The organism is Shewanella sp. ECSMB14102, assembly GCF_000813075.1.
Lineage (GTDB): Bacteria > Pseudomonadota > Gammaproteobacteria > Enterobacterales > Shewanellaceae > Shewanella > Shewanella indica.
Window position 1 is genome coordinate 1 of the sequence record NZ_JWGX01000039.1, and the last position, 57671, is coordinate 57671.

At 51.4% G+C, this 57671-nt stretch carries 44 protein-coding genes (1 of these 44 running past the window's edge); 17 read left to right on the forward strand and 27 right to left on the reverse strand.

Annotated features, from left to right (window positions below):
• Positions 1-142: 142 nt before the first annotated feature.
• The 4 genes from RC73_RS13105 to guaB all read right to left on the reverse strand — a co-directional run bounded on the left by RC73_RS13105 (position 143) and on the right by guaB (position 7666).
• Positions 143-3796, reverse strand: a complete 3654-nt coding sequence (locus RC73_RS13105; protein ID WP_082014323.1) for a restriction endonuclease — start codon at positions 3794-3796, stop codon at positions 143-145.
• A 351-nt stretch (positions 3797-4147) separates the two neighbouring features.
• Entirely contained in the window at positions 4148-4276 is a 129-nt protein-coding gene (locus RC73_RS21390; RefSeq protein WP_443018439.1) for a hypothetical protein, read from the reverse strand.
• A 242-nt stretch (positions 4277-4518) separates the two neighbouring features.
• Entirely contained in the window at positions 4519-6096 is a 1578-nt protein-coding gene (guaA, locus tag RC73_RS13115) for a glutamine-hydrolyzing GMP synthase (RefSeq protein WP_039035067.1), read from the reverse strand.
• 103 nt (positions 6097-6199) lie between these two features.
• On the reverse strand, positions 6200-7666 hold the full coding sequence (guaB, locus tag RC73_RS13120; protein WP_028779199.1) for an IMP dehydrogenase: 1467 nt from the start codon (positions 7664-7666) through the stop codon (positions 6200-6202).
• Between the two features lie 117 nt (positions 7667-7783).
• On the opposite strand from guaB, the gene xseA reads away from it, so the two are divergent.
• Positions 7784-9127, forward strand: coding sequence for an exodeoxyribonuclease VII large subunit (gene xseA / locus RC73_RS13125; RefSeq protein ID WP_039035068.1), 1344 nt, complete (start codon positions 7784-7786; stop codon positions 9125-9127).
• Between the two features lie 186 nt (positions 9128-9313).
• Here the strand turns inward: xseA and der are convergent, their stop codons facing one another.
• The 8 genes from der to RC73_RS13165 all read right to left on the reverse strand — a co-directional run bounded on the left by der (position 9314) and on the right by RC73_RS13165 (position 18124).
• Positions 9314-10780 (reverse strand): ribosome biogenesis GTPase Der, encoded by a 1467-nt coding sequence (gene der / locus RC73_RS13130; RefSeq protein ID WP_039035069.1) that lies wholly within the window; start codon positions 10778-10780, stop codon positions 9314-9316.
• 79 nt (positions 10781-10859) lie between these two features.
• Positions 10860-12047: an outer membrane protein assembly factor BamB gene (gene bamB, locus RC73_RS13135; protein WP_039035070.1), complete on the reverse strand. Its 1188-nt coding sequence runs from the start codon at positions 12045-12047 to the stop codon at positions 10860-10862.
• 9 nt (positions 12048-12056) lie between these two features.
• Positions 12057-12677 carry a YfgM family protein gene (locus tag RC73_RS13140; protein WP_039035071.1) on the reverse strand — a complete coding sequence of 207 codons (621 nt, stop codon included), beginning with the start codon at positions 12675-12677 and terminating at the stop codon, positions 12057-12059.
• 18 nt (positions 12678-12695) lie between these two features.
• Positions 12696-13973 (reverse strand): histidine--tRNA ligase, encoded by a 1278-nt coding sequence (hisS, locus tag RC73_RS13145; protein ID WP_039035072.1) that lies wholly within the window; start codon positions 13971-13973, stop codon positions 12696-12698.
• A 118-nt stretch (positions 13974-14091) separates the two neighbouring features.
• Positions 14092-15204, reverse strand: a complete 1113-nt coding sequence (gene ispG, locus RC73_RS13150; RefSeq protein ID WP_039035073.1) for a flavodoxin-dependent (E)-4-hydroxy-3-methylbut-2-enyl-diphosphate synthase — start codon at positions 15202-15204, stop codon at positions 14092-14094.
• Between the two features lie 63 nt (positions 15205-15267).
• Positions 15268-16185, reverse strand: coding sequence for a RodZ domain-containing protein (locus RC73_RS13155; RefSeq protein ID WP_039035074.1), 918 nt, complete (start codon positions 16183-16185; stop codon positions 15268-15270).
• Positions 16185-16970, reverse strand: coding sequence for a type IV pilus biogenesis/stability protein PilW (gene pilW, locus RC73_RS13160; RefSeq protein ID WP_039035075.1), 786 nt, complete (start codon positions 16968-16970; stop codon positions 16185-16187). Before pilW ends, RC73_RS13155 begins: the two co-directional genes overlap by 1 nt.
• Positions 16971-17002: 32 nt before the next feature.
• Complete coding sequence (locus tag RC73_RS13165; protein ID WP_039035076.1) at positions 17003-18124, reverse strand: bifunctional tRNA (adenosine(37)-C2)-methyltransferase TrmG/ribosomal RNA large subunit methyltransferase RlmN; 1122 nt, start codon at positions 18122-18124, stop codon at positions 17003-17005.
• Positions 18125-18326: 202 nt separating this feature from the next.
• Here RC73_RS13165 and RC73_RS13170 point away from each other — a divergent pair, with 202 nt between their 5' ends.
• Together RC73_RS13170 and RC73_RS13175 are read left to right on the forward strand one after the other, a co-directional pair.
• A complete protein-coding gene (locus RC73_RS13170) occupies positions 18327-19403 on the forward strand; it encodes a CNNM domain-containing protein (RefSeq protein WP_039035077.1) in 1077 nt (358 codons plus the stop codon).
• A gap of 170 nt (positions 19404-19573) precedes the next feature.
• Positions 19574-21319, forward strand: coding sequence for a bifunctional metallophosphatase/5'-nucleotidase (locus RC73_RS13175; protein WP_039035117.1), 1746 nt, complete (start codon positions 19574-19576; stop codon positions 21317-21319).
• Between the two features lie 191 nt (positions 21320-21510).
• On the opposite strand, the gene RC73_RS13180 is transcribed toward RC73_RS13175, so the two are convergent.
• Positions 21511-22404 (reverse strand): LysR family transcriptional regulator, encoded by an 894-nt coding sequence (locus RC73_RS13180; protein WP_039035078.1) that lies wholly within the window; start codon positions 22402-22404, stop codon positions 21511-21513.
• A 138-nt stretch (positions 22405-22542) separates the two neighbouring features.
• Here RC73_RS13180 and RC73_RS13185 point away from each other — a divergent pair, with 138 nt between their 5' ends.
• Positions 22543-22986, forward strand: a complete 444-nt coding sequence (locus tag RC73_RS13185) for a DoxX family protein (protein ID WP_039035079.1) — start codon at positions 22543-22545, stop codon at positions 22984-22986.
• Between the two features lie 124 nt (positions 22987-23110).
• On the forward strand, positions 23111-23803 hold the full coding sequence (locus RC73_RS13190) for a pirin family protein (RefSeq protein WP_039035080.1): 693 nt from the start codon (positions 23111-23113) through the stop codon (positions 23801-23803).
• A 74-nt stretch (positions 23804-23877) separates the two neighbouring features.
• Here RC73_RS13190 and RC73_RS13195 read toward each other — a convergent pair whose 3' ends face one another.
• The 6 genes from RC73_RS13195 to RC73_RS20535 all read right to left on the reverse strand — a co-directional run bounded on the left by RC73_RS13195 (position 23878) and on the right by RC73_RS20535 (position 26860).
• Positions 23878-24387 carry a GNAT family N-acetyltransferase gene (locus RC73_RS13195; protein ID WP_052248190.1) on the reverse strand — a complete coding sequence of 170 codons (510 nt, stop codon included), beginning with the start codon at positions 24385-24387 and terminating at the stop codon, positions 23878-23880.
• The gene (locus tag RC73_RS13200) at positions 24384-24935 is read right to left on the reverse strand and encodes a GNAT family N-acetyltransferase (protein WP_233962487.1); all 552 of its coding nucleotides are present in this window, start codon (positions 24933-24935) and stop codon (positions 24384-24386) included. The genes RC73_RS13195 and RC73_RS13200 overlap by 4 nt, the downstream gene beginning before the upstream one ends.
• Before the next feature lie 108 nt (positions 24936-25043).
• Complete coding sequence (locus RC73_RS13205; protein ID WP_039035081.1) at positions 25044-25343, reverse strand: hypothetical protein; 300 nt, start codon at positions 25341-25343, stop codon at positions 25044-25046.
• 93 nt (positions 25344-25436) lie between these two features.
• Entirely contained in the window at positions 25437-25652 is a 216-nt protein-coding gene (locus RC73_RS13210) for a DUF3820 family protein (RefSeq protein ID WP_028779188.1), read from the reverse strand.
• Positions 25653-25878: 226 nt separating this feature from the next.
• A complete protein-coding gene (locus tag RC73_RS13215) occupies positions 25879-26343 on the reverse strand; it encodes a GNAT family N-acetyltransferase (RefSeq protein ID WP_039035082.1) in 465 nt (154 codons plus the stop codon).
• A 172-nt stretch (positions 26344-26515) separates the two neighbouring features.
• Positions 26516-26860, reverse strand: a complete 345-nt coding sequence (locus RC73_RS20535) for a hypothetical protein (RefSeq protein ID WP_152608444.1) — start codon at positions 26858-26860, stop codon at positions 26516-26518.
• A gap of 150 nt (positions 26861-27010) precedes the next feature.
• Between RC73_RS20535 and RC73_RS13220 the strand changes: the two genes are divergently transcribed.
• The 4 genes from RC73_RS13220 (at position 27011) to RC73_RS13235 (ending at position 29774) form a co-directional block, all read left to right on the forward strand.
• On the forward strand, positions 27011-27754 hold the full coding sequence (locus RC73_RS13220; RefSeq protein ID WP_039035083.1) for an AAA family ATPase: 744 nt from the start codon (positions 27011-27013) through the stop codon (positions 27752-27754).
• The gene (locus tag RC73_RS13225) at positions 27714-28118 is read left to right on the forward strand and encodes a hypothetical protein (RefSeq protein ID WP_039035084.1); all 405 of its coding nucleotides are present in this window, start codon (positions 27714-27716) and stop codon (positions 28116-28118) included. The genes RC73_RS13220 and RC73_RS13225 overlap by 41 nt, the downstream gene beginning before the upstream one ends.
• A 178-nt stretch (positions 28119-28296) precedes the next feature.
• Positions 28297-29121 carry a zinc-dependent peptidase gene (locus tag RC73_RS13230; protein WP_039035085.1) on the forward strand — a complete coding sequence of 275 codons (825 nt, stop codon included), beginning with the start codon at positions 28297-28299 and terminating at the stop codon, positions 29119-29121.
• A gap of 110 nt (positions 29122-29231) precedes the next feature.
• Positions 29232-29774 (forward strand): nuclear transport factor 2 family protein, encoded by a 543-nt coding sequence (locus tag RC73_RS13235; RefSeq protein ID WP_052248192.1) that lies wholly within the window; start codon positions 29232-29234, stop codon positions 29772-29774.
• On the opposite strand, the gene RC73_RS13240 is transcribed toward RC73_RS13235, so the two are convergent.
• From RC73_RS13240 to aceB, 3 genes are all read right to left on the reverse strand, one after another.
• Positions 29754-31142 carry an HDOD domain-containing protein gene (locus RC73_RS13240; protein WP_152608446.1) on the reverse strand — a complete coding sequence of 463 codons (1389 nt, stop codon included), beginning with the start codon at positions 31140-31142 and terminating at the stop codon, positions 29754-29756. The two genes, RC73_RS13235 and RC73_RS13240, sit on opposite strands and share 21 nt — an antisense overlap.
• A 293-nt stretch (positions 31143-31435) precedes the next feature.
• Entirely contained in the window at positions 31436-32758 is a 1323-nt protein-coding gene (aceA, locus tag RC73_RS13245; protein ID WP_039035087.1) for an isocitrate lyase, read from the reverse strand.
• A 72-nt stretch (positions 32759-32830) separates the two neighbouring features.
• Positions 32831-34441 (reverse strand): malate synthase A, encoded by a 1611-nt coding sequence (gene aceB, locus RC73_RS13250; RefSeq protein ID WP_039035088.1) that lies wholly within the window; start codon positions 34439-34441, stop codon positions 32831-32833.
• A gap of 733 nt (positions 34442-35174) precedes the next feature.
• Between aceB and RC73_RS13255 the strand changes: the two genes are divergently transcribed.
• The 8 genes from RC73_RS13255 to RC73_RS13290 all read left to right on the forward strand — a co-directional run bounded on the left by RC73_RS13255 (position 35175) and on the right by RC73_RS13290 (position 51389).
• The gene (locus tag RC73_RS13255; RefSeq protein WP_039035089.1) at positions 35175-37601 is read left to right on the forward strand and encodes a TonB-dependent receptor; all 2427 of its coding nucleotides are present in this window, start codon (positions 35175-35177) and stop codon (positions 37599-37601) included.
• A 466-nt stretch (positions 37602-38067) separates the two neighbouring features.
• Positions 38068-39123, forward strand: a complete 1056-nt coding sequence (locus RC73_RS13260) for an efflux RND transporter periplasmic adaptor subunit (protein ID WP_039035121.1) — start codon at positions 38068-38070, stop codon at positions 39121-39123.
• A gap of 21 nt (positions 39124-39144) precedes the next feature.
• On the forward strand, positions 39145-42393 hold the full coding sequence (locus RC73_RS13265) for an efflux RND transporter permease subunit (protein ID WP_039035090.1): 3249 nt from the start codon (positions 39145-39147) through the stop codon (positions 42391-42393).
• Complete coding sequence (locus RC73_RS13270; RefSeq protein ID WP_039035091.1) at positions 42390-45461, forward strand: efflux RND transporter permease subunit; 3072 nt, start codon at positions 42390-42392, stop codon at positions 45459-45461. Before RC73_RS13265 ends, RC73_RS13270 begins: the two co-directional genes overlap by 4 nt.
• Positions 45462-45573: 112 nt before the next feature.
• The gene (locus RC73_RS13275; protein ID WP_039035092.1) at positions 45574-46473 is read left to right on the forward strand and encodes an MBL fold metallo-hydrolase; all 900 of its coding nucleotides are present in this window, start codon (positions 45574-45576) and stop codon (positions 46471-46473) included.
• A gap of 120 nt (positions 46474-46593) precedes the next feature.
• Positions 46594-47904 (forward strand): sigma-54-dependent transcriptional regulator, encoded by a 1311-nt coding sequence (locus RC73_RS13280; protein WP_235370009.1) that lies wholly within the window; start codon positions 46594-46596, stop codon positions 47902-47904.
• Positions 47905-47945: 41 nt separating this feature from the next.
• The gene (locus tag RC73_RS13285; RefSeq protein ID WP_039035094.1) at positions 47946-48710 is read left to right on the forward strand and encodes a DsbA family protein; all 765 of its coding nucleotides are present in this window, start codon (positions 47946-47948) and stop codon (positions 48708-48710) included.
• 384 nt (positions 48711-49094) lie between these two features.
• The gene (locus RC73_RS13290; protein WP_039035095.1) at positions 49095-51389 is read left to right on the forward strand and encodes a hypothetical protein; all 2295 of its coding nucleotides are present in this window, start codon (positions 49095-49097) and stop codon (positions 51387-51389) included.
• Between the two features lie 102 nt (positions 51390-51491).
• Here the strand turns inward: RC73_RS13290 and RC73_RS13295 are convergent, their stop codons facing one another.
• From RC73_RS13295 to msbA, 5 genes are all read right to left on the reverse strand, one after another.
• Positions 51492-54437 (reverse strand): NEW3 domain-containing protein, encoded by a 2946-nt coding sequence (locus RC73_RS13295; protein WP_052248193.1) that lies wholly within the window; start codon positions 54435-54437, stop codon positions 51492-51494.
• 465 nt (positions 54438-54902) lie between these two features.
• Positions 54903-55628: a phosphotransferase gene (locus RC73_RS13300; RefSeq protein WP_039035096.1), complete on the reverse strand. Its 726-nt coding sequence runs from the start codon at positions 55626-55628 to the stop codon at positions 54903-54905.
• Positions 55629-55904: 276 nt separating this feature from the next.
• The gene (locus RC73_RS13305) at positions 55905-56084 is read right to left on the reverse strand and encodes a Trm112 family protein (protein WP_039035097.1); all 180 of its coding nucleotides are present in this window, start codon (positions 56082-56084) and stop codon (positions 55905-55907) included.
• Positions 56085-56088: 4 nt separating this feature from the next.
• Positions 56089-57102 carry a tetraacyldisaccharide 4'-kinase gene (lpxK, locus tag RC73_RS13310; RefSeq protein WP_039035098.1) on the reverse strand — a complete coding sequence of 338 codons (1014 nt, stop codon included), beginning with the start codon at positions 57100-57102 and terminating at the stop codon, positions 56089-56091.
• Positions 57103-57671, reverse strand: the 3' end of a protein-coding gene (gene msbA / locus RC73_RS13315) for a lipid A export permease/ATP-binding protein MsbA (RefSeq protein WP_039035099.1). The gene runs 1231 nt beyond the window's last position; 569 of the gene's 1800 nt are visible here — the last part of the coding sequence; the start codon falls outside the window, past its right edge — the gene reads right to left on this strand; its stop codon occupies positions 57103-57105. It lies immediately after the preceding gene.

Here is a 57671-nt window from a genome sequence, read left to right on the forward strand (position 1 = left end):
TTTAGCATCAGTGTGAAACATCAAAAAGATATGGCTGTCCTGTATTTTTCGTCAGCACTAATCGCTCCCCAAACTTGCACATGAGGCTTTTGCAATATTTTGAGTAATGCCATGCAAAAAGCAAGGACTGAATCCAAGGTCTCTACAGTTTTTGGTAGTGTACCTTGTATGAGCCAAGCCAAATTCTGTAGATCCTTTCGATATAAACGTTCACATCCGTAGTGCGTTGACTTTCAAACTCCTCTAACTGCTCCTTAGTAAATAAGGTCAAAAAGAAGTTGATGTATTTATCAAACATTTGAGCAGAGACATCACTCCAGTTATGTGTGATAAAGCACGTTAGAAAGGAACGGGCTAAATTATCATTCCAATATTTATTATATAAAGCCTCTAATGTCGGATAGTACATATGGTGGGAAAGAAAGTATGGTAGATACTTTTCCAGTTGTATTAAAGGCATGCTTGATAAATTATTTTTAAGCAAGTAACTTACTTCAGAAACTCTAACAGAATCATCTTTTATTTGTTCTGCATAATTGTCTAGTGTGGCTCTATCTATTTTATCTAATATGCTATATTTTGACAAGGCTATATCAGCCATGTGTTCACTGCATACTAACAGGAACTTTAGTGACATCTCTATGGAGAAATCAATTTCACTCACGTATTTAGATAGTATGTTAAAGATTGAGGCGTTAGGGAAATCAAATGAAATATATTGTTCTCTAGTTATCGTTTGGGGATCAAGATTACCAAATGTGCTATTAAATTCGTCAATAAGCAAGCTCTTTGCTAAATCTTTTGAACCATGTTTAAAATAGAAGTGGATGTAGTTGTGATAAATGCCTTTTAGTTCACTATCTAGTGATTTAAAATAATCATCTATCTTTTTTTTTAACTTTTGACTTATATCAAGAGAATCAAGCTTTGCTAGATAAGCGATAGCATTATTTATCTCCGAAGGATTATTTCGCAAATAAGCGGACTCTACCAAGGGCATAAATTTATCAGATTTAGTGGAATTAGCGATATACCAAAATAGATTGCAATAATAAAAATCACTTGAAAAAGTTAGTTTTCTATACGCACTAATGAGCTTTTCAATATGTTCATCAGTTATTTTATTCTTGCAGATGAACTCAACGAAGCTATGCATTCCATACATATAGCTCTGGTCACTTAGTTCTTCTTGAGACTTTAGCCCTTGCTCAATAAAAAAAGTGATCTCATCATCAATATTGCAATTAAAATTAAGTGCTGTGAGGTTTTTCTTTGCCCAATATGACTTGTCATTTGAAGGTTCTGCCAATAGTTCTAGCGACTCTATCAGACACTCATTATCTATACTGTAAAGAGTTGCGGCAGCATCATTAAACTCTTGCTCCTTTGATGTTTCCTGCAATATAAGTTTGATGTTAGAAATATCAGAATTATCACCAAAAATTCTCAAGGTTCTTAGGCTCATACAAACAGGAGTGGTTTGATCATTTTTCCAAGTATTCAGACGCTCTCTAGCGATCTCAGTAATAAGAGTTGGAGGACACTGAAACCAAATCTCATATTCACCTCCTGATATCTTCATAGGCATCTGTGCCTTGATCTCGTTATCTGCGAGAATGCTAATCAGTGTGTCACGGTCGCCATTGATAGCTAGCGCTCTTCGTCGCTGATATTGGTGATGAGGATCAAGTAAACCTTCACTAGATTTGAGCCGCTCAATACACTTCTGAGTACCCAAAATACCAAGAGAATATATAGCATTACTTCTAGTTATTACTTCAAAGTTCTGTTCTATTTCGAGTATTCTTTCTTCAACAAACTCTATAAAATCCCCGCCATATTGTTTAGCGACCTTGGTCGCTAGTGAAAGATCGCATTCGAACATAAATTCAATAAATTCTTGTTTTTCTTCATTGTTAATGAATGTGCTGCAATATAACCAAATATCATATTCAGAGTGTAGGTAGCTATTTTTATGGCTTCTCCAGTTTTTGCTTAACTCAATCGAAGCTAAGTATTCTGAGATTATCTTATGAGGCGTGGAGTAAACACCATCATTGTCCTTGACATATATTTCATGCTGTTCAAGCAACTCCAAGAATGACTCAAAGCTCAACATCTTCGCTACAGATAAACCTTGAGTAGTCAGCTCATTATATGTTTCTCCCAAAAGCTCCCAATAATCAGCTTCTGACAGAGAGGTTAAGCCCTTTTGAAAAATGGCTTTATATGTAACAAGTGAAAAAGCTTCTTTCACTTTAAAATAGGGTAGTTTATTTACAATGAGAGATGTATTCTTGATCCTACACTTATCAAGTTTAACTTTAGAAGAAATCCAGTTTTCAATAATTTCGTTTAAACTTTCAGGCAATTTCCCACAGTCTTGATAGTATTTAATTGAGAGTGATAGAGCAAAAGGAGAGAATAAAAAGTTAAATCCAACACTTCCTATTTTGTTTCTGTATAGATTACAAAATTTATTTTGCTCACTTTCTAGCATTGATTTTGAAGAAATATTTACAACATCCCGATAGGATAGAGGCTTGATCTCAAGACAGTAATCAACCTTTTCAGCAAGAGTTTCTACGGAAACACCTGTGTTTCTTGATGATAGAATAAAAGAATTATTACCAATTATTGCTGATAATTCGTCAAAAAAAGCCTGTGTATCGCTTTGAATCATTTCGTCTAATCCATCAAGAAGTAATATACATTTGTAGGGTAAACTCCTCCATGAACCATAAGAAATATCAAGTGATTGATTGATGGCTTTTTCTAAGTTACCTCTAGAGTAACTTCTTAATTTTATAAGTACAGGCAAAAATTCTATATCGAATGCATCTTTAACTAGCGTACTAGCTAAGTTAATTAAAGTACTAGACTTACCGCTGCCACCCAATGATGAGAGAACGACGTTGTTTCCACTTCTCAATAGATTAGCAATGTCTTCGGTTGACAGGAAACCGTTTCCTATTGTCTCTACACGTGTGTTGCTAACCAGATTATTCGGTAGGTTAGTATGGCTATACCAAAGCCCGACAAATCGAGTTCCTTTATTAGCTACTTTTTCACAATACTCTACTGTATTAAAGTTAGGCGTAGGTGAATCTTTTAATACTCTTTCAACAGAATAGTGTTTTTCAATGATATTAGTTAGCTTATCCCATACGATTAAGAGGTTATTTGTAAAATCGGTACCAGACCAAACTATCAGTTTTTTAATGTTGTCCAAGTAGTCGGAAACTAAGGTATAACTTGATAACCCTAGCTCTTTTACTTTGTTGAGCAAACTAGGCTGAAAATCACCTTTGGAAATGATTTCTTTACACTTAGATTTAATATCTGTGTAGTTGTCCTGCCTAAGAGCTATTCTTAAATTACCAGCTACTGTTCCTGAAGTGATAATGTAGTGTTGCTCAACTGTTGAACCGTTGATTGCCGCATCTAATGCAGCTTTAATGATCTCTTTAGCCGTAAGATCCACACTCAAGCTAGTGCTTGAGTATCGTTTGCACTGTATGCAAACGATACTGTTGGTATCCAGCGTTTTTGCAACGCAATCAAAACCTTGATCAGCAGCAGGCTGACGGCCACTTTGCATTTCGAGGCCGATACGCTCGCTCAAGATGGTTAAGCATTGATAAGTAAAGTCTTCAAAGTCCTCAGGCGTAAGTTGATTTAATGAAAGAGCGTGGCCTTGATATAGTGGTGGCTTAGTTACTGACTTTTTCTGCATAGGAACCAACTTGAACTTTATAGATTGACTAGTTTGACCTCTTAATAAAGGCTCTTTCATATTACCAGAAGGACAGCAAATTTCACTCAAGTAGTAGAAGTAAATCAGATGGTTACTCCATCAAAATTTACTTGTTATTGTGTACTTTTTCCAATAAACGTAACGAAGTCGCTATTGCTGGGAAGGTTGCATTCTGATGCTTGGCTAGTAGTAGATGAGTGAATTTGGCCAATAGGTAGAGGTTTGCAGTACCCCATATAATCCGTCAAATACTAAATTAGCAAATACACTAACAAACTTCTGTCCAGAAACGAGCTACAGCTTTACCATATATTGTGTGATCACCATATCGGTCAGATGTATATGGAAATGCGGACCGGTGCACCATCACAGGCAACATGTACCTTCTAACTACTTGTAGCTGCCAAACTGCCAGCGTCTCATTTTGTCGATTTGATCGACCGATCTCGTCATGTCCTTGTAGGCACGCCCGGCCAACCTGTTTTGGAACACCTCCATTTTGTCGGCAATGGCTTTCATCTTCGGGCCGTGTCCGGTGTTGTGCAGCCACGGCCCCAAAAATGGAAGGCCAGAATCAGAATGAACATCACTGCGAAGAAACCAAATACCTCCGCAAGATTTTGGGATAGAAATGTAGTGCCCCTGACCTTTCCCCAAAAAAACCTACAAAAGTATTCACAAATCCCACGATTTAAGGCTGATAGAGTACTGATAGAAAAAAAGGCGCCGAAGCGCCTTTTTAAATCACTATCCCGGAGGGCTTATTCCCACTCAATCGTTGCCGGTGGCTTGCCTGAGATGTCGTACACCACGCGGGAGATGCCGTCGATTTCATTGATGATGCGGTTGGACACCCGGCCGAGGAAGTCGTACGGCAGGTGAGCCCAATGGGCTGTCATAAAGTCGATGGTTTCCACGGCGCGCAGAGACACAACCCAGTCGTACTTGCGGCCATCGCCCATTACACCTACGCTGCGAACCGGCAGGAACACAGTGAAGGCCTGGCTGACACGGTCGTACAGTTCGGCTTTGCGCAGCTCTTCGATGAAGATGGCATCGGCGCGGCGCAGCAGATCGCAGTACTCTTTCTTGACTTCGCCGAGTACCCGTACGCCCAGGCCTGGGCCAGGGAATGGGTGGCGATAGAGCATGTCGTAAGGCAGACCCAGCTCCAGGCCAATCTTGCGTACTTCGTCTTTGAACAGTTCACGCAGCGGTTCAACCAGACCCAGCTCCATATCTTCCGGCAGGCCGCCGACGTTATGATGTGACTTGATCACATGGGCCTTGCCTGTGGCGCTGCCGGCAGACTCGATGACATCAGGGTAGATGGTGCCCTGGGCCAGCCACTTGGCGTTAACGCACTTACCGGCTTCTTCGTCGAAGATTTCCACAAACACCCGGCCGATGATCTTGCGCTTGGCTTCTGGGTCGTTTTCGCCTTTGAGGGCATTGAGGAATCTGTCTTCGGCTTCAACCTTGATGATGTTAAGACCGAAGTGGTCGCCGAACATCTCCATCACTTGCTCGCCTTCGTTCAGACGCAGCAGGCCGTTGTCGACAAACACACAGGTGAGTCTGTCGCCGATGGCGCGGTGCAGCAGCATGGCGGTAACAGAGGAGTCAACCCCACCGGAAAGCGCCAGGATCACTTCATCGCCACCTATCTGCTTTTTAAGGCGCTCAACGGCGTCTTCGATGATGGAAGCGGGTTTCCACTTGGCTTCACAGCCACAGATTTCCAGCGCGAAATGCTCCAGCATACGCTTACCCTGACGGGTATGGGTCACTTCAGGGTGGAACTGCACGCCGTAGAAACCTTTGGCTTCATTGGCCATGGCGGCGAATGGACAGGTTTCGGTCTTGGCAACTGCGACAAAGCCTTCAGGGATGGCCGAGACTTTGTCACCGTGGCTCATCCATACATCCAGCAATGGACGACCGGCTTCGTTAACGGCATCTTCGATGTTTTTGAACAGTGCAGATTCGGCCAGCAGTTCGATTTGCGCGTAACCGAACTCGCCCTCGCCTATGCCTTGGATAACCTTGCCACCCAGCTGTTCGCTCATGGTCTGCATACCGTAACAGATACCCAGTACAGGCACGCCTGCATTGAACACATACTCTGGGGCTCGGGGAGAATTGTCGGCGGTGACACTCTCGGGACCACCGGCCAGAATAATGCCCTGAGGGGCAAACTCGCGGATCTGCTCTTCACTGACATCCCAGGCCCAGAGTTCACAGTAGACGCCAATTTCGCGGATACGACGGGCAATCAGCTGGGTATACTGGGATCCGAAATCAAGGATCAGTATCTTGTGCTCATGAATATTGCTCATTGATAACCTTTATCTCTTTAGTTTGATTGCAGTGCCTGCCGTAACAGGCACAGTTTTTATCTGCTTATAAACCAAGGGCGACACTCATGCCGCCCCGAATTTGTTAAACGCCTGAACGGTAGTTCGGCGCTTCTTTGGAGATAGTCACATCGTGAACGTGGGATTCGCCCATACCGGCAGAAGTCACCTTGACGAACTGGGCCTTATCGCCCAATTCCTGAATGGTGGCGCAGCCTGTCAGCCCCATACAGGAACGCAAACCGCCCATGTACTGATGGATAATCTCTTTGATTTTGCCTTTATAGGGAACACGGCCTTCAATACCTTCAGGTACCAGTTTGTCGGCGGCGTTGTCGCTCTGGAAGTAGCGATCGGAAGAGCCCTGAGACATGGCGCCCAGTGAGCCCATACCTCGGTAAGATTTATAAGCGCGGCCCTTGTAGAGTTCAGTTTCACCTGGAGATTCATCGGTACCGGCAAACATGGAACCTGCCATGATGCAAGATGCACCGGCGGCCAGCGCCTTGGCCAGATCGCCTGAAAAACGGATACCGCCATCGGCAATCACTGGGATACCCAGATGCTTAACGGCAGCAGCGGCATCGGAAACTGCAGTGATTTGCGGTACCCCCACGCCGGTAACGATACGGGTAGTACAGATAGAGCCAGGGCCAATACCGACTTTAACCGCATTCACACCGGCTTCTACCAGCGCCAGGGCGCCTTCGGCGGTCGCCACGTTGCCGCCAACGATTTGCAGATCCGGATACTTGGCACGGGTATCGCGAATACGCTGCAGTACCCCTTCAGAATGGCCGTGGGATGAATCAATCAAGAGTACATCGACACCGGCTTTGACCAGCGCATCAACACGCTCTTCGTTACCTGGACCAGCACCAACAGCGGCGCCAACACGCAGACGGCCCAGCTCATCTTTACAGGCATTGGGCTTACGCTCGGCTTTCTCGAAGTCTTTAACAGTGATCAGGCCCTTAAGCTGGAATTCATCATTCACAACCAGCACTTTTTCAATGCGGTTAGAGTGCATCAGCTTTTGTACTTCATCCAGCTTGGTGCCTTCAGGTACAGTCACCAGACGCTCTTTCGGGGTCATGATTTCAGAAACCAGGCGGTTGGTATCGGTCACGAAGCGCACGTCACGGCCAGTGATGATACCCACCAGTTCGTTGGCGTCATTGATTACCGGATAGCCGGCAAATCCGTTCTTTTCGGTTAATACCTTAAGCTCGGCCAGTGTCGTGGAAGGTGTTACTGTTACAGGCTGTTGAACCACACCTGCTTCATAGATCTTCACTTTACGAACTTCTTCGGCCTGCTGTTCAATACTCATATTCTTATGAATAAAGCCCAAGCCACCTTCTTGCGCCATGGCGATTGCCAAACGGGCTTCGGTCACTGTGTCCATTGCAGCGGACACCAGGGGGATATTCAGTTCGATTTTGTCGGTCAGACGGGTCTTGAGATTGGCGGTATTAGGGAGAACGGTCGAGTGGGCCGGAACCAGCAGCACATCGTCAAAGGTAAGCGCTTCTTTAATTAATCGTAGCATTGCAACATCTCCCCGGGGGTTAGATTGAAGGTGAAATATTGCGGCGGCATTATACCTTGCAACCCCGGGGTGGTAAATGGGAAAATAGAGAAAAATTCCAATTTGAACGCAAATTCCATGCCAGAGCTCAAAAAACAGGTATATACCGTCTCCCGCCTCAATGCCGAAGTTCGTGCCTTGTTGGAGGGAAACCTCGGCAGGATTTGGCTCAATGGCGAAATTTCCAACTTTGCCAGCCCAAGCTCGGGCCATTGGTATCTGACACTCAAGGACAACCACTCACAAATTCGCTGCGCCATGTTCCGTGGCCGCAATCAGAATGTGACCTTCCGCCCGGTCAACGGCCAGCAAGTGCTGGTGCGGGCAGCCCTGAGTGTCTATGAGCCTAGGGGCGATTATCAACTGCTTATCGAAACCATGCTGCCTGCCGGTGATGGCTTGCTGGCGCAGCAGTATGAAGCGCTGAAGCAGAAGCTCGCGGCCGAAGGCCTGTTTGCCGCCGAGACCAAACGACCACTACCGGCCAACATCCAGCGCATCGGGGTGATCACCTCCCCCACTGGCGCCGCCATACGCGACGTACTGCATGTACTGAAACGCCGCGATCCTTCCATCGAAGTGGTGATCTACCCCTCACAGGTTCAGGGCGACACTGCCGCCAACCAGCTTATTGAGGCACTCACCTTGGCCAACCAGAGGCTGGAGGTGGATCTGTTACTGCTGACCCGCGGCGGCGGCAGCCTGGAAGATATGTGGTGTTTCAACGATGAAAATCTGGCCCACGCCATCTACAACAGCGCCCTGCCGGTAATTTCAGCAGTGGGCCATGAAGTGGATACCTGTATCAGTGACTATGTCGCCGATCTGCGTGCCCCTACCCCATCGGCCGCCGCCGAGCTGGTATCCCAGGATGTCGACAACAAGCGGCAAAAGCTGACCACTGCCATGGCCAGGCTGCGCCAGGGCTGGCAACACTGGCACTTAGCCAAACGCCAACAGCTGTCACTGCTGGATCACAAATTGCAACGCCAGGATCCCAAGCGGCGGCTGGAACAGCTGGTACAGCAGTTTGATGAGCAGCAACTGAGAATGACGGCCGCCATCAACAATCGCCTGCACCGGCTGGAACACAGACAGCTACAGCTCAAGAGCCGCCTCGAAGCCCAGAGTCCGGCCCACAAGCTGAGCCTGGAAGGCAACAGATTGAATTATCTCGGTCAACAGTTGCAGGATGCCATCGCCGATAAACTGAAAGAGGCCAAGGCACGCCTGGGGGCCGGCGCCCATTCGCTGGAAAGTGTCAGCCCACTATCGACTCTGTCCAGAGGTTACAGCATCAGCAAGAACGAAGCCGGGAAAGTCCTCGAAAACAGCGAGGACGCCGTGGTCGGCGAGCAGATGCGTACCCAGTTGAAACAGGGCGCGCTGCTCTCAAGAATTGAAGCCATCATAGAGGAATAGCATCAATCAGATACATGCTCCTCGCCGGAGAAGGGAACCGAATGGAAAATACCTGTGAATCGTTCGCAGATGTTATTCCAGTTCACAGGCCCTTCATTAAACACAGCTCACTGAATTAATGTGTAATATTGGTCATCAAAAACAACAAAGCCGGGACTAACCCGGCTTTGTTTTGCGAAAACCCTATCAGGATTTCTTGTTTTTAATGTGCGCCATCATCCGCTTGCGACGTCTTTCCTGGCTCAGGGTCAGTTTCTCCCCCTTGCCTTCAAAGGGGTTGGCCCCCTCCTGGAAGCGCAGCTGGATGGGCGTACCCACAACTTTCAGCGAGCGGCGGTAGTAGTTCATCATATAACGCTTATAGGAGTCCGGCAGCTTGGATACCTGGTTGCCGTGTACCACCACGATAGGCGGGTTGTAACCACCGGCGTGGGCATACTTGAGCTTGACCCGGCGACCATTGACCAGAGGCGGCTGATGGTCGTCCTGCGCCATCTGCATTATCTTGGTCAGCAGCGAAGTGGACACCCGTCTGGTAGCACTGTCGTAAGCTTCTTCGATAGATTCATACAGATGACCCACACCTGTGCCATGCAGCGCCGAGATAAAGTGAATGCGGGCAAAGTCGATAAAACCCAGGCGACGGTCCAGCTCACTCTTGACCCTTTCCTTGACGTCATTGTCTATGCCGTCCCACTTGTTGACCGCAATCACCAGCGCCCGGCCGGCGTTGAGGGCAAAGCCCAGCAAACCAAGATCCTGCTCGGCGATACCTTCACGGGCATCGATAACCAAGAGCACCACGTTGGCGTCTTCAACCGCTTTCAGGGTTTTAATCACCGAGAACTTTTCAACGACTTCATGCACCTTGGCGCGGCGACGCACCCCGGCTGTGTCTATAATGACGTACTCACGGCCTTCACGCTGCATTGGAATATAAATGGAGTCACGGGTGGTGCCCGGCTCATCATAAACCACTACCCGCTCTTCACCGAGGATGCGGTTGGTCAGGGTCGACTTGCCCACGTTTGGCTTGCCGATAATCGCCAGCTTGATAGGCAAGTCCTGCAATCTGGCCTGCTCGGCTTCGGCTTCCTCTTCTGTGTATTGACGCTCGTCGACCTTCTCTTCCTCGGGCGCATCCGGGTTAATCCCCATCGCCTCGGCAAAAGGAGCCAGCGCATACTCAATCATATTGGTAACACCACGGCCATGAGCCGCCGCCATCTGATACACCTCACCCAGGCCCAGGGCCCAGAATTCGGCGCAGGCGGAATCGGCATCGATACCGTCAATCTTGTTGGCCACCACAAAGGTGGTCTTTTGCCGACTGCGAAGATGTTGGGCTATGGCCTGATCGGCCGCGGTCAAACCGGCGCGGGCATCCGTCAGAAACAGCACTACATCCGCTTCTTCGATAGCCGCCAGCGATTGCTCGGCCATCTTGGTTTCTATGCCTTCTTCGGTGCCGTCAATACCGCCGGTATCCACCAGGATGAATTCGTAACCTGACAGATAGGCACGACCGTATTTACGATCCCGCGTCAAGCCTGGGTAATCCGCCACCAGTGCATCACGGGTGCGGGTCAGACGATTGAACAGGGTCGACTTACCGACATTGGGTCGCCCTACCAGGGCCACTACAGGAATCATCTTTTTGCCTCTTTAAAACTTCTCAATAAAAAGCCCCCGGAACGCACTCCCAGGGGCTTGGCAGTATCAAAGCCTGGGATCAGGGCAGAGTTACTGTGGCAATTTTGCCATCCCGGGTCTGCAGATAAATTTTGTCGTCAACCACCAGAGGTTGACTGAACAGACCCGAGCTATCGACCTGCACCCGACCGACAATTTGGCCGTTGCTGCGATCGATAAAGTGCAGATAACCTTCAAAGTCACCTACCACTACATAGTCCTGGAACACGGCCGGAGCAGTCAGATCCCTATTTGTCAGATCCGAGTTACTCCAAAGCTCCAGACCGTTACGTCTGTCCACTGAGTATACACGGCTGTGATCGTCCACCAAATACAGACTCAAGCCCGCACTGTCCAGCTCGTGGAAACTGGAGTACTTGCGCGACCAGACAATACGGCCACTGCGCATTTCCATGCTCACCAGGTTACCGTTGTAGCTCACGGCGTACAGGTTGTCACCCAACAACAGCGGCGTCATATCGACATCGGCCATACGGCTGAACTCGTTGCCGCCTTTAGGGGTGTAAATCGGTTGCTCCCAAGCTGGCTGGCCATTGTTTTTGATAATAACTGCGACCTTGCCATCGGCCGTACCAACAAAGAAACCACCCTGAGCATACGCAGGAGAACTGCTACCGCGCAGAGTCAAGTTTGGCAAGGAAGCTTCATAGCTCCAAAGCTTTTCACCTGTGTCGACATTAAAGGCATCCAGCGAGCCTGAGCTGCTGTTAACCACCACCATGTCTTCGGCAACTGCGGGCAAGGACAATAGCTCGCCTTCTGCTACGGCGTGCCAAAGCACTTCACCGGTTTCAGCGTCAAGCGCCGCCAAAAGGCCACTCTCTCCACCGACAAACACCTTGTTACGGGCCGCGGTCACGCCGGATGCCAGACGAGCGCCCTTGTTCTTTTTCAGGGCACCATCACGGAATGCTTCGCTGAAGTCGGTGCTCCAGACCTTCTCGCCGCTGCTCTCGTCAAAGGCGATTACTTCACCATAGCGGTCGGCAACAAAAATTTTGCCGTAGCGCACTGCCGGACGCAGGCGGGAGTAATAATCGCCAACACCACTGCCGACCGAAGCACTCCAACTGACCTCTGGGAATACGCTGGCGTTGAGCTCCAGCAGCGGGCTTACAGGTTCTTCTTCCACATCGCTGGAAGCACAACCCGTCAGTGCGCCTATGGCCATGCCACAGGCCAAAAGAGTTTTACACCACGACTTCATTGGCCTTCCTTATGCCTGATTCAGGTTATCGAGTTTCATCTGCAGCGCCGGACTGGTTGTCACGCCGCCATTTTTAACGGCTTCCTGGTAAGCGAGTCTCGCCTTGTCGGTTTCCCCTTGACGCAACAGCAGATCGCCTTTGAATTCATCTCTTTGGGTAGCAAAGGCACTATCTTTAACCTGCTCAAGCGTGGTCAAAGCGGTAGCAACCTGGCCCTGTTCAGCTTGAATTCGTGCCAGACGCAGTGTGGCAACCGCTGTAAGGGCATCACCCGGCTTGGCGGCAATCACGGTTTTGAGGGCAGCTTCAGCTTTTGCCAGGTCACCGGCCTCTACCGCGCTCTTGGCAACAATCAGTTGCATCAGCGCCGAGTAACCGGCCTGGGCGTGTTGCTTGTCAAATTCGGCAGCGGCAGCCATCACTGTGGCTTCATCACCGCCTTGCATCAAGGCCTGGTTAAAAGCCTGAGAGGCAGCTTCGGCACGTTCGACTTTGACATCGGAATAATAGTTCCAGCCATAAAGGCCACCCAGACCTATTACGGCACCAGCGACTATCGAAACACCATAGTCTCTCCAGAACTGCTTGATCGCCTCAACTTGTTGTTCTTCTGTGCTGTAGATTTCCACCCGCACTTCCCCTCTAAATTATTTAATCAGTTCTGCCAAATAGTCGGCCAGGGCCTGGCGTTCAACATCCTGCTGAGCGCCATCACCCCGCAGCGGTTTCACCGCCACCTTGTTATTGGCCAGTTCGGTCTCACCGATAATCAGCGCAAAACCCGCGCCGCTCTTATCGGCTCTTTTCATCTGTTTCTTGAAGTTGCCACCCCCGCAGTGACTCATCACCTTAAGCTTGGGCAGCTTCTCACGCAGTTCCTGGGCAATTTTCATCGCCTCAATTACGCAGTCATCGCCCATGGCGGTCACGTAGACATCCACTTCGGCAGCAACATCGGCGTTCAGCTCCAGGGTTTCCAGCAGCAGAACAATCCGTTCCAGCCCCATGGCAAAGCCCACTGCCGGCGTTTCTTTACCGCCAAGCTGGCTCACCAGACCGTCGTAACGACCACCGGCCAGCACAGTGCCCTGAGCGCCTAAACTATCGGTGACCCACTCAAATACGGTGCGGTTGTAGTAATCCAATCCGCGTACCAAGCGTGGGTTAACCCTGTATTGGATACCAACGGCCTCCAGGAGTTCACACAAGCGGGCAAAATGTGCCTTGGAGTCTTCACCCAGGTAATCCATCAGCGCCGGGGCATCGGCCAGCAAGGCCTGAACCTGCTGATCTTTTGAGTCCAGTACCCGCAGTGGGTTGCTGTACATGCGCCGCTGACTGTCTTCGTCCAGCTTGTCTTTATGTTGCTCGAGGAAGGCCACCAGCGCTTCACGATAGGCGGCGCGCTCGTCGCTGTCACCCAAAGTGTTCAGCTCGAGCGAAACATGGTCGGTCAATCCAAGCTTCTGCCACAAAGAGGCAGACAACATCAGCACTTCGGCGTCAATATCGGCGCTCTTGATGCCATAAACTTCAACCCCGAACTGATGGAACTGACGATAGCGCCCTTTCTGTGGCCGCTCGTGGCGGAACATGGGGCCCATATACCACAGACGCTGTTCCTGGTTGTACAAGAGGCCATGTTCGTTACCGGCACGAACTGTCGAGGCGGTGCCTTCCGGACGCAGGGTGAGACTGTCACCGTTGCGATCGGCGAAGGTGTACATCTCCTTCTCGACAATATCTGTCACCTCCCCTATCGAACGCTTGAACAGGTCTGTGTTCTCAACGATAGGTGTGCGGATTTCACTGTAACCGAAAGAGGCAACCGAGGCGCGCAGTACCGCCTCAACTTTTTGCCATACGGGGCTTTGGGTTGGCAGAATGTCATTCATTCCGCGAATCGCTTGGATCTGTTTTGCCACTATCTCGACTCGTTTTGCTCTGGGGCTAAAAATTCAAAAATGCCAGCCATTATAGGCGCTTCACCGGCAAACGTAAAACTGGCCAGCGCTGGCCAGTTCACATTCACGTCATCAGGGATTATTCGGCTTCTTTGACTGAAATACGGTTTTCCATCATTTGCGCCTTAGCGCGAATTTTGGCTTCAAGGGCATCGACCAGATTGTCGTTGTCGAAGCGCTCTTTCTGACGCTCGCCTTCGTCATAATAACCGCTCTTGCGGTTACCGCCGGTAAGGCCAATATGAGACACCAGGGCTTCCCCCGGGCCATTGACCACACAACCTATGATGGAGACATCCATGGCTGTGGTCACATCTTCCAGGCGTTGCTCCAGGGCATTGACCGTGCCTATCACGTCAAACTCTTGTCTTGAACAGGATGGACAGGCGATAAAGTTAATTCCGCGGGAGCGAATGCGCAGCGACTTGAGGATATCGAAACCAACTTTGATCTCCTCTACTGGATCGGCTGCCAAAGACACTCTCAAAGTGTCGCCTATGCCTTCTGCAAGCAGCATACCCAGGCCCACAGCCGATTTTACGGCGCCGGCACGGGCACCACCGGCTTCGGTGATCCCAAGGTGCAATGGCTGTTTAATCTGTTTCGCCAGTAAACGGTAGGACTCCACGGCCAGGAACACGTCCGATGCCTTCACCGAGACCTTGAACTGGTCGAAGTTGAGCCTGTCGAGAATATCCACATGGCGCATTGCCGATTCCAGCAAGGCTTCCGGGGTGGGCTCTTTGTATTTGTCCATCAAGTCTTTTTCAAGACTGCCGCCGTTTACCCCGATGCGGATGGGGATATTTTTGTCACGGGCAGACTCAACCACGGCACGGATACGTTCTTCATTGCCTATGTTGCCTGGGTTAATACGCAGACAGTCGGCACCGTATTCCGCCACTTTAAGCGCTATGCGGTAGTCGAAATGGATATCGGCCACCAGCGGCACCTTGACCTGCTGCTTGATAAGCTTGAACGCCTCGGCGGCATCCATGGTAGGCACAGACACCCGTACGATATCAGCGCCCACAGTTTCCAGCGCCCGGATTTGCGCTACTGTGGCTTCTATATCTGTGGTGCGGGTATTGGTCATGGATTGCACGGCAATCGGAGCGCCATCACCTATGGGAACATTGCCGATATAGATGCGGGTGGAAGGACGGCGTTTTATGGGATTTTCACTGTACATCGTATTCTGCTCTGTTGACTCGGCGCCATGAGTGCGCCACTTCAATTATCCTGCTTGGTGCTATTATGCCTGTGGCAGGGTCAGTCTGGCTACCCGGCCGCTGGGGAAATCGGCAAGGCTCACAGCCTGGCCGTTAAACGTCAGACTCACTGTCTGCGGTGCGCCCAAGACCAGTTTAAAAGGCGCCTTGCCTTGTACCCTGATGGTTTGTCCTGGCGATCTCAAGCCATCTATCAAAGTTTTGCCGTTGGCATCTGTAAGTTTAATCCAGCAGTCGCCATCAAGCTCGATACCGACAGAAGCCTGCGTTGCCTCTGTTGCCAACGGTTGCTCGGTCATATCGACATCTGAGTTAACAACACCAGAGTTGGCTTCATCAGTATTGTTATCCTCAACAAGACTCTTCTCTACTTCAGCGGTAGGTGTTTCGGTTGAAGTTTCAGGCGGAAGTTCGGTTTCTGCTATTTGTGCCTGACGCGATTCAAACTCTCTGGCCTGCTGCACCTCTTCTGCCGTAGGTTGGGAGAAATCGACATCGGAAACCACAGAAGGTTTTTGCAGCCACCACACCACCAGCAGGGCCAGCAGCAGAAAACCGATAAGGTAAGTCACCAGCATCAAACGGCTGTCGGTAGCCTGACGGCTGGTCTTGCGCGAAAAGCTCTGCATCGCCGGCTCAGTCACCTTGGGGACCTGCCGTGCCAGGCAATTGTTGATAGCTTCTTTATCCACGCCCAATATGCGGGCGTAATTCTTCACGTAGCCACGAACATAGGTGGAGGAATCGATATTGCTGAAACAGTCTGCTTCAATATCGGTCACTATGCAGGGGCGCAAGTGCAGCCTGGTAGCCGCATCTTCTACAGTGATACCTTTTTGTTCGCGTGCGCTTTTCAGTAATGACCCGAGCGTATCCTCTTGCCCGGGAACCTTTGGGTTCTCGTCTTCATCCTTGTTGACTTGGTTATTCAACTCTGTCATCAGTGCATACTTGCCCGGTATTGTTTAGCCTGGGGAGACGCCGGAAATTTGGCCTGCAGCAATATTCCATATCGCTTGGCGGCCGCGTCATCATTTAACCCTTGCTCAATGCGAATGCCCAACGCCAAGCTTTCCGCGGTTTCAGGAACTACTCGGTGGAGGCGTTCCAATTGCATTCTGGCCGCGGCGTAGTTATGGGCGTCAAGCTCCAATTCTGTCAGTTCCAGTAATGAGACCTGTCTTCTGGGCTCATACTTTAGCGCCATCTCAAAATAGTGTCGCGCTTTTTCTCTTTCCCCGGCATCCCGACTGCAAATACCCAGGTTTTCATAGCTGGAGGCGGTGCGGGTATATCTGGGGTTGTCGATTGCCATCAGGAACATCTTCTCTGCCTTGGCATATTTCTGCTGCTGGCAGAGAAATACCCCAAAGTTGTTCATCGAGTCGCCGCTGGCATTGCGGGTATCTATGGCGGCTTCATAAGCTTGCTCAGCCTTCACCACTTCACCCACGGTTTGATAATAATAAGCCATGGCAATATGCACATCCTCAAGGTGAGGGGCGTATTCCATGGCTCTGTCTAGATTATATTTGGCTTGTTGGGAGTTACCTTTTTGCAGATAGGTCAGGCCTAGCTGCGTCCGTTCCTTGGCGGCGGCAATTTTATCAAACTGGCGTTGCGAGACCGGAATGTCCGTGCCGGCATAAGTTCGCTCGGTTACACATCCGGGCAACATGGCCCCTAGCAGTAACGCGAGCGTTAAACCTGGCAATCCGTGCTTCATTGGCAAACCTATAAATCTGGACAAACAAAGAGTTAATCCATTGTGACCGAAATTTGATTGGCTTGCATGCGTTTTTTCGCCAGACGCTTGGTTCTATCACGTATATCACCGGCCAACTGGCCACAGGCGGCATCGATATCATCGCCGCGGGTCTTACGCACTATTACAGTCAGACCGTATTCCATCAGCACTTTGGCAAACCTGTCGATACGGGAGTTGGAAGAACGCCCGTAAGGAGATCCCGGATAAGGATTAAACGGAATAAGGTTGACCTTGCAAGGAGTATCCTTCATCAGTTTGGCCAACTCATGGGCTTGCTCTGTGCTGTCGTTGATATGATCCAGCATCACATATTCCAGTGTGACCCGGCCACGGTTAGCGTTGGACTTGGCGATATAACGACGAATAGCAGCCAAAAATTCGTTAAGCGGATACTTCTTGTTGATAGGCACCAACTCGTTACGCAGCTCGTCATTGGGGGCATGGATACTGACCGCCAGCGCCACATCGAGGGCATCGCCCAACTTATCCAGCGCAGGTACTACGCCTGATGTCGAAACCGTTACCCGCCGTTTGGACAGGGCAAAACCAAAGTCATCCAGCATGATATCCATCGCCGGGATCACATTGGCCAGGTTCAGCAAGGGCTCACCCATGCCCATCATCACCACATTGGTGACCGGGCGCTCACCGGTTTCCTTCTGAAAACCGAGGAAGTGGGATACCCGCCAGATCTGGCCGACAATTTCAGACACTGTCAGGTTACGGTTAAAGCCCTGCTGAGCCGTGGAGCAGAAAGTACATTCCAGCGCACATCCCACCTGAGATGAGATACACAGAGTCGCCCTATCATCTTCCGGAATATAGACAGTTTCCACTTCCTGACCTTCGCCGACATTAATGGCAAACTTGATGGTGCCATCGGCCGACTTCTGATAGCTGGAGATCTCCGGCGCTACCACTTCACAGCGCTCTTTCAACTTGGCCCGCAGGTGTTTGTTGATATTGGTCATCTGGTCAAAGTCACTGATCCCGAAGTGATACAACCACTTCATCAGCTGTTCGGCACGAAACGGCTTATCGCCCAACTCGACGAAAAGCTCACGCATTGCCTTACGATCAAGATCCAAAAGATTGATCTTTTTTTCACTCATTTGACTTTCCTCAACACCAAAACCTGCAGCAGGGCGGCGAATTATACAGATAGGCCGCAACTATAGCCAGTAATTCAGCGGTTCCCCTTATACCCTACTTTCTCTCTACCGAGCATAAAATTAAGCTTCAGCTCACAAGCTCTATGATAGAATAGCGCTGGGCTAATGTTGGCCTTTGCATCGGAGTGATAATTCCCCCCTTATGCTAACGCTTATCGTTATTGTATTGGTCGCCATCGGCGTCTCTTTTCTCTGTAGTGTGTTTGAAGCCGTGCTGCTTTCGGTGACGCCCAGCTATATCGCGTCGCAGCGCCAGTCCAACCCGGACGCTGCCGAACGTCTTCAAAAACAGAAAGACAATGTCGAATCTCCTCTGGTCGCCATTTTGACACTCAACACCATAGCCCATACCGTAGGTGCGGCCGTGGCCGGTGCCCAGGCCGCCAAAGTGTTTGGCGATGAGATGTTGGGGGTATTCTCCGGGGTACTGACCTTCCTCATTCTATTCTTTTCCGAAATCATCCCCAAAACCATAGGTGCCAACTACTGGCGAGCCATGGCCCCCAGTGTGTCTGTTGCCCTGGTGTGGATGGAACGCATCACTCTGCCGCTTATCTGGATGTCCAATAAGGTTACCCGTTTGCTCGGCAAAGGTGACTCTGGCCAGTATATCCGTCAGGAAATGAGCGCCATGGCCAAGATAGGCCATGAATCCGGTGAGCTGGATGAGCAGGAAAGCAAAATTCTGACTCAGATGCTGAGCGTCAAGGAGATGCCGGTTACTGCCATCATGACTCCAAGAACCGTGATGTTCACTCTGCCGGCCGCCCTGACTCAACATGAATTTGTCAGCCAGCATATCAACAAGCCTTTCACCCGGGTGCCTATTTTCGACAAGGATCACGACGACATTATAGGCTATGTCAATCGTACCGATGTGCTGCTGAGTGAACGGGATAACCCAGATGCGCCCCTAGGGAACCTCAAGCGCAATTTGGTGATAGTGCCGGAAACCGCCCGCATCCTGCCGCTGTTTGAACTGATGATCAAACGCAACGCTCAGATAGCCATGGTGGTTGACGAGTACGGCAGCGGTCAGGGGCTGGTGACACTGGAAGACATAATCGAATCCTTGCTGGGGCTGGAGATTGTCGATATCAATGACCCGGCCACCGACATGCAGCAACTGGCAAGGCGACTTTGGAAACGTCGCATGAAAGATAAAGGGATCCGCCTCTCGGATGACAGAGAGCCGGTCACTGACTCCCAAGGGCTCTGATTGCAGAATATTAATTCAGTGCTTTAATACAGGTGTCATCCAAGTGGGAGATAGTTTGACAGGCTAACGACCCACCCATCAATACAGTCATCATTTTGGGGGAGCTTGAGCTCCCCCTTTTTCATCTGCCTCTGGAGGTGTACAATCCCCGCTCGCAGAATGAGGATGATATGCACACAGATTATGTTTTAAGACTTGCCCATCTCAACGATACCCACTCACACTTGGATCCCAGCCGGGTTCAGTTCAAGATTGACTCTCAGGGACGCGAGTTTGATCTTCACAGCCACAGTGGTGGCTACGCTCGGATCTCGGCTCAGGTCAAGGCCGCAAGAGACGCTGCCCAAGCACAAAACCAGCCTTTTATCCTGCTCCACGGCGGCGATTGTTTCCAGGGCACCTTGTATTACAGCCAGTTCAAAGGCCGGGCCAACGCCAAACTGCTAAAGATGTTGGCACCCGATGCCATGGTCATAGGCAACCATGATATTGACGATGGCAACGCTCTGCTGGCCGGTTTTATCAAGGAGGTCGGCTTCCCTGTGCTGGCGGCCAATATGGATCTCAGCGGCGAAGCTGAAGATAAGCCCGGGCGTCTTCGAGGGCTGGACAACCTCTATGATCTGGATACTACCTCAGGCATCGGCCGCTGCCTGATAAAACCTTTCCACGACAAGCAGCTGGCGATAGTTGGTATTACTCTGGATCAAATGAAAGCCATCGCCAGGCCGGATCCCGATACCGAATTTACCGATGCCTTTGCCACTACCAGGAAGACTGTTGAAGCCCTCAGAGCCAAAGGCATAGTGCATATCATAGTGCTCAGTCACTTAGGGTTGGATCAAGACAGATTACTGGCCGAAACTATCCCTGGGATCAGCCTGATCGTCGGCGGCCACACCCATACCCTGATGGGTGATTTCCGCGGTTTTGGCCTGCCATGCCTGCCCTATGGTGAAAGCGTCAACGGCGTGCCTATCCTCCATGCCGGTAAACATGCCGAAACCCTGGGGCTCGCCGACATTCAGTTCGATGACGCGGGCCGGGTGACCCGACTCGAAGGCAGTAACATCTTTATGCTGGACCGTCAGTTTCTGCTGAGCGGCCCCCAGGCGGCCACCGAAGCCGACTATCAAGCCGCCAAGGCGATCTTGGAGCAACACCCAGGTATTCACTGGGATGATAACGATGAAGCCATGGAGCAAGTGATAGCCAACGAGTTCCGCCCGGCGATAAGCTGCATGGAAAATCAGGTGCTTGCCCTGGTATCCAAACCTCTGGTGCATACCCGTCTGCCAAGCCGCAGCCTGCCCCACGGCAGTGAAATAGCCCCCTGGGTCAGCCGCAGTATGTTTCTGGAGTCCAAAGCCAAAGACCAAAGAGTGGACTTTGCGCTGCATAACGCCGGCGGCGTGCGTCAATCTGTGCCCCAAGGACAACTGACCAAAGCCGATGTGCTCGGGCGCCTGTTGCCGTTTGAATTGCCGCTGGTTAAATATGAAATCGCCGGGGAACACCTCTACCAGGCACTGGAGTCGGCCATCAACGCCGCCACCAACAACGGTGTGCGTGGTACCGGCGCCGGCAGTTTTCCCTATACCTATGGGCTGAGATATTTCTATGATGGCCGCAGACAGCAGGGAGAAAGACTATTCCGGCTGGAGCTGTTGCGGGCAAATGGCCTGTGGCAAGCGCTGGCACCAGAGCAGCATTATGTCGGGGTGTCCACCTGCTACACCACGGCCGGGAAAGAAGGCTATGAGCCTCTGCTGCAAGCCCGCTGGCAGGAGTCCATGCCATCACTAACATTGCCGGGCGCCTTCATCAACTTCCTGAAAAAGGCTCCCAAACTGGATGAGTTGCTATTGCCCCATGTGCACTATACCAGCCACAGAGCCGAAGCAGCCGGCGAATAAGCCTGCCACATTGAGCGCGGTTATCCCTCGCCCCTGTGCGGGCAAAGCAACCATTCAAGGCCATAAGCTCTGCTCCTAAACCCTGGTTGTAAGCCATTTTATAAACTGCTTTATAAACCTACCGCCTTCATAAACCTATGGTTCCATAAACCTACAGCTTCATAAACCAACCGCTTCATAAACCAACCGCTTCATAAACCAAAGTCACTGCCTTGCAGGCGCTCGGCAAACCAGCCAAGCGCCTTTCCCATCTCCCCTTTTCGCCAGGCCATATAGATGGGCAGCGAAGGCCTGGGCAAGGCCACTTCACGCTGCACCAACTCACCTTTGGCCAACGCATCCCGGATCAAATGCACAGGCAGAAAACCCACCCCTATTCCCATCTTCTGTGCGGTGATCTTGGCTTCCATCGACGACACCCGGATAAGCTGACGACTGTCAAACACCCCACTGGAGCGCTGACTCAAGGAGCGCGAGGTATCTGCCACTATGATAGATGGAAATTGCAACAAGGCTTCAGAGGCTATCTCAGTGTCAAATTGCGCCAAGGGATGCTCAGGCGCCACAACAAACACAAACTCCAGCTCACCAAGCTTTTGCAACTCATACTGACCTCTTGGCAATTCGCCCGTGACGCCTATGGCGATATCGGCGCGGTTGGAATAAAGCGCATCCCAGCCGCCGCCAAGGGCCTCATGGGTCACGCTGACGGTGAGCTGTTTACCCAGCTCAGTGAATTCTTTAATTAGTGAAAGCAGCGGCGCCTGCGGCAAAACCGTATCCAGCGCCAGGGTCAGTTGCGCCTCCCAACCGGTTTCCAATTGCCTCACGGCATCCTCAAGCCGGGCGGTGGCCGCCAGGATCTCCCGCCCCTGGGTCAACACCAAACGTCCCACTTCGGTAAGTTGAGCCCGAGTGCCCTTACGTTCAAATAATCTGCTTCCCAGCTCACTCTCCAGCTTTTGAACCTGATAGGTCAAGGCAGATGGCACCTTGAAAAGCGCCTCGGCCGCTGCCGAGAAACTGCCTTTTCTATCTATAGCATCCAATACTTTAAGCGCATCCAGGCTAATGACAGAGTGCATGACAAAACCTATGTTCAATTTTTTTGAAGTTCAATGTCAAAATGTTCCGATTTTCAGCCGCAAAGGTCAAGAATAAACTGCACAGTAACTGGACAGGAAAGCCTATCCACCCTATTCAAATTCATTGAGGACACCATTATGAAACACCTGATGATAAAACTGCTCCGCACCGATGCCGGTTTCGCGCCTCTGGCGCTGCGCCTGCCTATAGGTATCACTTTTATGGCTCACGGCGCCCAGAAGCTCATTGGCTGGTTCGGCGGTTACGGCCTGGAAGGCACAGGACAATGGATGACCTCTATCGGCCTGACTCCCGGATATTTGATGGCGCTGATGGCCGGTTCCAGTGAGTTTTTCGGTGGCCTGCTGCTTATCATAGGCCTGCTGGTTCGCCCCACTTCCGCGGTGTTGGCCTTCACCATGCTGATGGCGATAGTCACAGTGCACCTGGACAACGGTTTGTTTATGTCCAACAACGGTTACGAGTTTGGTCTGGCATTGTTGGCCGCCACTGTATCCCTGGCGATTTCCGGCGCCGGTAAACTGTCCGTCGACAACATGATTGCCAGCAAGACACATTAATTCTCGCAAAGCACACATCTTGCTTTAAGCCATTCACTGCTTACAGGCCTTGCATCCTGGCCTGTAAGTCTGTGAAGAGCACATAAAAGACTTGTCTGCACCTTCCCAGCAGGAGAACTGAATTATGATTTATGTACGTCATGCCGATGAGCGCGGCCGGGCCGACTTCGGCTGGCTCAAGAGCCAACACAGTTTTTCATTCGGCAACTATTACGATCCAAGGTTGATGGGGGTCTCGGCCCTAAGGGTCATCAATGATGACAGAGTCGCGCCAAGCGCCGGTTTTGATACCCACGGCCACAAGGATATGGAGATCATCAGCTATGTGATTTCCGGCACCATAGCCCATAAAGACAGCTTTGGTCATGTGAAAACCCTGCCGGCCGGTGAGTTCCAACTTATGTCTGCCGGCACGGGGATCTATCACAGTGAATACAATGCCTCGGCAACTGAACCTCTGCATTTCCTGCAGATCTGGATCCAACCGAGTAGCCAGGGAGGCACCCCGGGTTATCAGCAAAAAGCCTTTGTCCAGAGTTCGGCCCTGACCCCGGTCGTCACTCCCGATGGCCGCGATGGCACCCTGTCCATCAAACAGGACGCCAGCGTCTACCGCCTGGAGCTGACCGCTGCCGAGCAGACGAGCTTCAAGCTGGCAAAGGGGCGCAACTTCTATGCTCAAGTGGTGGAAGGAGAGCTGCAATTGGCAGGTGAACCCCTGCAAAGTGGTGATGGCATTCACATCAACGAACTTGAGGAGTTTGTCATCAAGGCCGGCAACAAGCGTACTGTCGCCCTGGTGTTTGATTTGCCGTAACCAGCAGCGTTTTTGGCGTTTGCCCAAGGCCGCCCCTGGAACTTCATTTGGGTGATTTTCCAGGGCAGCTTAGGTTATAACTGCAACTGCATACTGAAATTGGTCAACACTTCCCCGTGACGTTGATGCTGATTGCGCTTCAAGGTTGTAAAGCCCTGCTTGCCGAAAAACGCTTTGGCATAGAAAGAAGCTTCAACCCTCAAACACTGCACCCCGGAATCGACGGCGTATCTCAACAGCTGCCGGTAAAGCTTGGCGGCAATCCCCCGGCGCTGGGCATTGGGGTGAGAAAAGAGGCAGTCTATCTCGGCCTCACCCGGCGCATTCAAAGGCTTTAAGTTAATAAATCCAAGCAAATTGCGACCATCTTCGGCAACCCAGAGCGCCGTCCCCTGCAAACGATTTCGCCACTCATCTTCGCTGCGCTTTGCCGGCGACCAGGCCTGGCATTGCGCCTGACTGTAATGCTCTGTGCTGGCGTTTACCACCAGATGAAACAGCTCGGCGATGGCCGCGCAGTCCTCAGGGCGACCTTGGCGAACAATAAAGCCATGCTCGATTTGAGTGGCAGTTGGTGAGTTCATGAAGACTTAACTCTTTCGTGCACCAAAGGCGCCAGTATCAGCTTCATAAAATAGCTGCCGAACATTTGGCCGGATTTTTCCTGGTAGCTTTTGTGACGCAAACGAAACCCTGCACGCTCAAACACAGGTTTGGACAGCGCCGAAGCATCTGTTGTCAGGTGATGATAGCCTTGGGTAAGTGCCCACTTCTTGGTGGCTTCAAGCAAGGATGAGGCAACACCCTGGCGCTGGCTATCGGGCGCCACATAAAGGCAAGCGATGTAACCTCGCTCACGGAAGGTGGTCTCCAGCAACACAAAGCCCACACATAGAGGACTTTGCTCACTGCCCTTGAGCATCACCCAGGCCTGAGCCCGTTTGAGCCTTAGCTGCCAGTATCGCCCCGAGCGCGGCGCCGCCGACCAAGCCAGACGCTGAGCCGCATTATAGCGGGCATCATCTATGGCAGTAACGGCACTGTGGTACAGATTGGCTATCTGCTCCCCCAAGTGCCTGTGACGAGAATGAGAGTAAACCTCTACCCGCAACATGAGAATTGGTACCAACACAGTTGAATTGCAGGCATTTTGCCCGACATTTGTGCTCAGGCAAAGCCCTTAAGCACAAATAAAAAAAGCCGCGAACAGAGTCGCGACTTTAACAGAGAGTGGATGAAATCACTTCTTATCGATTTCACCAACAAACATCAGCTTGTCAAAAGTACGGTTGAGGGTCTTGCTGGTGAAGTTGTTCATCCACATCTGCTCGGTCACCTGCACCTTATCACCCTTGGCCACAGCTACCTGAGGACCAGCCGCCCAAAAGGTTTTATCGGCTTCTTTAATCTGCACATAGGTATAACCGCCACTATTCATGGTGTCGACCACTGTGCCTTCATGTACCGCACCTTGTGCCCAGGCTGAAGATATACCCAGAGCCAAAGCCGCGGTCGCCAAGATCTTTGCCAATTTTGCCATTGTCTGTTGCTTCCTGTTGTCGTTGGAAATACTGCGCCATTAAAACATGTGTTATTTCATAAATCGCTAATAGGGTTCACACTTTTGACAGCTTCACGGACGTAGCAAGGGCCGCAGCATAGACTCAAGACCATTGAGCTTCACCTCATAGATAAGCGCCAATTGCTGCCCAAGCTTGCCCTCGGGGAACCCCTTGGAGTGAAACCACACCAGATAAGGCTCAGGAAGCTCCAATAACTTGCGTCCGGCGTACTTGCCAAAGGGCATGGTCTGATTGATCGCTTCCAACAACTGCTGTTCCGGCTGCATCTTCTCTCCGTTTCAGGCTAAAGTTGCCAGTATACTCCGGAAAAGTAAACTTGAGTGGAAAGCCTGCCAAGCCGCGCGGCTCAGCGCCAACTTTTGTCTGAGGTCAATTCAGCGACGTATAAGTGACCCACGACATGAATAACTGTCGAATTGATAACTCAACTAGCCTACCTGGGTAAACCGCAGCGTTAGCCTGGCCTTCAACAAAGAAAGGCAAGCTTTCGATTCAACCTACGCTTTTCAGCCAAAGATTTCCCGGCACACTATGGCCGCCAGGCTTGAACCCCAGGCGCTGCGCCAAGACTTCATCTCCCGGAAGCACCTCCAGCATCAGTTGCCATTTAGGCGAGCCCAGAAGCGATAATCGCTCAATGACAGTCTCCAACAAAAAGCTGCCGAGTCCAAGATGGCGAAATTCGGGCAACACCAGAAAATCCTGTAGCAGATAGTGTCCCGGCTCCCGACAAGATCCAGCTGCAGAGCCGCTTCGCACCAAAGCCAGCGCCACCAGTTGCCCACCTTGCTGATTTTCCCTGATACATAAGGACAACAATGGTTTGGCAGGCAAATAACTGTCATCCAGTCCATGCACAGGCAGTCCAGCCCTATCTCTAAGCAACAAGAGTTCATGGATTGCCAGACAACACTCCTCAACTTCAAAGCGACTGGTCTGGTTAAGTACGTGGCCCATAAATGCCTCCTTGCATAAATGCAGATGGTCGGAACGTCCAGAGAAAAGTCTGGCTAGCATCCCAACATGGCAGAGTTCTGTGGCAAGGAAATGACAGTTGCTACGCTCACCAAGCGGCATAGAGTAATAAAAGACCACTCCCTTCTCGGCCCATAGACACCCAAGCGTTTGATTAACAGCCCAATCGACAAAGATCACATTTATTTATATTTTTTAAATCTAAAAAAATACTTTTAATTCCTATATACAGTATTGGCGGTGTCATAAAAGAGACTCTGGCGGTTCGGATCCGGGCACAGTTCAGTTTTAACAAATAAATGACGCGGCAACATTTTTTTAACGACATAATTTTATTGATAATTTCTCCGGCCACCTTACTCATGGATAACACCGCCATTATTACGACAACCCAAGAGGGTAACGCCAAAAACATGACGCCAAAAAAACAGTAAAAACCAATAAAAATCATCAAGTTGACCAAAAACAATTTAACTTTTACATTTGTTTTACCGTTCACTGTCCATCTCCGTCAGCGAAAGCCTTTGGGAGCGCAAACAAGCAACGACACGGTAAACATTAAGTAGGGAACATTTCCGAACCAAGGAAAGTTGTAAGCCATCAGGGAAAGAACAAATAACTTAAGAACAAACTTTCAGAGGGCAAGACAATGATCATACTCGTTGGCGGTGAAAAGGGGGGCAGCGGCAAAAGCTGCCTGGCACAAAACATTGCCGTTTTTCTCACGGTAGAGTGTGGCGCATCGGTGATCATGGTGGATTGCGACCCTCAGCGAACCACCTCTGATTGGATCCAGGCCCGCAACAACGACAGCAAACTCGCCGGGATTAACTGTGTGCAACTCTATGGCAAAATCCGCAACGATCTACTGAGCCTGGAGCAACACTACGACTACGTGATAGTCGATTGCGGCGGCCAGGACAACTTGGCGCTACGTGCCACCATGTCAGTAGCCTCCCATGTACTTATGCCCCTTAGACCCAAGCGCCGCGATCTTAAAACCGTCAGCCATATGGATGATATAGTCGCCACCTGCATGATGATAAACCCCAAGATGCGCGCCTCTTTTGTTATCACCCAGTGCCCTAACCTGCCCAACCAGGCCAGCCGTATTCTCGAGGCCAAGGAAGTCTGTAAAACCTACGATATCAATGTGCTGGACGCCATTACCTACAGCCGCAACATCTATGATGACAGCGAAGAGTCCGGCCGCTCGGTAATTGAATTCGAGCCCAAGGGCAAGGCCGCCACCGAGATCCGTGCCATCGCCTGCGAAATGCTGCAGGCACAGAATGCCACTGAGATCCGCAGCCGCCTGATGACCAACCAACTCAACAGCATGAGGACTCAGTATGGGACTGGCCGATCTGAAGAAAAACGTTACGCCATCTGAGGTTGATGCCCGCAGACATATGATGGCCATGCAATCCCTGGATGAGTTTATCGACGGCGCCATCTATTACGCCATGGGACAAACACAACAAGCGGCGGTAACTATGCCGGTTGAGCAACTGTGTTCCAATACAGCTTCCACCAATCAGGAAGCCACCCAGCAAAAGCTGATACCCAAACGTCGCCACGAACCTTTTCGCAAGGCGACTTTTACCCTGAGTGAAGCGGCCATCAGCCACCTGGCCGAAATGGCCAGCGACTGTGATATTGCCAAGTCACGCCTGATACGTTTGCTTATCAAGCATCATCACAGCCTGGCGCCACAAGAGCGCCGCGAGCTGGAACAGAAGTTTATGCCGGACTAACTCTTTCCCTTGAACTGCGTGGACTGTTTGACACTCCCACCCTTTGCTGACAGCCGATAACAGGTTTCAACCTCTTTGCTGTCAGCTTTTTTTTGCTTATTTTTCATGCGCCGAGCTTGAGTTATTCCCACTGAGCCCCCACAGATCTGATTAGACGCTTTAGCCATGGAGCCGGATCATGCTGGCCATTCTGATAACCCTCGCCGCCGGCGCCAGCGCCATAGGTTGGATCCTCAGCCAATCCTGGCGGGATCGCAGACGCAGAGACAAGATACGCGCCAAGCCTTTCCCCAAGGAATGGCGCACTATCCTGAAAAAACGTATGCCCTATTTCCGTTCCCTGCCCAGTGACTTGCAACTGCAGCTCAAGAAACACATTCAGGTATTTCTGGCGGAAAAGCAGTTTGTCGGTTGCGACGGGTTGGAGATAGATGATGAAATCCGCGTAACCATAGCCGCGCAGGCCTGTCTCTTGTTGCTCAATCGTCAAACCGACTATTACCCTAACCTGAGACAAATTCTGGTGTACCCATCGGCCTTTATTGTTCGCCAGCAGCAGCGGGATGCCAATGGCTTGGAATGGCACAGTCAAAGGTTATTGGCGGGAGAATCCTGGGGTCAGGGGAAAGTCGTCCTTTCCTGGCAAAATACCCTGGATGACGCTGCCGATCCGGCAGACGGCAGGAATGTCGTGATCCATGAGTTTGCCCATCAACTGGATCAGGAAGCAGGCGATGCCAATGGCGCTCCCAGACTCGGTGAGTTCAACGCCTACCCTGTGTGGTCGCAGGTTTTGGGGCAGGAGTTTGCCAAACTGCAGGCTCAGGCCGCCCGTGGTGAGCCCAGCCTATTCAGTTACTACGGCGCCACCAATCCGGCCGAGTTCTTTGCTGTCATAAGCGAGGTATTCTTCGAGCAACCGCAGCAGATGAAAGCCGATTATCCGCAACTCTACCAGGAACTGAGCCGCTTCTATCGTCTCGATCCCTTGAATTGGCACTAGGTCATCCTTGCAACAGTACAATTGCACACTTCCCCCCTCCTTTGGCTCACATCTTGTGCCCAATTGGGTTAAGCTGGGTTCGATAATAAAAAATTATAATAGGGAACATTATGTTGCACCTTAAACCTTTGTTGCTGACCACAGCGCTGCTAGCGATTTACGGCCATTCAGCCTTGGCAAATAACCCACAAGCCGGCAATCAAACCGGCCAAGAGCAAAGCGGCCAGCTCGATGACAGCCAAACTCAGGCCGCTTTGGTATTGGATAAACTGCACCAAAGTGCTGCCAATGCTGACTGGGACAGTTACTTTAGCCTTTTCAGCCCGGACGCGGGATTTATCGGCACAGATGCCAGTGAATACTGGAATATGGTTGAATTTGAGCAGTATGCCCGTGCCACCCAGGGCTGGACTTACCAAAGCTCCTCACGCCGCCTGGTGCAGCACGGCGAGGTGATAGTGTTCGATGAACTGCTGGACAGCCAGTCCTATGGACTTGGACGGGGCACAGGCACGCTTGTTAAAACCGAACAAGGCTGGCAAATACTGCAGTACAGCCTGAGTTTTCCCATTCCCAACGCCCTGGCGCCCAGAATTACCGATCAGATAAAGCTGTATCGAAAAAAGCAGAAATCAGTGCCTGAAGGCAACTGAAAAACAGATATTGGCCAGCTGCACGAAGTGACTAAAGCTGTCAAAATCTTCAGGATGAATATCCCGGCCTGAACTGGCTCTGTCAGCGTAATAGACGCCTATCACCTTATTATCCACCTGTAATGGTGCCAGCAAAAAACCACTGGCGGGGACTTTTCTCGCCAGCTGTTCACCCAGTACAGCTTTACCGGCTCCCTCGCCCTGCCAGATCAGACGCTGATTTTCGATGCAATCCTTCAGCAAGGTACCGCGACCTTCCAGCTCGAGAATAAAGTCGTTTTTCATCTCCTCGGCGCCGTCCCCAAGCGCGATTCTCGGTTGCAACATGCGCCTGCTCGGTGACAGCAAGAGCACGGCGCAGCGGTCAAGACCAATACCCTCGAGTATTCCCTCCAATGCCGTGGTCACTACCTTATTGAAATCAGTCTTCTCAACAGCAAAGCCGGTCAGCTCTCTAAGTTTTTTCAGCTGAAACGCAAGATTTTCCTCGCGCACCACAACCTCAGCCAACCTCTCCGGAGGCAGCAGCAGATCTGTGTCCGGCAGATACTCGATAAGTACTTTGGCACCATAGGCTTCGGCTAACTTGGCGGTAGCGTTGGAACAGCGAAGGACCCGACCCCGAAACTCATCTGTATCCAGCTTGAGCATATCGGCGGCTTGTTTAAGGCGCCGCTCCAGCTCCTCGGGTTTGAGTGCGGCGCCGGCCAGCGCTTCGCTGAGTTTATTGGCCAGAAAAATACTGCGAATTTCCGGCGTGCGTTCATCGGGATTACTGAGCGACTTGCACAAGAGTTCACCCAGGCCCCAACTGCGGGCCAACCCCTGGCTGAGCTGATTGAATGAAGTCCCGAGCGCTTCGCGCACCAGATTGAGCCTACTTACGGCATCACTTTCGGCGCTGAGGGCTGAATCCAGTTCCTCGGCCAGTTCGGCTCCCGTGCTCCAAAAGGCACTCTCACCCAGGTGATAGAGCAGCGCGGCGATAAACACCTCTTCCTGCAACTCCTCATCGTAGCCGTCAAGCATCATCTTGGCCAACATGGCGGCCTGAAACGCCTGAGCCATCAGCTTAAGCAACCTTTGGTAAACCGAGGGTGTCAGATTTTTGCTTTCCAGCAAACTGGAGAGGAGTTTGGCGGTAATGCAGATATTGCGGATGGTGTCGAACCCCAGCACCACAGCAGCGCGGCTGACCGTAGTAACAGGGCTTATCCCCTTGTTATAGATGGCGCTGTTGGCCACCCGCAAAATACGGGAAGTGAGCGCATTGTCGTGCATTATGCTGCGCCCCAGAATCGCCATGGAGGACACATCGTCCTTGGCGAGTTTTTCCAATGTCCTTATTGTTGAGCAAAGTGCGGGCATTTCCTGATCACTGATCCTGCGGGTCCAGTAATCCACCCCCTTGTTGGCTGATTTCAAATACGACTCAACTCTTTCAGGTATTGGCCCAGTGGTGGGCTTGAGAATGGAACTCTTGTTATGAATAAAGCACAAACTTCAAAGAAATAACACAATTACAACAAAAAAAGGCGACTCAATGAGTCGCCAAAACACAAGCAACAAGGCTCAAATGACTGGGAAGTCACAAATTACCCCCGAAAATGGCGTAGGTTCATTTCCGGGGAAGTGGCGCCCGAGGACGCCAACACAGGGGATTAAAACTGCTCTTCTTCGGTCGAACCGCTCAGAGCCGTGACAGAGGACTGGCCGCCCTGGATAACATTGGTCACCTGATCAAAGTAACCTGTACCCACTTCCTGCTGGTGCGCCACAAAGGTGTATCCCTTCTGCGCGGCAGCGAATTCGGCTTCCTGAACCTTCTCAACATAGTGCTTCATGCCTTCGCCACGGGCATAGTCGTAGGCGAGATCGAACATGTTGTACCACATGTTGTGAATACCGGCCAAAGTGATGAACTGGTACTTGTAGCCCATGTTGGCAAGCTCCTGCTGGAACTTGGCAATGGTGGCGTCATCCAGGTTCTTCTTCCAGTTGAACGAAGGTGAACAGTTATAGGCCAACAGTTGATCCGGATACTGGGCATGAATGGCTTCGGCAAAGCGGCGCGCCTCTTCCAGATCCGGCTTAGCGGTTTCACACCAGATAAGGTCGGCATAAGGTGCATAGGCAAGCCCACGGGAAATGGCCTGATCCAAACCTGCCTTCACCCGGTAGAAACCTTCCTGGGTACGCTCTCCGGTGATGAAGTCGCGATCATAGGGGTCGCAATCTGAGGTCAGCAAATCAGCAGCGTTGGCATCGGTACGGGCAATCACCAGAGTATCCACTCCGGATACATCGGCTGCCAGACGGGCCGCCACCAGCTTCTGTACCGCTTCCTGAGTCGGCACCAAAACCTTGCCGCCCATGTGACCACATTTTTTCACTGAGGCCAGCTGATCTTCGAAGTGCACCCCGGCAGCGCCGGCGTCTATCATGGACTTCATCAACTCATAGGCGTTCAGCACGCCACCGAATCCGGCTTCCGCATCGGCCACAATCGGCAGGAAGTAATCGACATAACCCTCATCTTCCGGGTTTTTGCCTTGGCTCCACTGAATCTGATCGGCGCGGCGGAAGGAGTTATTTATTCGCCCCACTACGGCAGGCACGGAGTTGGCCGGATAGAGTGACTGATCCGGATACATGGTGCCCGCCAGGTTGGCATCGGCCGCCACCTGCCAGCCTGAAAGGTAGATGGCCTCGATACCGGCCTTGGCCTGCTGCACCGCCTGACCGCCGGTCAAAGCGCCGAGAGAGTTGACATAGCCCTTCTTGGCGCCACCGTTAACCAGCTCCCACAACTTGGCTGCGCCGCGCTTGGCGATGGTGTTTTCAGGAACCACTGAACCGCGCAATGCCACAACCTCTTCGGCGGTAAATGGACGGCGAACGCCCTGCCAACGTGGATTTTCAGCCCAATCCTTTTTCAAAGCTTCTATCTGCGCCTGACGTGAATTCTGTGTTGCCTTGGTCATTTTAACTCTCCTTCGTAGGGTAATTTGGCAGCCCCCAGCCCCCGCGGGCAACTGCCGTAAATGGTTATTGGGTTACTGGGTAAGCAGCTCGTAGCCCGGCAAGGTCAGGAAGGTCACCAGCTCATCGGCGGTGGTGATCTCTTCCAATAAACTTGCCGCCCGCTTGAATTGACCGTTATCAAAACGCTCGCTGCCGAGCTCTTCACGCACATTGGCCAACTCTTCTTTCAACATGGCGCTGAACAGTGCCTTGGTCACCGGCTTGCCGTTGGAAAGCTTTTGTCCGTGCTGGATCCATTGCCAGATAGAGGCGCGGCTGATTTCTGCTGTGGCTGCATCTTCCATCAAGCCATAGATGGGCACACAACCATTACCGCCAATCCAGGCTTCTATGTACTGCAATGCAATACGGATATTGAGTCGCATCCCCTCTTCGGTGCGCTCACCATCACAGGGTTTGAGCAGCTCGGCCGCCAGGATGGGTGCATCCACGTCGCGGGTGATATGCAGCTGGTTGGCGTGCTCTTCACCTATATATTCGTTGAAAATTCCCATGGCCGTATCAGCCAGGCCAGGGTGCGCCACCCAGGTGCCGTCATGGCCGTTTCGGGCCTCAAGCTCTTTGTCCTTGCGAACCCGCTCCAGTACCTGGGCATTGGTTTGCGGATCCTTGGCGGGAATAAAGGCCGCCATGCCGCCCATCGCCAGCGCGCCACGCTTGTGACAGGTCTTGATCAGCAGACGTGAATAAGCGCTGAGGAACGGTTTATCCATGGTCACTTGCTGGCGGTCCGGCAAAATACGATCCGGATGCTTCTTCAAGGTTTTGATATAGCTGAAAATGTAATCCCACCGGCCACAGTTGAGCGCCACTATGTTGGAGCGCAGTTCATAGAGGATCTCCTCCATCTCGAACACGGCCGGCAGGGTTTCAATCAGGCAGGTGCACTTGATGGTGCCACTCTGCAGGCAGAAACGCTCTTCGGCGAAGGCAAACACCTTGGCCCACCAGCGTGCCTCAAGATGGCTTTCCAGCTTGGGAATATAGAAGTAAGGTCCACTGCCCTTGGCTAGCAGTTGGCGATAGTTATGGTAGAAGTACAAAGCAAAATCGAATAAGCAGCCGGGAATGGACTTACCGTTGAATTCGACATGCGCTTCCGGCAGGTGCAGCCCCCGCACCCGGGCAATCAATACCGCAGGGTTGGCCTGCAATTGATAATGTTTGCCGGTTTCCGGCGCGGTAAAATCAATTTCACCGCGGACGGCGTCACGCAGGTTGATTTGGCCCTCGACCACTTTCTGCCAGCTGGGTGCCAGCGAATCTTCGAAGTCGGCCATAAAGACTTTTACATTGGCGTTGAGCGCATTGATGATCATCTTGCGATCCACAGGCCCGGTGATCTCGACCCGTCTATCTTTAAGATCCGCCGGTATACCGCGAATTTGCCAATCACCATCTCGAATGGCTCGGGTTTGCGGTAAAAAGTCCGGCAACTCGCCGCCGTCTATCCGCTGCTGACGTTGCTCACGCTTTTCCAGCAAGCTGGCCACTTCCGGAGCAAACTCCCGACACAGAGCCTCGAGGAAGTTGAGCGCACCTTCAGTAAAAAGGCTCTGCTGCTGCGGTATTTCGGCCCCCTTAATACTGAGCCCTTGCTGTGCGACTGTCTCTGCTATCATCTTGCTGTCTCCCTGGGAGGCAGAATAAAGCCTGCCAAACCCTGCAAATGTTCGTTTCGTACTAAAACCTATCGATAAACATTTGTATTTGCAACAGTCAAAATGTCGAAAAAACCGTCAGAAACTAAGCTTTAACTTGACTCAAAATTGGTATGACCAAGCAAAAAACTTAACACCAAGATACTGTTTTACAAGAAAAAATTAAAACAACAAAAAGACTTAACCTGCAGATTACAGAAAAATGTCAGACAACTTTACCACATTGGCAACAAAGTAATTTGTTACGTAATTAAATAACCAAATGAAATTTATAGTTTCCACAAAATTTCATTAAAACTTAGGTCTAATCCGTTAATATCCGTTTCGAACTCTCGTCAGGGTCAACTTTAAATAACCAACAAAAACAAATAGCTAACAAAAACGCAACCACAACCAAAATCAAACGATCGTTTTAATCTTACCTTTACGTAAAGGTTAAAATTAAATGTGATCAAGATCCTTTTTTCACGACTTGCGTATAGTGATCAACACAGGCAGGTACTTTGGTCAGTCTCAATAAAAAAACGATTTTTTTTAAATTTTTTTCAAAAACTTGCCTCTTTAGGCTCTCGAAAGCGGATCCATGTGGCCTAGTCAAAAAACACCCAGTCAACCGATACAGTTTGAAACTTTTGTTGCAACACAAATAAAAACCATTATCATTCGCACCCTACTTTCGAGGGGATGATCTCAAATGCAGCAATCCGCAATATCTCTGGCGGTGACGGCTTGTCTGTCACTGACCATGGCACAGGCCACACAGGCAAACGAAACAACTCAACCACCACAGGTTTCACAGGATGTAGAACGTATTACCGTTTATGGTAAACAGAACAAAGTGGTAATGAATTCAGGACTGGCGACCAAATCAGACATGTCGCTGATGGAAACCCCGGCTGCCTTGGTGGTGATAGATAAAGAGCTGTTTGCCGCCCAGGGAGCCGACTCGCTGCAGGATCTGGTGCGTAACATCAGTGGTGTTACCCAAGCCGGCAACAACTACGGCATAGGTGATAACCTGGTGATCCGTGGCCTGGACGCCAACTACACTTATGACGGTATGTACGGCGGCGCGGGACTCGGCAACAGTTTTAATCCCACCCGCTCCATGACCAATGTGGAAGCGGTTGAGGTGCTCAAAGGCCCGGCGACCGGGCTTTATGGTATGGGCAGCGCCGGCGGGATCATCAACCTTATTGAAAAGAAACCTCAATTTCAGGACAGCACAGAAGTCAGCGCCGAACTGGGCTCCTGGAACAGTTACAGCCTGGGGCTCGACTCTACCGGAGGCTTGAGCGACACCCTGGCCTATCGTCTGGTGGCCAAACATGCCCGTAGCGATGGCTATCGTGATATCGGCAGCGACAGAGATGAAGTCTATGCCTCGTTGAAAATTCTGCCTTCAAACGCTCAAGATCTGGTGCTGTCGGCCGCCTGGATTAAAGACTCTGTGCAGGTAGACTCTGTAGGCCACCCGATACGTATCTACAACGCCGCCTCTACCGGTGGCCTGAGCGGCGCACAAGTCAGCTGGCAAGATTTGATTAACGACCCTAATGGTGCCGGCATTCAACTGACCCAGGCGCAGCGGCAACAACTGGCTGATTCCCTGGTGGCGAGCGACGGTCTCGAACCCTTCGATATAGGCGATACCAGCCTGGCCTCTCCCATCAGCAGGCCCAATGAAGGCGAAGAGTGGCGCTTCAAGTTAAACCACAACATCACCCTCAGTGACAATCTGCAACTTAATCAGCAGTTACAGTATCGAGACTATCAGTCCGGGTTCATTCGCCAGACTGGCGCCTATAACTATGTGTACTGGAAACGTAAGGTCAAATCCGTGGACGTGATCAACGCCGATCCCCGTGCTCCATTGGTTATTGATGATGTCTTATACCCTTATGCCGCCAGAAGACAGGAATACCGCAAGGTAGATGCCCACGAGAAATCCTGGCAATACTTTGCCGATATGCGCTACAACTTCAGCCTGGCAGGCATAGACAGTGAGCTGTTGCTGAATGCCAACCTGGAAGACAGAGATATCGCTTATAAGAGCTGGGCACTGTACGACAAAGATGGCGGCGGTGAACTGCCTTATATTCTGGATATCCGTAATCCCAACTGGAGCGACAAGGCCTTTGAGGACTACAACCCTGATCTCAAGGACAACTACAACAAACAAGTCCGCGCCTGGGGCCTGGGCATGCAGTATGTGGGTTACCTGAGTGAAACCTTTACTGCCAGGGTGGGTGTGGCGTTCAATGAGATTGAACAGAAGTACAGTCATCTGGGCACGCCAAAGAAAGACCCGACTCCGGAGCAGGACAGCAAAGATCACGGCATGACCTACAACCTGGGTCTGACCTATATGCCGACCGATAACCTGTCATTTTTCATCAACCATGCCAAGGGACGCACGGCTTACAGCGTGCTGGGTGCCGTAACGGGCGCACAGAGTGGCCGCGCAGCAGATAGAAAGGATTCAGAGTCCCTGAGCTATGATCTCGGTATGCGCTTCAAGGGCTTTGATGATCAGCTGCTCGGCTCCTTGGTTCTATTCCAGAGTGAACGTACCAATTTGCGTTACAGCAACCCGGAATACAATGACAAACAAGGCGCGCCTGACTACAACATCTCAGTACCCGAGTTCTTCTACGACGGCATGGATAAGACCACAGGTGCCGAGCTGGATCTCAACGCCCACCTCAACGAAGAATGGCTGATAAACCTCAACGGTCTGTACCAGGATGCACGCAACAAAAATGACCCTAACTCCAGCAGTTACAACAGTCGCCAGAAAGGGGTTCCCCAGGTCAGTGCCAGTGCCTGGGTTACATACAGTCATCAGTGGCAGGCGCTGCCAAATCCCTTGTCTGTCAGCTTTGGGGTTCGTTATGTCGACGAGCGCAGCACCAACTCGGCTTCCTTCGGGATCCCGGATGGCAAAGTGCCCGCCTATACAGTTTGGGACTCTGCCATTGCCTACAAGGCTGATGACTGGAGTGTGCAGCTGAACCTCAATAACCTGTTCAACACCCGCTACTATGACAAGGCGATGTTCCTTGGCGGTATGCCGGGGGCCGAACGCAACGCCAAGTTGAGCGTCAGCTACCGCTTCTAAACTGCATTGGGCCAACCCAATGGTCAATGCCATACGATCAATGTCATATAGTTTTTTGGCAAAATCGTTCGACGCCTGCAGAAAAAACCCCAATCCGATGGCCTTTGAGTCATCGGATTTTCTCATGCTTCCAGCAATTCCCTATCCAGCTGTGCCTTGCATCTGAGTGACGGCCTTTTACCGGCTTGAATCTTAATCCATCGCCTTTCTTAACTTGTCCAAGCCACATAATGAGCCTGTATGAAGGCTTCAGTCTGACCCATCTTCACTCCTTGGCCATAAAGCCAAACGCTATAATGAACACCACTGGCAAAAAACATCACAAAATAAACTTTTTCGCTACATTGGCATCAAACACCTCAATGCAGCAGACACTGAAACATCATTAACCCTTGTTTTAAAAGGAAATTAAAAATTGGCACCGGTTTTGCTTTATCGCAACAAAGATCAAGATAAGGACTTTCACATGAAGCGTAACCTCACCTACACCCTGAGCACCGTTTTGCTGCTTGGGTCTCTGGCCAGCGGCTGCAGCGAACAGCAGCAGGAAGAACAACAACAAGCCTTTGCCATTCCGGTCGAGACCAGCATAGTCACTCAAGGCCAGGTTTCCTCCTTCTACGCCACCACAGCCACACTGGAAGCGCCACAAGAAGCCCATGTGGTCAGCCGTATTGCCGGGCTGATAGAAACTCTGCAAGTCGAGGAAGGTGACAGAGTCAACAAGGGGCAGTTGCTGGCGGTGATAGACTCCCGTCGCCAACGCTATGAGCTGGATAAGGCCGAAGCCGAGGTGCAAATCATCGAGCAGGAGCTCAACCGGCTGAAGAAAATGAATAACCGAGAGTTTGTCAGTGCCGATGCCATGGCCAAACTGGAATTCAACCTGCAAGCGGCCAAGGCGCGTCGGGACTTGGCCAAACTGCAGGTGGAAGAAAGCCAAATCCGCTCTCCCATAGATGGCGTGGTCGCCAAACGTTTTGTCAAACAGGGCAATATGGCCAAGGAGTTTGAAGAGCTGTTCTATCTGGTCAATCAGGATGAGCTCTACGGCATAGTCAATCTGCCGGAGCAGCAACTGAGCAGTTTGCGCATAGGTCAGGAAGCCGAAGTCATCAGTTCCCGCCAGCAGCAAGTGGCGGCCAAGGTACTCAGAATAAGCCCTGTGGTGGAAGCCACCAGCGGCACTTTCAAGGTAACCCTTTCGATCCCCAATCAGGATGCCAGTCTCAAGGCCGGGATGTTTACCCGGGTCGAACTCAGATACGACACCCACGATAATGTGATAGTGGTGCCCTATAACGCCGTCATCAATCAGGATGATCGCAAGGCGCTCTATGTTATCGAAGAGGGCAAGGCGCAGCGCCGCGAGGTCAAACTGGGTTACCGCCAGGACGATAAAGTGGAAATCACCGAGGGCATAAGTCCGGGTGAACAGGTGGTGGTTCGCGGTCAACACAATCTCAAGGATCAATCATTGGTGGAAGTGATAGCTCCGCTGGATCTGGCCAAGGCCAACTAACTGTCACAAGGACCACCTCTTATGTCTATTATTACCACTTCGGTCAAGCGTCCGGTGACCGTCTGGATGTTTATGCTGGCCGTTATCCTGTTCGGCATGGTGGGTTTCTCCCGTCTGGCGGTAAAGCTGTTGCCTGACTTGAGCTACCCCACACTCACCATACGTACCCTCTACGAGGGCGCGGCACCCGTGGAGGTGGAGCAGCTTATCTCCAAACCTATCGAGGAAGCGGTCGGTATTGTTAAAGGGCTGAGACAGATAAGTTCGATTTCCCGTTCCGGTATGTCCGATGTGGTGCTCGAATTTGAATGGGGCACAGAGATGGATATGGCCAGTCTCGATGTGCGGGAAAAACTCGATACCATAGAATTGCCGCTGGATGTGAAAAAGCCTTTGTTGCTGCGCTTTAATCCCAATCTCGATCCCATCATGCGCCTGGCACTGCCGGCCCCCAAGGCCACAGAAGCCGAGCTCAAGCGCCTGCGGACTTATGCCGAAGAGGAGCTTAAGCGGGATCTCGAGTCACTTTCCGGAGTCGCTGCCGTGCGCCTTTCCGGCGGGCTGGAGCAGGAAGTGCATATTCTGCTCAATCAACAGAAACTGGCGCAGCTGGATCTCAGCAGTGAAGCCATTCGCAACCGTATCAGCGAAGAAAACGTCAACCTTTCTGCCGGTAAGGTGATCCAGGGCGACCGCGAATACCTGGTGCGCACCGTTAACCAGTTCCACTCCCTCGATGAGCTGGCCAATGTGATTGTCTACCAAAAGGGCAATACCCTGGTACGTCTTGGCGAAATAGCAGAGGTGAAGGATGCCTTTAAAGAGCGCAGCGATATTACCCGCATCGGCGGCAAGGAGTCCATTGAGCTCGCCATCTATAAGGAGGGCGATGCCAATACGGTAGCCGTAGCCAATAAGCTTAAGGGCCAGTTGCAACAGATGCGCTCTGAGGCCAAAGACAGCGCCACGCCAGTGCCCGAGATAATTTACGATCAGTCGGAGTTTATCGAAAGCGCCGTCAGCGAAGTGACCTCATCAGCCCTTATCGGCAGTTTGCTCGCGATGCTGGTGATCTACCTGTTCCTTCGAGACATCATCCCTACCCTGATCATCTCCATCTCTATCCCCTTCTCTGTGATAGCCACCTTTAACATGATGTATTTTGCCGATATCAGTCTTAACATCATGTCGCTCGGCGGTATCGCGCTGGCGGTGGGGCTGTTGGTGGATAACGCCATCGTGGTGCTGGAAAACATCGACAGGTGCAAGGCTCAGGGGATGGATCGCCGTCAGGCCGCCATCACAGGAACCAAAGAGGTGGCCGGAGCGATTTTTGCCTCCACCCTAACCACGCTGGCGGTATTTGTGCCCTTGGTATTTGTCGACGGCATTGCCGGGGCCCTGTTTGCCGATCAGGCCCTGACCGTTACTTTCGCCCTGCTGGCCTCTTTGCTGGTTGCCCTCACCTCGATTCCTATGCTGGCTTCCCGCGAAGGCTTCACTATGTTGCCGGAACTGGTCAAGCGTGACAAACCGCAGCCTCCGGCGGGTAAGCTTGGCAAACTCAAGCATTACAGCGCCACTGTGTTTACCTTCCCTTTCCTGTTGCTGCTCAGCTATCTGCCAAGATTGCTGCTGACGCTGGTGTTAATCGTCACCCGGCTGCTGGTGTGGCTGGTATCCCTGGTGATGAAGCCGCTGTCCAGACTGTTTAACCTTTGCTACGGCTGGCTGGCCGATGGCTATCGGCCGCTGCTGAACCTGGCACTCAAGTTCCGTGGCATCACTCTGGCGCTGGCCATTGCGGTTACCGCCATCTCTGGCGTCTTGATGAGCCGCCTGGGAATGGAGCTGATCCCACCGATGAATCAAGGCGAATTCTATGTGGAAATCCTGCTGCCTCCCGGCAGTGAGGTGAGCCAAACCGATGCCGTATTGCAGCGTCTGGCACTGGCTATCAAGGACAGAGAGGACGTGAAACACGCCTACAGCCAGGCCGGCAGCGGTGGTCTCATGACTTCGGATACCCGGCGTGGCGGCGAAAACTGGGGGCGGCTGCAGGTGGTGCTGGCCGATCACCGCGCGTTTGACCAAGTTGCCGCCAAGCTGCGCAGCACGTTGCGCACTATTCCCGAGCTGGAAGCGCAGATCCAATATCCCGAGCTGTTCAGCTTCAAGACTCCGCTGGAGATAGAGTTGTCCGGCTATGAATTGGAACAGTTGAAAACCTCGGCCGCTTCACTGGTTAAGGCGCTGGAGGGCGATCCCCGCTTTGTCGATGTCAGCAGCAGCCTGCGTGACGGTCAGCCGGAGCTGAGTATCCGTTTTGATCACGCCAGAATGGCCGCCCTTGGCTTGGATGCGCCAACCGTGGCCACCAGCATAGCCCAGCGGGTTGGCGGTACCGTAGCCAGCAAATACACTCTGAGGGAGCGCAAGATAGATATTCTGGTGCGCAGCGAGTTGGATGAACGCAATCAGATAAGCGATATCGATGCCATGCTGATCAACCCATCCAGCCCGCAGCCCATCCCCTTGAGCGCCGTGGCCGATGTCTCGCTGACTCTGGGACCTTCGGCAATCAATCGCATCAGCCAGCAGCGGGTAGCCATAGTGTCGGCCAATCTGGCCTATGGCGATCTCAATCAGGCTGTGGCCAGTGCCAAGCACATTCTCAGCCAACTGACACTACCCGCCTCGGTGCAGAGCCGATTCGGCGGTCAGAATGAAGAGATGGAGCATTCTTTCCAATCGCTGAAGATAGCGCTGATCTTGGCGGTATTCCTGGTTTATCTGGTGATGGCCAGTCAGTTTGAGTCATTGCTGCACCCCTTGCTTATCCTGATGGCTGTACCTATGGCACTGAGCGGCAGTATCTACGGCCTGGCGATAACCGGCACCCAGCTGTCTGTCATCGTCTTTATCGGCCTTATCATGCTGGCCGGGATAGTGGTCAATAACGCCATAGTACTGGTAGACAGGATCAATCAGCTCAGGCAAAGCGGCAAACAACGTCTCGACGCCATCAAGCAAGCGGCAGCATCGCGTTTAAGACCCATACTGATGACCACACTGACCACCAATCTGGGGCTGCTGCCCATGGCAATAGGCTTAGGAGACGGCAGCGAAGTGCGCGCGCCGATGGCGATCACTGTCATTTTCGGCCTCAGCCTGTCGACTCTGCTGACTCTGGTAGTTATTCCTGTGCTCTATGCCCTGTTCGACCGCAAACAGTACGCCGAGCCGGCCACCATGGGAGAAGGCGCATGAACCTGACCAAACTGGCGCTCAAGCGCCCGGTGACCACCAGCATGTTCTTTGTGGCCATTCTGCTCTTTGGTCTGGCCGCCAGCCGCTTGCTGCCGCTGGAGATGTTCCCCGGGATAGAGATCCCGCGGATCTTTATCCAGGTGCCTTACAAAGGCTCCTCTCCTGCGGAAGTGGAACGCGACATCACCAATGTACTGGAAGAGTCACTCGCCACCATGGGTGGACTCGATGAGCTACGCTCACGTTCCAGCCAGGATGGCAGCGAGATAGAAGTGAGAATGAAGTGGGGTGAAAACGTCGCCGCCCGCAGCTTGGAGGCGCGGGAAAAGGTGGATGCGGTGCGCCATCTGCTGCCAACCGATGTGGAGCGGGTGTTTATCATGCAGTTCTCCACTGCCGACATGCCTATGCTGAATATCAGGATCTCCAGTGAGCGGGAACTCTCCGGCGCCTTCGATCTGCTGGAGAAACAGCTCAAACGGCCACTGGAGCGGGTGGAAGGCGTTTCCAAGGTCACCCTCTATGGCGTGGAGCAAAAACAGATAGAGATACGTCTCGATGCCCAGCGCCTGGCCGCCAGTGGCATGAGTGTTCCCGCCATTCACAAGCGTCTGGCGGCAGAAAACTTTGTGATAAGCGGCGGCAACCTGAGGGATAACGGCCGGGTCTATCAGGTGTCTCCCAAGGGCGAGTTCCGTAATCTCGAAGAGATCAAGGCGCTGGTATTGCTGCCGGGTTTGACCCTGGGCGATATCAGCCAAGTCAATTTCGCCCTGCCTGAAGCCACCGAGGGCCGCCATCTTGATAAGAAATACGCCGTCGGCCTGGATGTGTTCAAGGAATCCGGTGCCAATCTGGTGGAAGTTTCGACCAGGGTGCTTAAAGTGATTGAGGCCGCCAGAGAGGACAAGCAATTTCAGGGGATCAAGCTGTTTATCATGGAAGATCAAGCCCATGGAGTGAAATCGTCGCTCAAGGACTTGTTGATGTCCGGCCTGCTGGGCGCCCTGCTCTCCTTTGCCGTGCTGTACCTGTTCCTGCGCAACCTGCGCATGACCCTGGTGGTGGTTTCCTCCGTGCCCATCTCCATCTGCATGACATTGGCCGGCATGTACTTTCTCGGCTACAGCCTCAATATTCTCTCTATGATGGGGCTGCTGCTGGCGATAGGTATGCTGATTGATAATGCCGTGGTGGTCACAGAGAGTGTGTTGCAGGAGCAGCAACATGGCGCTGCCGGTCACAATACAGATGACAACCCCAACAACACCGGCGATCGGGCCATCCTCAACGGGGTCGACAAGGTGGCGCTGGCGGTGCTGGCCGGCACCCTGACCACGGCGATAGTGTTCTTGCCGAATATTTTCGGGGTCAAAGTGGAGCTGACTATCTTCCTCGAACATGTTGCCATCGCCATCTGCATTTCGCTGGCAGCCTCGCTGTTGGTGGCCAAGACACTGATCCCCTTGATGCTGTCAAAACTGCAACTCAGGTTTGAGCGAGTCGAGAAAGAATCGCGGCTGCAGAAGTCTTACCACACCAGTCTCAACTGGATATTGCAGCACCCGAAAACCGCTACTTGCCTGGCACTGCTGATGTTGCTGTCAACCGCCCTGCCGCTGTCGTTGGTGAAACAGGATAGTCAGGACAGCCAAAGCAAGGAGCGCTTCTACATCAACTACCAGTTGGAAGGACGTCACAGCCTGGCGGTCACCGAGGCCATGGTCAGCCAGATGGAAGACTACCTCTATGCCCATAAGGATGAGTTCCACATAGATGCCGTCTACAGCTATTACTCTCCCGAGGATGCCTCTTCCACCATACTGCTGAAGCCGGATCTGGAGGAAGATGTCGCCGAGCTGAAAAAGCGGATCCGCGAAGGATTTCCCAAGTTCTCCATTGCCAAGCCTCAGTTTGGCTGGGGCAGCGATGAGTCCGGCGTCAGAGTCACACTGACCGGGCGCTCCACCTCAGAGCTTATTCGCCTCAGTGAACAGGTGATCCCTTTGCTCTCCAACATAGAGGGCCTGCATGATGTGCGCTCTGAGCTCAACGGTGCCCAGCAGGAGGTGATAGTACAGATAGACAGAGAGCTGGCCGCCCGCCTGGGGCTGAGCATCAAGGATATTGCCGGCAGTATCTCCCTGGCACTGCGGGGCGCAGCACTGCGTTCATTTCGCCACGATCCCAGTGGTGAGCTCAGAATCGAACTGGCCTTTGAACGCGACTGGCGTCAGTCGCTGGAGCGGCTAAAACAATTGCCCATAGTGCGACAGGACAACAAGGTCTATTCGCTGGAGAGTCTGGCCAAGGTGGAAATTGTCCCCAGATTCGATGTCATTCGTCACTATGATCGCCAGACGGCACTTTCCATAGGCGCTAACCTTGAAGATCTCAGCATGGAAGAGGCGCAGAAACAGATCATGGCGGCGCTCAAGCATGTCAACTTCCCCCATGGTTATGACTACTCACTCAGAGGCGGCTTTCAACGTCAGGACGAGGAAGAGTCTGTCATGCTGATCAACATGGTGTTGGCGATTGCCATGATCTATATAGTGATGGCGGCTTTGTTTGAGTCGCTGCTGCTGCCGAGCGCCATCATTACCAGCATACTCTTCTCCATCACAGGGGTATTCTGGGCCCTGTGGCTGAGCGGCACGCCTATGTCCGTGATGGCCATGATAGGCATACTGATCCTGATGGGGATAGTGGTCAACAACGGCATAGTGCTGGTGGATCAAATCAATCAGATGACGCCGCCACTGGAGCAGTTGTCTGAGGTCATCGCCTCTGTCTGTGTCACCCGTTTGCGGCCGGTATTGATGACAGTGGGAACCACAGTGCTGGGCCTGCTTCCGCTGGCGCTGGGAGACACTCAGATAGGCGGCGGTGGCCCGCCATACTCACCTATGGCGATTGCCATCATAGGTGGCTTGAGTTTCTCCACCCTGACCAGTCTCTATTTGGTGCCCCTGTGTTACCAGGCCTTCTTCCGCCTGCGTCATAATGCGGCCATCAGGCTCGGGCAATCGCTCAAACTCAGTCAGCGCCTGCTGCCCTGGACCTGAGCCGAAAAGCGCTGCTGAACAGATAAAAAAGCTGCATTGCAGCTTTTTTATTGCCCGGACATCAATAGCAAACTAGCTTTATCCCAACACTCAACTATTTGTTGGAGTTCCCATGCCAGGTTTGCTTAAACGCTTTACATCACTCGTGCTGTTTACACTTGTCAGCTTGGCTGCCGCGGCGGAAAACAATTCCTATGCCAAGAATCCCTATGCCGAGGTCAAGATAACCACTCATGAATTGCTGCCGGGTCGCTATATGTTGACCGGCGCCGGCGGCAACATAGGTGTCAGCGCCGGGGAGGATGGACTGCTTATTATAGATGACCAGTTTGCGCCGCTGGCAGAGAAGATTTCTGCGGCATTACAGGGCCTCAAGCCAGGCCATCCGGCTTTCGTCATCAATACCCATTTTCATGGCGATCATACCGGGGGCAATCTGTACTTTGGCCAAAACGCCAACATTCTTGCCCACGAGAATGTGCTCAAGCGCTTGAATGAGAAAGCAACCCAAAAGAAGGCGCTACCTGTTATCACCTATGACAAGGGACTGAAAATTCACTTCAACAACCAGGTGTTGGAACTTATTCATCTGGGCCCAGGGCATACGGATGGTGACACCCTGGTGCTGTGGCAGGATCGCAAACTGGTGCATATGGGCGATCTCTTCTTTAAAGACAGGTTTCCTTTTATCGATCTCGACCACGGCGGCTCGGTCATCGGCTACAGAGACAATGTCGCGGCCGTGCTTGAACTCATAGATCAGGATACCTTGGTTATTCCAGGTCATGGGGAACTGGCTAATAAGGCCGATCTCCTGAGGTTCAAACATATGCTGGATGACTGCATCAATTGGATGAAAGAGGGCAAGCAGCGCGGCATGACTCTCGAGCAGATGCAGGCCAAGGAACTGCCCCAAGCATGGCGGGAATGGGGCTGGCAATTCATCCCCAAGGAGCGCTGGGTCAAGACCTTATATTCAGGGGTTTCAGACGACCGAAACCCTGCCAGGTAACTTGAGGCTCTTCCCTGAGCTGACTAGACTTAAAGTCTGATACGCCCAGGGATCTGAACGCTCATGAACCAAGAAGTTCCAAGCGATTCTAAAGGGTCCAGAATCAGTCGGCGTAACATATTGGTCCTGGATCCTGTCGATGGCTTGCCTGATATTGCCGCCGAGTTGGCACCCTTTGGCTGGCATTGCTTCAAAGCACAGCGAGCCCATGATGCATTGACCCTACTGGGTCAATACGACATCAGGGTAATTGTTGCCGTCATTGAAACCAGTAGTCACAAATGCCAGGCCAGAGAAATAGCCGAGATCCAAAGAAAACACCCCAAATTGCAATGGTTGGCGGTGACAGATGGCATATTGGACACAAGTTGTAGCTGGCTATTGTCGGCAAACTTTATCGATTACTACCACAAACCTTTGAGCTGGTGCCGCTTCAATGACTCTCTGGGGCATGCCTGGGGTATGTCACAACTGGCGAGGAACAATCCCACCGTCGCCATTGATGGCGCCCCGCTGACCGCGATTGAAGGCAAGCACCCACTGATCCAAACCTTGCGGCGGGATCTGGAAAAACTGGGACAATCTGACGATACGGTACTTCTCAGCGGTGAAACCGGCTCAGGAAAAGGCCTTTGTGCCAAATGGTTGCATTTTCTGTCCCATCGCCGTCAAGGCCCTTTCGTTACCCTCAACTGCGGCGCCCTGCCCGCAAGTCTGATCCAATCAACGCTGTTTGGCCATGAAAAAGGCGCCTTTACCGGGGCAGACAAGCGCTATATAGGACATTTGGAACAAGCTGATGGTGGCACCCTGTTTCTGGATGAAATCGCCGATCTGCCGCTGGATCTCCAGGTGAATCTGTTGCACTTTCTCGATGACAAACAAATTATGCGGATAGGCGCCTGCCATCCACAGACAGTCAACTGCCGAATGATATTTGCCTCCCATCAGGACCTTGAAAACGCCGTCGATGAAGGTCGATTTCGGGAAGATCTCTATCATCGCCTCAATGTATTGCGGCTACATGTCCCCAGCCTGAGGGAGTACAAAATCGATATCATTCCCATGGCTGAACGTTTTTTGCAAAGCATCCCGGGCAATGCCAGTTCACTGGTATTCAGTAACGAAGCCCTCAATGCCATTCAGAATTACAACTGGCCGGGTAATGTCAGGGAACTGCAAAACCGTATTCGCCGTGCAGCCGTCATGGCCGAAGGCACAGAGATCTCAGCCAAAGCCCTGGGGCTGGATAGAATAAAGGAGCATAACCCTGATATAGACCTGGCCAAACAGAGGGATAACCTGGATGCCGAAGTACTGCTCAAGGCCATTGCCGATAACCGCCACAATATCTCTGCTGCGGCCCGACAACTCAATATTTCCAGAACGACCTTCTATCGCTTGATAAAGAAGTGTCAAATTCAACTCTGATGCTGCCAGGGAGTCAGTGGCAGCCACTAAAGGAGCTCACTATGTTCAATCATCCGCTGATGTTTATCTGGCTTCCACTACTGTTGCTGTCTGGATGTCAGCCACAGCAGCCGTCCTCTTCAGAGCAGGAACTTAAACAATCTATGGCTGAGATCAAACTCCAACTGATCCAAATGGAAAAACAAATCAAGGAGATCCATGAAATAGCTACAGCATCAACAACCCCTAAAGCCAAAGAGTTGCCGCCCTTGGCTGACCTGGATAATCAAGGCAAGCTACCCTCCTTGGGTCAATCTGAAGCACCAATCGTCATAGTGGAGTTTTCAGACTTTCAATGTCCCTATTGCAAACGCTTTTTGGATCTCAGCTTTCCCAAACTCAAGCAGCAATATATAGATACAGGTAAGGTCAGATACCTGGTTCGCAACTTTCCGCTAAGCTTTCACACCAATGCCGAAAGCGCTGCTATTGCAGCAGCCTGTGCCGGCAAACAAGATAGTTACTGGCCAATGCGAGAACAACTTTTTGCCAATATTACCCGGCTCAATCCTGAACTCTATTTAAGTAGTGCCAAGCAGCAAGATTTACAACTGCCGGACTTTGAAGCCTGCCTTGATGATCCTGCCACTAAGGCGAGTGTCATGGCAGATCTCCAGTACGGTCAGCAATATGGCGTCACCGGCACCCCAAGTTTTATCATAGGTCGAGTAAGTAATAACCAGATGCAGACACCCAAGTTATTGGTAGGAGCTCATCCCTACGAAGCCTTTAGTGCCATTTTGGATAAATTACAGCAGGATAATTAGTCTTACGCCTCATCCCACCGACTCACTTCCCCCCTCAGCGCCAAACAAACTGGCCTGTGCTACACGCAGGCCAGCTACTGAACAAGTGATACAAGCTGAAACATACTCAAGCCTCTGATTCTAAAGCAAGCCATTCACAGTGTTCCAAAGACGAAACACCCAGACTGTTACACCTGGCAGACAAAAACATAGAAAACACCTAAAAATCAAAGCATTAACTATATGGAATGACGTTTGCTTATCAGGGAGGCGTTTGGATATTTGCTGTGCGAATCCGGCCATTCCTTTAGGAAGCCTTAACCGGTGATGTTACTCGATTGCAGCAAGCTCACTAAAATGTGCGGCCACTGTCAGTGGCCAAACAAACTTCGGAGGGATAGCAAGATGAAACTATTCCAGTGTAACTGGCTGATCAGGGCTCTGGGTGTCGTCCTGATTGGCGGCGCCTCGCTTTACGGTGCCTCGAGTTTGACGCCCGTCAACGCCTCCTTCTTCCCGCAACAGTTCGATCAAGCTTGTATGGCCGAACAAGCGGGATTTGCCCTCAATTGTACAGCCAATGATGTCAGGGTAAGTAAGGTGGATAATGTCCGTAACCTGGATGGTACCACGCCGGTAGAGTGCGTACTGGGTGACGATGTAACTTTCCTGGCAGATGTGACCATTACCACTACGGCTAATCAAAGGTATGACTATTCCGTCTATCTGCCGGAAGGCAGTTGGAGCGCTCAGGACTCAGATCCCAATAATGAGTGTTCAATTCTGCTCGGGCGTACCAATGGTCCCGGCGTTGACCTGGAAGAAAACCTCGATGCCTGTGCCGATATCAGTAAGGCTGCAGGTTATGATGCCACTCATGTCTATAGCGGCGAGCAGATCACCCTGTTCTGTCGCGATGATGATAACTCAGGCAAGGCTGAGTTCAATTACTGTGCCGCCTGGCACAACAAAACCGGTGCCGATTGCAGTGAAAACAATCCCGCTGCCCCCGGCACACCATCCAAGTGTCGTTGCGATGCGTTTGATATCGACGTCTTTATCAAACCCAACCCACCTGTGATCAATAAAAAACTCATCACCAGCAATACCCAAAATGAACCCGGAGGCACTTACACTTTTGAGTTGAGTTTCAACAACCCCAATGCCCAAACTTCACTATTCATCACTTCGTTAAGCGATGAAGTGGATATTGGTGCCGATGGTACCTATGACACTTCACTGAACTTGTGGAGTGCAGGCGGACCTGTGGGAGCCAGTGATGGTGTGTACCTAAAATCCTCCAACTGTACTCAACCGGCGAATGGTGGCGAAATTCTGCCAAGTGGGTCTTATAGCTGTCAGTTTACTGTTCATATAGTCGATAGGGACTTGCCGGATCTTGCTCCTAATATCGAGTTGTATGATGACTTGATTAAACTGGCGCTGGAAGACAAAAACGGCGATGACGTCACCGACAGCAACAGCTGCGCTGCGGTTAACGGCATAGACGGTGAACACTGCTCCAATGTGGTCCAGGTACAAGTTGAAAACCTGAACCCCTCCATCACAGTGTTGAAAACTGCAAACCCGGATCAGGTTCCTGAGTCAGGCGGAAACGTGACTTATACCGTCAGGGTCAATAACACTGCCGAAGCCTATGATTCACCACTTGAACTCTTCTATTTGGTAGATGACAAGTTTGGTGATCTCAATGGCAAAGGGAGTTGTAGTACTTATCTCGATATCGCCTACGGTAGTTACTATGAATGTAGCTTCACCGAATTTATCAGTGGCACCGGCGCCGGTTCTCACACTAATACTGTGACTGCCAAGGCCTATGACGATGAGATGATAGAAGCTATGGCTGCCGACTCAGCCACAGTGGTTATCAATGATATTCCTTCCATGATCACCTTGGATAAGAGTGCCGATCCTACTTCTGTACTGGAAACAGGTGATGACCTCTCTATCTTCCGTGATGTGGAGTTTACCTTCCTGTTTGGTGTTAAAGATCAAATCAATGGTCAAAACACAGTTGATACCGTGACCTTCAACACCTTGGATGACTCTGTATTTGGTGATCTTACCGCTAAATGTGAAGTAGACACTGTTGACGGCTTGCCATATGGTCCGGCACCACTCGCTGGTTTAATGCTGGATCCCGGTCACAATGCCAGTTGTACCATCACACTGCAGGTGCAAGGAAACAGGACAGATATACATACCAATCTGGCAACCATATACGGTACAGATGAAGATGGCCAGGCCGTGGATGCCATGGATGATGCCACTGTAACCTTTACCCCAGGGTCACCCGCAGTTGATATGGACTTTGCCGCCAGTATGCTGGTGGTACTGGGTATGCATAATGCCGACGTGAACAATGCCAACCTGACTATGCTCACCGCTGCAGGTGTCGATGTGTTCCCTGGTGCCGATATGCCCGGTTTCAAACTGATTAATTCGGGCGGCACTTTCGAAGGCGTCAACTATGGTTCCTGTGCATTAAACCATCCATTTGGTTACACAGGTTCTGGAACAGAAGACTACTTCTGTGCCTTTACCATAGAATTTAAACCCGGTTTGGAAAACACAGATCCTATCGTCTTCCTGGGTGATGTGATAGTGAAACTGGTTAACAGTAAAGGAGATGAATCTACAGCCGATGTGACCATTCAAGTCGGCACCAATGAGAACTAGCCAGCTCAGGCGTTCTCCAATACAAAAAGCCAAGGGTATTACCCCTTGGCTTTTCCACTCTTGGCTTCAGCCAGTTTGATTGTCATACAAAACCAAAATCAACTAGTGCTTACCCTTTCCCTTATTGCCACCTTGGCTGCTACCGGAATCTGTCGAGCTCAAACTGATGGTCACAATTGCGGTTGCACTCTCTTTACCATCAGAAATGGTATAGCTGAAACTATCTGTGCTCTTGAAACGTTTACCCGGTGTGTAACTTATCTGTCCATTAGCCAACAGCTCGACCGTGCCCAGGCTGCTGCGACCAACTGACGTAACCTGCAAAACATCGTCATCCGCGTCTGTGTCATTGCCAAGCACATTGATACTCACCGCCGACTTACTGGCGATACTGACGCTATCATTCACTGCTTCAGGGGCGGAATTCACTGGAGCAGCAATTGAAAACAAGGCTTCAGTACTTGCCTGGTAACCACTATCAGCATTATCCAAGACTCTGAACGTCAGCCCATAATCACCGGCTTCAGCATTAGCAGCAGAAATCACTGTCACAGAAACCGTTTTGCTCTCTCCCGGAGCCAGGTTCAGATCCTGACTGTTACTACTCCATCCGGCGGGAACATCGGCCAAAATGCGATAGCTGGACGCCTGGCAACTGCCACTGTTTTTATTGCTGACAGTCAGTTGGTAGCTTTGAGCAGCCCCGGCAGCGACCGCGACATCCGGACCAACGACCGAGACCAATGGCGCCACCAAACTACAAGGTGTTTTCACTACATAGCTGGCCAAGGCCGAGCTCTGGTACTCCGGCGCATCGCTCTGCACAGCTGCCAAACTAAAATTGTATACCCCATCGGAACTCTGTTCACTGGAGGTAATCTGAATACCGACATTGGCACTCTCCCCCGGGGCCAGAATAACGCGACCGCTGTTTGCCTGCCAACCGCTGGGTAAAGCCGCCGTCAGTCGATATTCTGCCGCCTCACAACTCGTGTTGCTGTTGTTGGTCAAAGTCCCCTGATAAGTTACCGTCTCCCCCGGTACAGCAATCACATTGGCCTGCTCCAGTGCCCAGGATGGTGCAGCCAATTCACAAACCGCAGCGACTTCGTCCACCATATATCCAAGCAGAACTTCACTCTGGTAACCACTATCGGCTTGATTGGCGGCAACCACAGAAACTTCATAAAGGCCAGGCGTAACATCTGCAGCCGAACTCAAGCTAAAGCTCACGGGTTGACTTTGACCCGGAGCCAACTCAACACTGCTCCCTTGGAATTGCCAACCTGCAGGTACTGAAGCATTCAGCGCAAACACACTGGCAGCACATTCCAGACTATCCCTGTTGGTCAGTATTGCGTTATAGGTAACCAAGGTTCCCGGCTGAACCCACTGCGGGGTTTGCTGCTCAAGCACCAGCTCAGGCGCAGCTGCCACACAGGCCCTTCCCTGGTAATCAACATAAACTCCAGCACCGTTGGCATCGGCATATTCAGTGGTAAAACTCACGCCGGCATCGCTATCTGTGTAACTGTTGCCGACAACCAGGGCAGCATCGTCGAGGTCAAACAGGCTACTCTGCGGGGTCATGTCCAATAATTGACTGCTCTCGATATCCTGATCGCTACTGTTAAGGTGCACCAGCACGCCTTGAGTCACCGCCTTGCCTGCCATAAAGGCATCAAATCCCAGAGGCTGACGATACTCAAGATAGTACCAAAGCGGCTCACCACTCAAACTGTCTGTGCCACGACGAACTTTCAGGCCGCGAGCCCCCCCTTGCGCATCACTTTCATAGGGAGCCAGCTGAAAACTACCGGCTTCATCGGCGCTGACAATATCGCCCCGCTCTTCGGTCAACCAACCTAAGCGGGCCTTGTTCAACAGATTGAAATGTCCTTCCGACTTACCCATGATGTCCAGCGTATCGCCATAGGTAATGGAAACACAGGAATCACTCAAATAGCCGCTACCACAGTTAAGTTCTTTGGCATGTTTCAAGCCCAGGTTATGCCCAAGCTCATGCCCTATGGTCATCAAATTCAGTTCACCGTTGATCCAGGCTCTGGAGGGACTACCACCTACCGTCCCCTGACCACGCCAACTGCAACTACTGTTCTTAGGCAGGAGATAAACCAAACGTGAGTACTGACTCAGATCAAAACCTGCATCTTTGGCGGCTTGTTGGGCATAACTGTCCATTCCAAAATAGTCACAGTTAGTGTCGATTGGCAAAGTCAGATAGTCGCTAACATCACCACTAAGCCAGGTCTGACCGTATGAGGCTTCCAGGTAATAATCATTGACTCTACCGAACACCATCTGCTTAACTTCCTCGATACTCCAAGGTTGCAGGTTCGGGTTATCCTGGAAGTTAAGCAGCAATACCAAGAGTTTTTGCTCACCCGTGGTGCCACTGAGTACAGCCCCGGTACCCTTGACCAGGTTTTGGCTTTGCGTTTCATCCAAAGCCAAAACCTGTAAATTTTCCGGTTTGGTAAGAACTACAGCCTTGGGCTCTTGTGCCGCATCTTTAAACTGCCAACCTTTTACCCTGACTTGAATACCGGTTTTCAATGCAGCTTCGGCCTTGGGCAAAAACAGCTCCACTGAGGTTTCGCCACTGGTGAGGAAGTATCTAAGTTTATGACCATCACCTGTCGCCAACTCCTCATAAATAACCTCAAGCTTCCCCTGAAACTCTTGTTCGGAAGCAAAAAAAGTTTGTAACTCAGTTGGGCTCTGGGTTCTGAGAGACTCTGGTAATATCAGCCCCAAAGCAGCCTGAGGCTGGCTACGCACCAAATCAAGCATGGCCATTTGTCTGGACTTGGCCAAAGATTGCAACGAGCCAATATCTTTCTTGGCTCTCAAGCCTCTGGCGAGAGCTTGGGATTGAGAAATCGCCTGCTGTTTCAGTTGAGTGGCGGGCGTTGCATTAAACCCGGCATGTCTATGGGAGTTCTTTTGTACACCGTTAGGGGACTGAGCCAATACCGGCATGGCAAGCAACAAGCTGCTAAGCAGCAGAAGAACTGAACGGGTCATATCTGTCTCTCAGGCAATACAAAGCCCTGCAAACCTAAAAAGGTTCTTGCAGACTTTGCATATGGTTTACAGGGAAGCCAAGTAACTCTTTAGATTTCCTTTCCGCCGTGAATGAGGACTTGCTTCGAACTTAGCCCAGGATTTCTTCGAATCCTTAGGAAGACGACATTCTATAAAATCAGTCTATATTTTGTACACCCCTCAAAACCCTTGAATTTAGCGGCTTTGGGGAGTTTTCCTTGTAAAACAGACCTTAATAAAGATTAAAAAATAAACTGGTTTGACCAGATTATTTTTTGACATTATTCATGATGTTAATGAAAAGTAAACTTGAATAAGTGTTTTTTTCTGCCATTACAGTTCGTTATTAGATAAGGTCAAACTTACATCCAATAACATTTTTTTGACACTCTGCTTTCAACTTCAAACAGGACACGTCCCGAGTGAAACTAATCAGACAGAAATTTAGAGGGGATTATTGCGAAAATGCCACAACACCCAATAGATGGGCTTAAGGTCGCGGCCGCCGATATCACGAAAAGGCCGCAGCAACAGATATAACCACTGCCAACTGATCAGGAAACTTTTGGCCTCACGCCAGATAGCTTCACCGCCGGCTTGGCGATAACTGGCTATCACCTGGGTTATCGCTTCATTGGCGGGCCCCATGTAGCGGTATAAGCTGTGAATATACACCAGCAGATCCCTTATCTGCTGCATCAGCATATCTTGACCCTTTTGAGTGGCTTCAAAATCGATAAAAGTCACCTGCCCTTGCTGCCAACTGATATCTCTGAGCGCCGGACGGCCATGGGCCAGTCCCATGCTGTGTAAACCAGCCAGCGCAGCGGCGCTGTCATTGAGGATCTGTTGCATGCCCGGTTTATCTTGCGACTTGAGTATCAACCATTCTCTGACTGTTACCCCAACATCCTCCACCACAAAGTAGCCCTTGTCGGCCTGAACAATACGCGGCACCGGGGCTGAGCAACTGGCCAGGTGCTCCAGAGTCTGTTTCTCTTTCTCAAGCGCCAGTTGGGGATTGGGTTTCAACACCCGCATGGCTCCCTGCAGTGTCTCGGCTTGTTTAAGCCAGTACTTTTTACCCTCATATTCAAACGAGCAAATACGTTCCCCGGGATGAGCTTCCAGCACCCGCAGAACATATTGATTGAATTTGGGTTGAGTCATCTACAGGGTTTCCTTCAAAGAGTTTGTTGTAAGTCACAGAAAATACTTATTAGTATCTTAGGGCGTGGCGTTCGAAGCAAACTAACTCAAGATAAACTCTTGTTATTTAACGAATCCCAAGTGAAATTCGCCACAAATGGTTAATAATAAAAACAGCAAAAAAATAGGATTAACAAGCTGTGAACAAATCAACTGCTACTAATGAGGGGGGCTAGCGGATAGGCTTTTAGCAGGCTCCGATCAGCAAGGCTGATCGGAGTTTAAGAGCGGGAACTATTACTGTTTTTCTTGCCAAGGTTCGGCCTTGTCAGCCAACAACACAGGGATCCCGTCATTGATAGGGTAAGCCAGCCTATCTGCCTTACAGATAAGTTGTTGTGCCTGCTTGTCATATTCCAGTCTGCCTTTACATACCGGGCAGGCTACGATTTCCAATAGTTTCTTATCAAACGCCATCAGACTATCCTTTTTGGTTTGCCTTTTGTTTGTTTGCCATCGCCTCCCGCACCCGGGTCAGCAATTGGGCATCGAATTGGGGTGATAGCTTGGCATTGACGGCCAGATACCACCAGTGTTGTTTTGCAAATTCGCGACACTTGATCGCATCTTTTTCTGTCATCAGCAGTGGCAGCTCGTCACCAAGGGCGGTCAAGGCCTCTGGGCTGTAGGCCTGATGATCGGCAAAGACCTCTTGGGCTTCAAGCTTGAACCCCATCTGAGAGAGAGTTTCAAAAAAACGTTCCGGATTACCAATACCCGCCATAGCCTTTACCGCCATAGGCGCTGTGGGGGCCTGAGCCTGGTTTTCCCCTGCAACACTCAGCACTGCGCCGGGTATAAGCTGCATACCAAACTCTCTGACGGTATCGCTGGCTTCGCCGTTATGGATTACCAAGTCGGCAGTTTCCAAGCGCCAGGCGCCTTCTCTCAAGGGGCCCGCCGGCAGTAACATACCATTGCCCAAGCGGCGGCTGGCATCGACAACCACCACTTCGATATCCCGCGCCAGTCGATAATGCTGCAAACCATCATCGCTGATAATAATATCCACCTCAGTGGACGCCAGCAGCAACTCGGCGGTGGCGATACGATCCACTCCCACGGCCATAGGCACTTGAGTGCGGGCCACTATCATCGCCGGCTCATCGCCAAAATCGCTCGGATTGGCCCCGGGAGGCACCAGCCTAGGTTCGGTTTGACCACTGCCATAACCACGGCTTATCACTCCGGGCCGATAGCCATAGTGCCTTAGCAACTCTATCAGATAGATAACGGTTGGCGTCTTGCCGCTGCCGCCGACAGTGATATTACCGACTATGATCACAGGTACAGGCAGAGTTTGCGAGGCCTTGAGTCCAAACTTAAACCCCAGACGTCTCAGGCCGCTGAGCAAGGCGAACAGCCAGGAAAGCGGCCAAAGCAACCACCTTGCCCAATGCTTGTGATACCAGATACGGTTAAGCAGAGCTTCCACTTAACCTCCAAATTGCATCTGGTACAGCTTGGCGTACGTCCCATCCTTTTCCAACAGACTCTGGTGAGTACCGCGCTCGAGGATCTTACCCTGATCGACCACCAAAATCTGATCGGCACTCTCAATGGTTGACAGTCTGTGGGCAATCACAATCGAGGTGCGATTGCGGCGCAGGTTATCCAGCCCCTTTTGAATCGCCTTCTCTGATTCGGTATCCAGTGCCGAGGTTGCCTCATCGAGGATCAACACAGGGGCGTCTCTGAGGATGGCTCTGGCAATGGCGATCCGCTGGCGTTGACCACCGGACAGCATCACGCCGTTTTCACCTATCTCGGTATCCAGTCCCTGGGGCAAGGTTTCGATAAACTCCATCGCATAGGCCAATCTGGCAGCGTTTTCTATCTGCTCCCGGGTAGCCTCGCCTGGGTAAGCATAAGCAATATTGTTGGCTATGGTGTCGTTGAACAGGGTGACCTGCTGCGACACCAAGGCGACCTGGCTACGCAGACACTTGAGTGAATAGTCGTAAATACTGACATCATCCAGGGTGATCTCCCCCTGTTTCAGCC

Bases quoted from the DNA above. Each gene is read 5' to 3' on its own strand.
- RC73_RS13105 (WP_082014323.1), bottom strand. From the start codon at position 3,796: ATGAAAGAGCCTTTATTAAGAGGTCAAACTAGTCAATCTATAAAGTTC.
- RC73_RS21390 (WP_443018439.1), bottom strand. From the start codon at position 4,276: ATGAAAGCCATTGCCGACAAAATGGAGGTGTTCCAAAACAGGTTGGCC.
- guaA (WP_039035067.1), bottom strand. From the start codon at position 6,096: ATGAGCAATATTCATGAGCACAAGATACTGATCCTTGATTTCGGATCC.
- guaB (WP_028779199.1), bottom strand. From the start codon at position 7,666: ATGCTACGATTAATTAAAGAAGCGCTTACCTTTGACGATGTGCTGCTG.
- xseA (WP_039035068.1), top strand. From the start codon at position 7,784: ATGCCAGAGCTCAAAAAACAGGTATATACCGTCTCCCGCCTCAATGCC.
- der (WP_039035069.1), bottom strand. From the start codon at position 10,780: ATGATTCCTGTAGTGGCCCTGGTAGGGCGACCCAATGTCGGTAAGTCG.
- bamB (WP_039035070.1), bottom strand. From the start codon at position 12,047: ATGAAGTCGTGGTGTAAAACTCTTTTGGCCTGTGGCATGGCCATAGGC.
- ispG (WP_039035073.1), bottom strand. From the start codon at position 15,204: ATGTACAGTGAAAATCCCATAAAACGCCGTCCTTCCACCCGCATCTAT.
- RC73_RS13155 (WP_039035074.1), bottom strand. From the start codon at position 16,185: ATGACAGAGTTGAATAACCAAGTCAACAAGGATGAAGACGAGAACCCA.
- pilW (WP_039035075.1), bottom strand. From the start codon at position 16,970: ATGAAGCACGGATTGCCAGGTTTAACGCTCGCGTTACTGCTAGGGGCC.
- RC73_RS13165 (WP_039035076.1), bottom strand. From the start codon at position 18,124: ATGAGTGAAAAAAAGATCAATCTTTTGGATCTTGATCGTAAGGCAATG.
- RC73_RS13170 (WP_039035077.1), top strand. From the start codon at position 18,327: ATGCTAACGCTTATCGTTATTGTATTGGTCGCCATCGGCGTCTCTTTT.
- RC73_RS13175 (WP_039035117.1), top strand. From the start codon at position 19,574: ATGCACACAGATTATGTTTTAAGACTTGCCCATCTCAACGATACCCAC.
- RC73_RS13180 (WP_039035078.1), bottom strand. From the start codon at position 22,404: ATGCACTCTGTCATTAGCCTGGATGCGCTTAAAGTATTGGATGCTATA.
- RC73_RS13185 (WP_039035079.1), top strand. From the start codon at position 22,543: ATGAAACACCTGATGATAAAACTGCTCCGCACCGATGCCGGTTTCGCG.
- RC73_RS13190 (WP_039035080.1), top strand. From the start codon at position 23,111: ATGATTTATGTACGTCATGCCGATGAGCGCGGCCGGGCCGACTTCGGC.
- RC73_RS13195 (WP_052248190.1), bottom strand. From the start codon at position 24,387: ATGAACTCACCAACTGCCACTCAAATCGAGCATGGCTTTATTGTTCGC.
- RC73_RS13205 (WP_039035081.1), bottom strand. From the start codon at position 25,343: ATGGCAAAATTGGCAAAGATCTTGGCGACCGCGGCTTTGGCTCTGGGT.
- RC73_RS13210 (WP_028779188.1), bottom strand. From the start codon at position 25,652: ATGCAGCCGGAACAGCAGTTGTTGGAAGCGATCAATCAGACCATGCCC.
- RC73_RS13215 (WP_039035082.1), bottom strand. From the start codon at position 26,343: ATGGGCCACGTACTTAACCAGACCAGTCGCTTTGAAGTTGAGGAGTGT.
- RC73_RS13220 (WP_039035083.1), top strand. From the start codon at position 27,011: ATGATCATACTCGTTGGCGGTGAAAAGGGGGGCAGCGGCAAAAGCTGC.
- RC73_RS13225 (WP_039035084.1), top strand. From the start codon at position 27,714: ATGGGACTGGCCGATCTGAAGAAAAACGTTACGCCATCTGAGGTTGAT.
- RC73_RS13230 (WP_039035085.1), top strand. From the start codon at position 28,297: ATGCTGGCCATTCTGATAACCCTCGCCGCCGGCGCCAGCGCCATAGGT.
- RC73_RS13235 (WP_052248192.1), top strand. From the start codon at position 29,232: ATGTTGCACCTTAAACCTTTGTTGCTGACCACAGCGCTGCTAGCGATT.
- RC73_RS13240 (WP_152608446.1), bottom strand. From the start codon at position 31,142: ATGCCCGCACTTTGCTCAACAATAAGGACATTGGAAAAACTCGCCAAG.
- aceA (WP_039035087.1), bottom strand. From the start codon at position 32,758: ATGACCAAGGCAACACAGAATTCACGTCAGGCGCAGATAGAAGCTTTG.
- aceB (WP_039035088.1), bottom strand. From the start codon at position 34,441: ATGATAGCAGAGACAGTCGCACAGCAAGGGCTCAGTATTAAGGGGGCC.
- RC73_RS13255 (WP_039035089.1), top strand. From the start codon at position 35,175: ATGCAGCAATCCGCAATATCTCTGGCGGTGACGGCTTGTCTGTCACTG.
- RC73_RS13260 (WP_039035121.1), top strand. From the start codon at position 38,068: ATGAAGCGTAACCTCACCTACACCCTGAGCACCGTTTTGCTGCTTGGG.
- RC73_RS13265 (WP_039035090.1), top strand. From the start codon at position 39,145: ATGTCTATTATTACCACTTCGGTCAAGCGTCCGGTGACCGTCTGGATG.
- RC73_RS13270 (WP_039035091.1), top strand. From the start codon at position 42,390: ATGAACCTGACCAAACTGGCGCTCAAGCGCCCGGTGACCACCAGCATG.
- RC73_RS13275 (WP_039035092.1), top strand. From the start codon at position 45,574: ATGCCAGGTTTGCTTAAACGCTTTACATCACTCGTGCTGTTTACACTT.
- RC73_RS13285 (WP_039035094.1), top strand. From the start codon at position 47,946: ATGTTCAATCATCCGCTGATGTTTATCTGGCTTCCACTACTGTTGCTG.
- RC73_RS13290 (WP_039035095.1), top strand. From the start codon at position 49,095: ATGAAACTATTCCAGTGTAACTGGCTGATCAGGGCTCTGGGTGTCGTC.
- RC73_RS13295 (WP_052248193.1), bottom strand. From the start codon at position 54,437: ATGACCCGTTCAGTTCTTCTGCTGCTTAGCAGCTTGTTGCTTGCCATG.
- RC73_RS13300 (WP_039035096.1), bottom strand. From the start codon at position 55,628: ATGACTCAACCCAAATTCAATCAATATGTTCTGCGGGTGCTGGAAGCT.
- RC73_RS13305 (WP_039035097.1), bottom strand. From the start codon at position 56,084: ATGGCGTTTGATAAGAAACTATTGGAAATCGTAGCCTGCCCGGTATGT.